Annotated in this window: 46 protein-coding genes and 1 pseudogene (1 of these 47 running past the window's edge); 14 read left to right on the forward strand and 33 right to left on the reverse strand. The window is 65.9% G+C overall.

Going from position 1 to position 57671, the window contains the following annotated elements:
- Window positions 1-258: 258 nt before the first annotated feature.
- From VQ042_RS02630 to VQ042_RS02685, 13 genes and pseudogenes are all read right to left on the reverse strand, one after another.
- On the reverse strand, window positions 259-1815 hold the full coding sequence (locus VQ042_RS02630; RefSeq protein WP_331815194.1) for an adenylate/guanylate cyclase domain-containing protein: 1557 nt from the start codon (window positions 1813-1815) through the stop codon (window positions 259-261).
- Window positions 1796-2182 carry a response regulator gene (locus VQ042_RS02635; protein WP_331815197.1) on the reverse strand — a complete coding sequence of 129 codons (387 nt, stop codon included), beginning with the start codon at window positions 2180-2182 and terminating at the stop codon, window positions 1796-1798. Before VQ042_RS02635 ends, VQ042_RS02630 begins: the two co-directional genes overlap by 20 nt.
- 15 nt (window positions 2183-2197) lie before the next feature.
- Window positions 2198-4906, reverse strand: a complete 2709-nt coding sequence (locus VQ042_RS02640; RefSeq protein WP_331815200.1) for a response regulator — start codon at window positions 4904-4906, stop codon at window positions 2198-2200.
- A 5-nt stretch (window positions 4907-4911) separates the two neighbouring features.
- On the reverse strand, window positions 4912-5631 hold the full coding sequence (locus VQ042_RS02645) for a Tll0287-like domain-containing protein (RefSeq protein ID WP_442880015.1): 720 nt from the start codon (window positions 5629-5631) through the stop codon (window positions 4912-4914).
- 465 nt (window positions 5632-6096) lie between these two features.
- Window positions 6097-7527: an SNF2-related protein gene (locus VQ042_RS02650; protein WP_331815206.1), complete on the reverse strand. Its 1431-nt coding sequence runs from the start codon at window positions 7525-7527 to the stop codon at window positions 6097-6099.
- Window positions 7528-8368: 841 nt separating this feature from the next.
- Window positions 8369-8641 carry a hypothetical protein gene (locus VQ042_RS02655; protein ID WP_331815209.1) on the reverse strand — a complete coding sequence of 91 codons (273 nt, stop codon included), beginning with the start codon at window positions 8639-8641 and terminating at the stop codon, window positions 8369-8371.
- A gap of 405 nt (window positions 8642-9046) precedes the next feature.
- Complete coding sequence (locus VQ042_RS02660) at window positions 9047-9838, reverse strand: EAL domain-containing protein (protein WP_331815530.1); 792 nt, start codon at window positions 9836-9838, stop codon at window positions 9047-9049.
- A gap of 15 nt (window positions 9839-9853) precedes the next feature.
- Window positions 9854-11593, reverse strand: coding sequence for a PAS domain-containing protein (locus tag VQ042_RS02665; protein ID WP_331815212.1), 1740 nt, complete (start codon window positions 11591-11593; stop codon window positions 9854-9856).
- A 412-nt stretch (window positions 11594-12005) separates the two neighbouring features.
- On the reverse strand, window positions 12006-14492 hold the full coding sequence (hrpB, locus tag VQ042_RS02670; RefSeq protein ID WP_331815215.1) for an ATP-dependent helicase HrpB: 2487 nt from the start codon (window positions 14490-14492) through the stop codon (window positions 12006-12008).
- Complete coding sequence (locus VQ042_RS25910) at window positions 14489-14782, reverse strand: ATP-binding cassette domain-containing protein (protein ID WP_442880016.1); 294 nt, start codon at window positions 14780-14782, stop codon at window positions 14489-14491. The genes hrpB and VQ042_RS25910 overlap by 4 nt, the downstream gene beginning before the upstream one ends.
- A gap of 193 nt (window positions 14783-14975) precedes the next feature.
- Window positions 14976-15248: pseudogene (locus VQ042_RS25915) on the reverse strand (ATP-binding cassette domain-containing protein); the annotation flags it as partial.
- On the reverse strand, window positions 15245-16975 hold the full coding sequence (locus VQ042_RS02680) for an ABC transporter permease (protein ID WP_331815218.1): 1731 nt from the start codon (window positions 16973-16975) through the stop codon (window positions 15245-15247). The pseudogene VQ042_RS25915 and the gene VQ042_RS02680, both read right to left, overlap by 4 nt.
- Before the next feature lie 67 nt (window positions 16976-17042).
- Window positions 17043-18284 carry an ABC transporter substrate-binding protein gene (locus tag VQ042_RS02685; protein WP_331815533.1) on the reverse strand — a complete coding sequence of 414 codons (1242 nt, stop codon included), beginning with the start codon at window positions 18282-18284 and terminating at the stop codon, window positions 17043-17045.
- Window positions 18285-18429: 145 nt separating this feature from the next.
- Here VQ042_RS02685 and VQ042_RS02690 point away from each other — a divergent pair, with 145 nt between their 5' ends.
- The gene (locus tag VQ042_RS02690) at window positions 18430-19185 is read left to right on the forward strand and encodes an SDR family NAD(P)-dependent oxidoreductase (protein WP_331815221.1); all 756 of its coding nucleotides are present in this window, start codon (window positions 18430-18432) and stop codon (window positions 19183-19185) included.
- Window positions 19186-19200: 15 nt separating this feature from the next.
- Here VQ042_RS02690 and VQ042_RS02695 read toward each other — a convergent pair whose 3' ends face one another.
- From VQ042_RS02695 to VQ042_RS02755, 13 genes are all read right to left on the reverse strand, one after another.
- Entirely contained in the window at window positions 19201-19848 is a 648-nt protein-coding gene (locus tag VQ042_RS02695; RefSeq protein WP_331815224.1) for a hypothetical protein, read from the reverse strand.
- Between the two features lies 1 nt (window position 19849).
- Window positions 19850-20455, reverse strand: a complete 606-nt coding sequence (locus VQ042_RS02700; protein ID WP_331815227.1) for an HdeD family acid-resistance protein — start codon at window positions 20453-20455, stop codon at window positions 19850-19852.
- 89 nt (window positions 20456-20544) lie between these two features.
- Window positions 20545-21129 (reverse strand): NADPH-dependent FMN reductase, encoded by a 585-nt coding sequence (locus VQ042_RS02705; protein WP_331815230.1) that lies wholly within the window; start codon window positions 21127-21129, stop codon window positions 20545-20547.
- Window positions 21126-21767: a class I SAM-dependent methyltransferase gene (locus VQ042_RS02710; protein ID WP_331815234.1), complete on the reverse strand. Its 642-nt coding sequence runs from the start codon at window positions 21765-21767 to the stop codon at window positions 21126-21128. Before VQ042_RS02710 ends, VQ042_RS02705 begins: the two co-directional genes overlap by 4 nt.
- A 30-nt stretch (window positions 21768-21797) precedes the next feature.
- Window positions 21798-22421 (reverse strand): class I SAM-dependent methyltransferase, encoded by a 624-nt coding sequence (locus VQ042_RS02715; protein ID WP_331815237.1) that lies wholly within the window; start codon window positions 22419-22421, stop codon window positions 21798-21800.
- Window positions 22422-22542: 121 nt separating this feature from the next.
- Complete coding sequence (gene dnaJ / locus VQ042_RS02720; RefSeq protein ID WP_331815239.1) at window positions 22543-23685, reverse strand: molecular chaperone DnaJ; 1143 nt, start codon at window positions 23683-23685, stop codon at window positions 22543-22545.
- A 147-nt stretch (window positions 23686-23832) separates the two neighbouring features.
- Window positions 23833-24915 (reverse strand): acyltransferase family protein, encoded by a 1083-nt coding sequence (locus VQ042_RS02725; RefSeq protein ID WP_331815241.1) that lies wholly within the window; start codon window positions 24913-24915, stop codon window positions 23833-23835.
- A gap of 295 nt (window positions 24916-25210) precedes the next feature.
- The gene (gene dnaK / locus VQ042_RS02730; protein WP_331815243.1) at window positions 25211-27139 is read right to left on the reverse strand and encodes a molecular chaperone DnaK; all 1929 of its coding nucleotides are present in this window, start codon (window positions 27137-27139) and stop codon (window positions 25211-25213) included.
- A 499-nt stretch (window positions 27140-27638) separates the two neighbouring features.
- The gene (locus tag VQ042_RS02735; RefSeq protein WP_331815246.1) at window positions 27639-29903 is read right to left on the reverse strand and encodes a transglycosylase domain-containing protein; all 2265 of its coding nucleotides are present in this window, start codon (window positions 29901-29903) and stop codon (window positions 27639-27641) included.
- A gap of 398 nt (window positions 29904-30301) precedes the next feature.
- Complete coding sequence (locus VQ042_RS02740) at window positions 30302-31135, reverse strand: MipA/OmpV family protein (protein WP_331815248.1); 834 nt, start codon at window positions 31133-31135, stop codon at window positions 30302-30304.
- Between the two features lie 227 nt (window positions 31136-31362).
- Window positions 31363-32754 (reverse strand): M20/M25/M40 family metallo-hydrolase, encoded by a 1392-nt coding sequence (locus VQ042_RS02745; RefSeq protein WP_331815250.1) that lies wholly within the window; start codon window positions 32752-32754, stop codon window positions 31363-31365.
- 157 nt (window positions 32755-32911) lie between these two features.
- A complete protein-coding gene (gene fghA / locus VQ042_RS02750; RefSeq protein ID WP_331815252.1) occupies window positions 32912-33748 on the reverse strand; it encodes an S-formylglutathione hydrolase in 837 nt (278 codons plus the stop codon).
- Entirely contained in the window at window positions 33748-34857 is a 1110-nt protein-coding gene (locus VQ042_RS02755) for an S-(hydroxymethyl)glutathione dehydrogenase/class III alcohol dehydrogenase (protein WP_331815254.1), read from the reverse strand. The genes fghA and VQ042_RS02755 overlap by 1 nt, the downstream gene beginning before the upstream one ends.
- A 666-nt stretch (window positions 34858-35523) precedes the next feature.
- Between VQ042_RS02755 and polA the strand changes: the two genes are divergently transcribed.
- The 5 genes from polA to VQ042_RS02780 all read left to right on the forward strand — a co-directional run bounded on the left by polA (window position 35524) and on the right by VQ042_RS02780 (window position 43056).
- Window positions 35524-38454 carry a DNA polymerase I gene (polA, locus tag VQ042_RS02760; RefSeq protein WP_331815257.1) on the forward strand — a complete coding sequence of 977 codons (2931 nt, stop codon included), beginning with the start codon at window positions 35524-35526 and terminating at the stop codon, window positions 38452-38454.
- A gap of 110 nt (window positions 38455-38564) precedes the next feature.
- Window positions 38565-39824, forward strand: a complete 1260-nt coding sequence (locus VQ042_RS02765) for a PAS domain-containing protein (RefSeq protein WP_331815259.1) — start codon at window positions 38565-38567, stop codon at window positions 39822-39824.
- Window positions 39825-39829: 5 nt separating this feature from the next.
- Entirely contained in the window at window positions 39830-40537 is a 708-nt protein-coding gene (gene pyrF / locus VQ042_RS02770; RefSeq protein ID WP_331815261.1) for an orotidine-5'-phosphate decarboxylase, read from the forward strand.
- Between the two features lie 71 nt (window positions 40538-40608).
- Window positions 40609-40902: a DUF1330 domain-containing protein gene (locus tag VQ042_RS02775; protein WP_331815535.1), complete on the forward strand. Its 294-nt coding sequence runs from the start codon at window positions 40609-40611 to the stop codon at window positions 40900-40902.
- A gap of 255 nt (window positions 40903-41157) precedes the next feature.
- A complete protein-coding gene (locus VQ042_RS02780; protein ID WP_331815264.1) occupies window positions 41158-43056 on the forward strand; it encodes a polyhydroxyalkanoate depolymerase in 1899 nt (632 codons plus the stop codon).
- Window positions 43057-43288: 232 nt separating this feature from the next.
- Here VQ042_RS02780 and VQ042_RS02785 read toward each other — a convergent pair whose 3' ends face one another.
- Entirely contained in the window at window positions 43289-45460 is a 2172-nt protein-coding gene (locus VQ042_RS02785) for a malate synthase G (RefSeq protein ID WP_331815266.1), read from the reverse strand.
- A gap of 188 nt (window positions 45461-45648) precedes the next feature.
- Here VQ042_RS02785 and VQ042_RS02790 point away from each other — a divergent pair, with 188 nt between their 5' ends.
- Both VQ042_RS02790 and VQ042_RS02795 read left to right on the forward strand, forming a co-directional pair.
- Window positions 45649-46599 carry a TAXI family TRAP transporter solute-binding subunit gene (locus VQ042_RS02790; protein WP_331815268.1) on the forward strand — a complete coding sequence of 317 codons (951 nt, stop codon included), beginning with the start codon at window positions 45649-45651 and terminating at the stop codon, window positions 46597-46599.
- 405 nt (window positions 46600-47004) lie between these two features.
- The gene (locus tag VQ042_RS02795) at window positions 47005-47835 is read left to right on the forward strand and encodes a lytic murein transglycosylase (protein WP_331815271.1); all 831 of its coding nucleotides are present in this window, start codon (window positions 47005-47007) and stop codon (window positions 47833-47835) included.
- 154 nt (window positions 47836-47989) lie between these two features.
- Here the strand turns inward: VQ042_RS02795 and VQ042_RS02800 are convergent, their stop codons facing one another.
- Window positions 47990-48721 (reverse strand): glutathione S-transferase, encoded by a 732-nt coding sequence (locus VQ042_RS02800; protein WP_331815274.1) that lies wholly within the window; start codon window positions 48719-48721, stop codon window positions 47990-47992.
- Between the two features lie 169 nt (window positions 48722-48890).
- Between VQ042_RS02800 and VQ042_RS02805 the strand changes: the two genes are divergently transcribed.
- The 5 genes from VQ042_RS02805 to vapC all read left to right on the forward strand — a co-directional run bounded on the left by VQ042_RS02805 (window position 48891) and on the right by vapC (window position 53217).
- The gene (locus VQ042_RS02805) at window positions 48891-49109 is read left to right on the forward strand and encodes a hypothetical protein (protein ID WP_331815277.1); all 219 of its coding nucleotides are present in this window, start codon (window positions 48891-48893) and stop codon (window positions 49107-49109) included.
- 592 nt (window positions 49110-49701) lie between these two features.
- Window positions 49702-50964 (forward strand): GNAT family N-acetyltransferase/peptidase C39 family protein, encoded by a 1263-nt coding sequence (locus VQ042_RS02810; RefSeq protein ID WP_331815280.1) that lies wholly within the window; start codon window positions 49702-49704, stop codon window positions 50962-50964.
- Window positions 50965-50973: 9 nt separating this feature from the next.
- Window positions 50974-52494, forward strand: a complete 1521-nt coding sequence (locus tag VQ042_RS02815; RefSeq protein ID WP_331815282.1) for a RimK family protein — start codon at window positions 50974-50976, stop codon at window positions 52492-52494.
- 121 nt (window positions 52495-52615) lie between these two features.
- Window positions 52616-52831 (forward strand): type II toxin-antitoxin system VapB family antitoxin, encoded by a 216-nt coding sequence (locus VQ042_RS02820; protein ID WP_331815284.1) that lies wholly within the window; start codon window positions 52616-52618, stop codon window positions 52829-52831.
- On the forward strand, window positions 52828-53217 hold the full coding sequence (gene vapC / locus VQ042_RS02825; protein WP_331815286.1) for a type II toxin-antitoxin system VapC family toxin: 390 nt from the start codon (window positions 52828-52830) through the stop codon (window positions 53215-53217). The genes VQ042_RS02820 and vapC overlap by 4 nt, the downstream gene beginning before the upstream one ends.
- 33 nt (window positions 53218-53250) lie before the next feature.
- Here the strand turns inward: vapC and VQ042_RS02830 are convergent, their stop codons facing one another.
- From VQ042_RS02830 to VQ042_RS02845, 4 genes are read right to left on the reverse strand one after another with little or no spacing between them, the layout of a single operon-like run.
- Window positions 53251-54174, reverse strand: a complete 924-nt coding sequence (locus VQ042_RS02830) for an SDR family oxidoreductase (protein ID WP_331815288.1) — start codon at window positions 54172-54174, stop codon at window positions 53251-53253.
- Window positions 54171-54569, reverse strand: coding sequence for a hypothetical protein (locus VQ042_RS02835; RefSeq protein ID WP_331815290.1), 399 nt, complete (start codon window positions 54567-54569; stop codon window positions 54171-54173). Before VQ042_RS02835 ends, VQ042_RS02830 begins: the two co-directional genes overlap by 4 nt.
- A complete protein-coding gene (queG, locus tag VQ042_RS02840; protein ID WP_331815292.1) occupies window positions 54547-55695 on the reverse strand; it encodes a tRNA epoxyqueuosine(34) reductase QueG in 1149 nt (382 codons plus the stop codon). Before queG ends, VQ042_RS02835 begins: the two co-directional genes overlap by 23 nt.
- 58 nt (window positions 55696-55753) lie before the next feature.
- Window positions 55754-56446, reverse strand: a complete 693-nt coding sequence (locus VQ042_RS02845) for a glutathione S-transferase family protein (protein WP_331815294.1) — start codon at window positions 56444-56446, stop codon at window positions 55754-55756.
- 315 nt (window positions 56447-56761) lie between these two features.
- Here VQ042_RS02845 and VQ042_RS02850 point away from each other — a divergent pair, with 315 nt between their 5' ends.
- Entirely contained in the window at window positions 56762-57649 is an 888-nt protein-coding gene (locus VQ042_RS02850) for an undecaprenyl-diphosphate phosphatase (protein ID WP_331815297.1), read from the forward strand.
- Window positions 57650-57665: 16 nt separating this feature from the next.
- On the opposite strand, the gene VQ042_RS02855 is transcribed toward VQ042_RS02850, so the two are convergent.
- Window positions 57666-57671: the end of a sulfite exporter TauE/SafE family protein gene (locus VQ042_RS02855; RefSeq protein WP_331815300.1), read on the reverse strand. It continues 783 nt past the right edge of the window; 6 of the gene's 789 nt are visible here — the last part of the coding sequence; its start codon lies off the right edge, out of view; it ends in the stop codon at window positions 57666-57668.

The raw sequence follows: 57671 nt of genomic DNA on the forward strand, positions 1-57671 counted from the left end.
GGCTTGTCTGGTTCCTGCAAGCAAGCCAGCCAAAAACGGCGAAACCGCATACGTCCAAACGTCTTTCCGGGTGCGTCGCTTCAACGGCTTAGCCATTATTCAGGGCGGACTAAATGGCGGAGAGGGGGGGGGATCGAACCCCCGATACGCTTGCACGTATGCCGCATTTCGAGGGCGGCACTCCTTCCGCTTAACAATCGGTAGCGTCGTGGCTTTAGAGATCCGATCGCGACCCGACCCGGTTGCCCGCTGAAATCCCTAATCCACGATATAGACTGTCGCCCTGCCCACGCCGCGTATGTCTATTTCCCGGGCTGCGACAGATACGGCCGAACTGCTTATAGCTGCCAACGTAGCTTGGGAAATCTGAATGCGGCCGGGAAGTCCGAGGGACTCAAGCCGACTCGCAACGTTCACCGTGTGCCCCCAGATGTCGTAGACAAATCGCTTGCGGCCTATCACACCGGCAACCACTGGGCCAGTATGGATACCAACCCGCAAGCGGAGCGCTGGTTCGATCTCCGTCGAGTTCTTCATTTCATGGATCATCGCTCGTCCAAGCGCGACGGCAGCTTCGGCATGGTCGGGCCGCGGATCCGGAAGCCCAGCAGCAGCCATGTATGCGTCGCCGATCGTCTTAATCTTTTCAACACCGTATCGTTCGGCCAGCTGGTCGAAACGCGAAAACAACGCGCCTAGCCAGGAGACCAATGTCGATGGGGAGGTTCGGGACGCATGTTCGGTAAAGTTGACGATATCGGCAAAAAGGATTGTGGCGATATCAATTTTGTCGGCGATCACCGTTTCGCCGTTCGCCAGCCGACGCACAACCTGGCTCGGTAAAACCGCATGGAGGAGCGTGTCAGCGCGCTCACGCTCACGTTCGATCTCCGCCAGGTAGCCTCTTTCGCGCTCACGCCATCGACCGCGCTCGAGACAGGAACAGATGCGCGCCCGCAAAAGCACGGGGTCTACAGGCTTGGTCAGGTAATCCTCCGCCCCAGCTTCAATACAGCGTATGACCGCATCGTCCTCTTTCAAGCCGGATACCATTACAACAGGGATGCTCCGCCAACGCGCATCACCTTTGAGACAAGCCAGCAATTCGATGCCGTTCATGTCCGGCATTAAAATATCAATAAGTATGAGATCGAAGGTCTCTACTTCCAGACGCATAAGTGCAGCGTGAGCAGAACTGAGAGCGGTAACATTGTGTCCGCTGCGCTTTAATCGTCTCGACAGAACATCACGACTGGAGGCGGTGTCGTCGATCACCAGTATATTGCCGTGATCTCTGATTGTTGGAGTTGGGTGCGCCGCGATTGTTCGCGACAGGCCGGCAGCGATGGCCGCCTCGCTGTCACTGCCGTATTCAATATTGAGCTCGCTGCGAGAGAACGATACAATATCGTCAATCCGGCCGAGCAGGCTCTTGCTTTCACGGATGACACGGTTAATATCCGCGACGAGCACTTCGGGCAACGCATCACCGAAATCCTCCACGACCATTTCTGAATAACCTAGGATTGCGCTAATGGGCGTCCTGAGCTCGTGACGTAGTGAGGTCTCGACATCCAGCGAGTCGGCAACCTGTCCTAGATCTCCGGCTACCAGACGGTGGACCTGTTCACTAAGCGTTCGTGCTGCCGCCAGAACCCGATCCAGATCGGGCTGAGCTCCGGTGAGGCCAGCATCGCGCGCATCCTCGACGATCAACTCTTGGCATCCAAGTATCGCGTCCGCTGGCTCGGACAGCCGCTGCGCGATCTGGGCCAGGTATGCGCGCCGGCCGAAATCATTTTGCTGGAGCGACACTTCGGCCTCCAGTTAGGCGGACGATCTTATCGAGCAGGTCGGGCCATTCGATTGGCTTCGTCTCATAGTCCGAGCAACCCGCGTTCATTGCCTTTTCGCGATCGCCTGCCATTGCATGAGCCGTGAGGGCAATAATTGGGATTGTTGCGGTCGACGGTTCGGCTCTGATCCGCCGCGTCGCTTCCCAACCGTCAATGATCGGCAGACTCATATCCATCAATATTAGGTCTGGGCGTGCCGTGGCGCTCGCCTCAACGCCAGCTTTGCCATCTATCGCTACCACTACCTCGTAACCCTTGCGCTCCAATCGCCGGGAGAGCATATCGCGGTTCATCTCATTGTCTTCTACGACAAGTATCTTCACCATCGTTGTTCGAGCTCCTTAGACGTCTTCCAACGTGGCCACATGACGTTTCAAAGCCGCAAGAAGATCTGCACGCCCCGCTTGTCCCTTTCGCACCACCTCTCCCGCTCTTGTGCTTAGCCAGTCGCGTTCCTCCCGAGTAAGATCTTTTGACGTTACGACCACGACTGGAAGATCCGCGAGGTCAGGCCGTTCTCGTAGCGCCGTGAGCAGGGCGAACCCATCCATCTCGGGCATCATCAGATCGAGCACCACCAGGGTCGGTCGGGCGATTTCCAATTGCTCCAGTCCCTGGCGACCATTGGCGGCCTCGCGCACTTTCCAACCTTCTCGCACAAGAATTCGGCGGAACAAGGCGCGGGTCGAAGCATCGTCCTCTACGATCACGACCTCACGACCCCGGTCGCAGGCAATAGCGTCAAGCGTCGAGATCAGCTCCCGCGGATCGATGGGTTTGATCAAATGGTCGGTCGCCCCGAAAGCGAGTCCCATCTCACGATCCGGGACTACCGTGGCAAGGATAACCGGAATGTCGCACAACGTTGGATCGGATTTGATTTCCCGGAGCACGGACCAGCCGTCGCGCTCTGGCATCATGATGTCGAGGATTATCGCGTTTGGTCGTTTTGTGCGCGCCATTCGTAAGCCCGCGGTGCCACCAGTGGACTCTACAACGTCAAAGCCAGCGCCGCGGACCGCATGAGATATCATCCGTCGCGCTCGTTCTTCATCATCTATGACAAGCACTCTACCGCGAGGTGCAATTGCCTTTGGAGCAGAGGATACCGTGGCGTCTGTTTCAAGAGGCCCCTCGACGGCTCCCTTTGCAGGAATTTGCAGCCGAAAGATCGATCCCTTGCCGGGCGCGCTTTGGACGGTAATAGAGCCGTCCATCATGCGAACGAAATGTTGAGTAATGGCGAGGCCAAGACCTGTTCCGCCATAGATACGTGTAGTCGAAGAATCGACCTGTACGAATTCCTGAAACAATTTTGATTGCTGTGTCTCCGACATGCCGATCCCGTCGTCGGATACCGCAAATTCGATCCAAGACGCAGAATCCCGCACGAAGCTAGAAACTCTCAGGCGAATTTCGCCACCGCTTGTAAATTTTGTGGCGTTTGACAGCAAGTTGAAGAGGTTTTGGCGCAACTTTGTCTTGTCGGTTTCTATTTCATCCACGTCAACTTCAGCATCCAAAACAAATCGGTTCCCGTTTTTGCTAAACAGGGGACCCATGGTCCCTTTCACCTCGGCAAGAAATGGAGTCAGCGCGAAGCGCTCGATGTAAATCTCCATCTTCCCCGCTTCAATCTTCGACAAATCCAGCACGTCGTTGATCAGCGCGAGAAGGTGGCGGCCGGAGCTCGTGATTTTATCGAGGTCGGCCACGAAGTTGTCTTCACCGATGGCACGCGCATCCTCGCTGAGCATTTCGCTATAGCCGATGATCGCATTTAGCGGGGTTCTCAACTCGTGGCTCATTGAAGCGAGAAAGCGGCTCTTAGTTTCGTTCGCCACCTCCGCATCGCGACGGGCCCCCTCGAGATCTTCCTGTCTCTGCTTGAGATCAGTAATGTCCGTATAGACAGCGACGGTGCCACCCTCCGGAGTTTTACGCTTTGCAATGCGAAGCCAGACACCGCTTGCAAGTCGCAGCTCAACCATCTCCCGAGGCTCACGATGCCGCAGAAGGGCCGTTCTCACCCACTGCTCCGGGGGGATTTCGCCGATGTCAGCCGTGCCTCTTTTGACCTGCGCCCAGGCCACCTCCTCAAAGGATCTGCCAGGCTGCATCAGGTCGGCGATATCAGAAAAGATCTCAAGATAGCGGCGGTTGACCATCACCAGCCTGTCGTCCGGGTCGTAAAGTGCAAAGCCGTCTGGGATGGTTTCGACCGCAGTCACTATCGCATTGCGTTCTTTCTTAGCCGCTGCCTCCAAATGCTGTCGCTCGATTTGGCTCTCCCGCAACATCCTCAACGTCGTCGACATTCGTCCAAATTCGTCGGTCCCTTCTGGCGGGAGTATAAGTGCATCGCTTCCAGCAGTTAGCGCGTTGATTGCTCGATCGATTCGTCCAAGCGGCACTAGTATCGAACGCAGCACCAACCATGTGAGGAACGCTCCGACGACGACGATAGAAGCGACTGCGAGAAGCGATCGACGGTATACACTGCGTGCAGCCTCTGCAGCTGCATCGCGCGCCATATCAGCTTCGGTCTGCAGTCTTTGGCCGAGCGTGTTTAGCGCGCCATCGATCTCATCGCTGAAAGTGCGCGCCCCTGCTAGTAGTGCGTTTCCGATGACACGGTTGCCGTTTGTATAGGCATCAACTGCCTGCATAGCTTTTTGATAATAGGATTCAGTTCGTTTCAGGATCGTTCCGGCTGCTTCAGGTGCGAACTCGTCCAGGGTTCGCAGATCCTCTGACAGCGCGGCCCTCGCGGCTTCCGCGCGACGCTCTGACAGTGTCAGCATGCTGACCGACAGATCGGTTAGCCAGTAGCGCATCTCGCCGAAATGCTGATGAGCGCTCTTCGCTACGGCAAATTTGTGGAAGCGTGCGTTGACATCATCTAGACGTTGCTGGTTCCGAAGAAGATCATGCGTCATCACCGCGACGCTGACAATTAGAGCTCCAAGAAGCGCTGATGACAATAAGACTAGTCGAAGCGGTATCTTACGGTTTGCGAGCCGAGCGATCCAGTCGTGAGTTGTGCCCATGGAGCTCACCTGAAGAGGGTGATAGAAATCGCCCCCGCCAAGTCGCCTTCTTCTCCACCTTCCTTCGGATAACCCGTGACATCGAGTTCGCCTTTCGGCTCCCCGTGACAACTGAGGCATGAAACTGAGTAGTATTCTGGAATGAGCATCCGGAATGCGCCGCGCCCAGAATGCTCTGCCTCCTCGACGAAGGAATCTCCGTGGCGCCAATCCGCTCGCTGTAGGTGATCGGCAAATACAAATTGCTCCCAGCTGTCCGGGCGTGCCTTTCGATTGCGCACCAGATCATTCGGTGCCGTCACCTTTAGCAGCGCTTCCGAGCCAACCTTCTCAGCAAAGCGCTCGTTCACCAACCGTGCGAATACCGCGGGGATAAATCCCTTAAAGGCTATGCCCTCAGCGTTAATAAGTGACTGATTTTCATTGAGGATTTCCCGAATAGAATCGATCTCTGCATTAATGAGCTTTCGCTCTCGGTCATTCAAAGTTTCGCTAAGGGGACGATGCCCTTCTCTTTCCTCAAAAAGAGCCACCGCCTCTTCCACCACACGCTCACCAGTGAGCTGCTTGTCTCCCGGCGACGGATCGTTGATGAGCTCCTGATGATTAGAAATGACGCTACGTGCGGCTCGCAACAATGCAGCCAGTCGAAGGCCCGTCGCTTGGTCCTCGGAAGCAGAGTTCGTCAGCGAGGTCGAGCCAGTCGACAGCATGAACGTGAACATGAGGACAAAAGTCAGCAATCGTATCATGTCGATACCTCGTGCCGCACCTGAGAAACATACCTCAAAAGCGATCGTTGGGGAAGCACATGGCTTCACTGCCAAAGCCTTTGAAGGCGCTCGCGAAAACCGTTGCCGCTACGAGCGAAGTGAATGACGGTCTGAATCTCGCGAGCCGGAACCAAGGATAGGCAGCCAGGAGCAGGCGGACACTGGAAGCATCCCCCCTGCCGGGGACGCGGTCAATCTAGGGCTTCGCCTCACTGGGCCCGATGCCAATCCACCGGGAAGGCTCCACGCCGCAAATGGATGTAGCCCCCTATTTGGCGCACCGCAGGAGAGGGATTGGGTTGGCACCGTTCAATACCGAGTGTCGCCTATGGATCACGCCAGTGCAGTGGAAAATCAGTTCCGTGCGGCGCAATCAAGATCCGGCTTGTGAAGAACCAGCGTTCGCTGACATCAAGGTCACGTCGCATGATTTAGTTCGTGAGCGATTTCCTCGAGGAGTGCCGTGTCGTCTCCTGCCATGCCATCCATTGATGCCATCCGCGAAACGACGATCGCGGCGATCTTTTCTTCTACCGTGCCCTCCGCATAGGTGTAGTAGATGACGGCAAGCTGTCCATCGCGATGACAGCGTCCTTCAATTTGCTGCAGCTGGATGGCGCTGTGACGCATGTCGTGAACAACGAGCGATCGCTCCCGGTCCCCGCCGGGCATCTCGCCCTTATGCAGCGAGATCGACTCCGTCACCGTGAATATCACCACGTCCATCTGACCAGTCTGGAAGGCGACGCGGGTTCTCTCGTTCTCTTCAGCGGACCGCTTGCCGTTAATTTCGCCAACACTCCGGCCACGGCCTCTCAGGCTTTCGGCCAGCATCGCGCTGGTTTCGAGGAATGCCACAGAGATTGCGACCTGCTGACCGTTGTCGAGAAGATCGTCGACGAAGTCGGTCGTGCCTTTTACTCGGATCAGGCTGGCCTTCTGGCGAAAGCGCAGATCGGCTGCCCAGCCTGTAGGACGCCGCGTGGAACCACCAGCAAGCCCGAGCTCGCGCCGAAACTCGCGCCACGTGGCCTCGTAGAGACGCTTGGCCTCAGCATCTAGCGCAGTCGGCGTCCGCTCACGTTGCACTTCTGGCCAGCCGGCGATCTGCTCCGGTCGTCGCCGCAAACCGATCGCGTTCACGCCCTTGTAGAGCAGCTCAGACATAACCTTCCGGTCTGCCACGTTCGGCTCCCAGCTCCAGTTCTTCCAGCGCCCCTTAGATCGGCCGATTTTGAGCCGCTTCATTAGTGCGCGGAATTCGTCCATGTCGCCGGTCGACCCGCCGGTTGCGATGGCAAGAAGCCTTCCGAGATACGACAGCTCGTGCGGCGACTGGCCAGCCGTGGCGCTCATGTAGATCGTGAACTCGGCTGCGGCTGCGAGATGCCGGCAAACGAGGCCCTGCTGCGAGGCAGGGTTGCGAATGCGGTGGCTCTCGTCGATCACCACCAGCGGCCAGCGTCGCTTCAGAGTTCCGAGCTTGGCGAGCTCGTTGTTCTTCGCTCGGGTCGAGCGCTTGTTGCTGGAGACCGGAGGGGCCATGAACGACTTCGTCCGCTCGAAGTTGATGATCGTGATGTCTTTTCCGGTCGCAGGGGACCCGGTAATCGTTCGCCGCCATTGCGGGATCGCGCCCTTCGGGCAGATGATCAGCACCTCCTGATCCGGCATGGCGCTGATTGCGCTCCACGAGGACAGCGTCTTACCCAATCCCGTGAGGTCTCCCAGCAGGAACCCAGGTCGGTCACTCTTCCTGGCTGCAAGGATCGCGTCGCGAGCCTCGAGCTGATGAGGTCGCGGCACGAACACGATCTCCGTCGCCGCGTTCAAATTTTTGAAGGACAAGCTTCCTCAATCATTGCAGGTAAGATCGAACACGAGATGCGCCCTGGTCGACTCAGTAAGGGCACTGACTCGCTCCACGAGCCTCTGCGCTACCCATCTAGCAGCCCCGCATGAACGTGCGCCAGCGGGTCTCCCAGAGGCTCTACCGATTCCGACGATCTGAGAAGGAACTATTCACCCTCGAGGACGATCGGATTCTTGATGTCGCCCTCAGTCATGTCAGCCAAGCCGATCGACAAGGTCGACCGCCTTCAGATGGCTGTAGCGCTGCAGCATTCGGAGCTCCTTGTGACCCGGATCCGATACGTTTCTGAGGAGGCGCTCCGCTTGGCTGGCGTGATCTCGACGACGTAGCGCTCGAGGAGTTCGCGGACCGTCATCTTCTCGGCAACGCGCGTGTCTGGAAGATTGCCGCAGCGGTCGAGTTCAGCCTCGAGACTCCGGGCCCACTTTTCGGCGTCTGCCTTGCGTCGAAGCTCTTCGCACGCGGCTGGAGACCTTTACGGCGAACCATCGCCTGCCAGCGTCCACGCAGTTTCCGTATCGTCGCCATGAAAGTGCTCCTCGTCTGCACCTCCACGCGTAGGAGACCGGTGACTCGGCGCCAAGGATGAATCCCAGATATTCCGACCGGCCAAGGGTTGCAGCCGAGCCAGCGCACCTTCCCGCATCCGTTGCGCTCGGTTAGCTTCGGGTCTCGGGAAATCGACAGGTGATGATGCTGAGCGGCTTGCCGTTAGGCATCGACCATGCACGAGAGCCGTAGCTCAGCTTTTTTCCCACAACTCCGCGAGAAAGAGGGCGGCGTGAAATACGTCGCCCTCTCGGCACAATAGTAGCCTTATTCTGCGGTGAGCAGTTTGCGCATAGCCTCGGCGAGCTTCGCTTCTGCCTCGTCGTGGCTTCCCGCTTCGTGCAGCGCCATGCCCTCATCCTTCAGGGCGGTGACTTCCGTCTCGAGTTCTTCGCTCACTTCCATCTTCGCGAGACCGGCCTCAACCGCTGCAGCGTCCATCGGACAATGAGCGGCAAGAGCGGGCGTGGCCAAGAGTGTGCTCGTTACGGCAAGTGCTATCCATTTCATGATGTGAACCTCACGGTGGGTGTCGAACATCGACCAGACGTAACGATAGGGATGCGGGAACTGTTCCTAGCGAAGAGTGGAACCGGAAGCCTGCGACAGGGCGGCTGGGTTTGGAATGGCGAGCTTTGCGCCTGCATCACAGCCACTGGGGCGGCATTGGTGCTCGGCGTGCCGACTTCGGCGTCCTCATCGTGGTTTGAAAAGAGCACTGGCGTGCGTGGCCCCTATCGTGAGGTGATGGCTCTGACGGCCCTCAACATCGCGGCCTTTCTGCTCGCAGTCTCTTCAGTGAGCGCATGACGCTGTCGTCTCGGGCCGCAGCTTTCCCGCGCTCTCGGTGGCACTGTGCCGCGTTTGTGCCGATTCATCGTTGGCGTGATCACGACCAAATTGAGGGACGCTGCCGCAGTCTGGCTGGCAAGGAGTAGCCGGTGATTATCTGCCCAAAGTGTGCTGCTCTGCTAAGGCAGTGTTCGATTTCTCGCCTAGCACTCCCGTCTTAGAATTGAGGATTCCCTCGAGGGAACAAGGTCGGTGAAAATGGTAACCTTGCGCAAAACCGACCCCTATATCCTGCAAAATCGCAACTGATGCTGCGTCCTCTACACATTCCGCTACAACAGAGATATCAAGATTCCTGCAGATGTCCGCAACAGATCGACATATCGCCGAATCAATCTCGCAGTTTGCTATTTCTCGGATGAATTGACCGTCTATTTTGAGATAATCTATCGAGAAATTTTTGAGATAGGAGAAAGAGCTTAGGCCGCTGCCAAAGTCATCAAGGCTCACCCTGCATCCAAGCGCCCGAACGCCATTTACGAAATCGGCCGCGGCGCGGAAGCTATTGATTGCCGCTGTTTCTGTGATCTCAAAGCAAATCCTGGCAGGAGCAATCCCCGAGCGCATGAGACCGTTCACAACAAAAGAAAGCAAAGACGGATCGCTTATGGACTGAGCGGAGACGTTGATCGACAGGAGTGCGCCGGATGAGTGGTCGGAATGCTGCAACAACGAGAAACAATGATCTATAACGTAGCGGTCCAAAGCGACCATTAGGCCAAAGCGCTCGGCAGCTGGGATGAATTTCGAAGGGGGCAGCAAAATTCCGTCACGCTTCCGCAGGCGAGCTAAAACCTCGAAGCTTTCATCTACGCGGGGCGACGAGGACAATGAAACGATTGCTTGGGCGTATAAGATGATGCGATTTTCTCTCAGCGCATCCAGAAGCTCCCCAGCAGACTAAACGTCCGCGAGATCTTCCTCCACAGAGCATGCGCTTGAATTGTGTATCACCGACTTATTGCGCCCAGAAGATTTTGCCGCGTAGCAGGCAGCGTCTGCAAAGGCCATCGCTGATTGACGATCTCGAAAGATGCTGTCTAACATGACCGCTCCTATACTGCAGCCTATGTCATAAGATCGTCCGCTCCATATGGGACGTGCGTTGTTGATCTGCGCAATAATGTTCTCACAAATCTGCGAGAGTGTATGGACGTCATTGATACTGACAACGGCGGCGAATTCGTCACCGCCTAATCTAGCCGCTAATGCTCCATCCGGTAGGCAGGACTGAAGAACCTCAGCGATCCGTTGGAGAAGCGCGTCGCCAGCTGCATGCCCTGCCGTGTCGTTGACGAGCTTGAACCGGTCGAGGTCTATGAAGATCAGTCCGTAGGCTGTTGAGTCCGCAAGGTCAGCGACGATGTCATCGAGGCGCGCATCGAATGTCGCGCGGTTCAAGAGGCCAGTCAGATGATCATGTTCGGCTGCGTAGGCCAACGACATCTGATGCTCCCTCTGCTCCGTTGCGTCCTGGAAAATTGTGATGGCTCCGATAAGGAAGCCGTCGGCATCGAACATGGCGGACGCGCGGTCACTGATCGGCAAGACCGAACCGTCCTGTCGTAGTAGGCAGGCATCCTCGCGACCCGAGACTGAAGACTGGAGGGCGAGGGCCTGGCTGGCGATGTTGAGAATCGGCTGGAGGTTCGTTGCATGGACCACTAGCATCGTATCTGACAGCAAGGTTCCGAGAACCCGGGTGCAGTCATGCTGCAAGAGGTGACAGGCAGCATTGTTGGCGTAGGTAATTCTTTGTTCGCGATCGACAATAACTACACCGTCGGCGATTGCGTTGATGGAGTTCCGGAGGAATTCCTTCTCAGCCAGAACTGCGTTCTCTCGGAGAACTCGTTCAGTAATATCGAAAACGCTCCCAATGAGCAGGGTAGAGCCGTCGTTGAGGCACACCCTACGGGTCAACGCGTGAACATGGCGGATTTCACCCGAAGGGCGGACGATCCGATATGTCGTGTCGACGGGCATGCCATCCTGCAACAATCGAGCTGCAGAGTGTTCAGCAGCTTTGGCATCGTCCGGATGCAACCGTTGATGCCATGTCGCCTGCGGAACTTCATTCGGGCCGGCGTCAAGCCCGTAGATGTCCCGCATGCGCCGGTCCCAGATCGTTCGCCCGGTCGAAGGCTCGAACTGCCAAACACCGATGCGACCGACTTCCAAGGCAAGTTCGACACGTTGTCTCTGCAGAACGAGATCCTGCATCAACTGCTTCTGACCCGTTATGTTGGTTTGAACACCGATCAGTCGCGTAGGTTGCCCGTCCTCGTCCCACGCTACGGCACGACCGCGATCTAGAACCCAGATGTAGTGACCGTCGCGATGTCGCAATCGGAATTCGGTCTCAATCTGCTCGGTGACCCCTGCCAGATGCTGCTCGCCGCTGGCGATCGCCTTTTCGCGGTCGTCGGGATGTATGAGTTGGAGCCACAGATCCGGATCGTCACAGAGGACGTCGGAGCCATAACCCAACATGCGATTCCACCCATCGGAGTAGAAGCACTGGTTGCGGAGGAGATCGGCGTCCCAAACGCCGAGATCAGCACTGTCGACAGCCCATTCGAAACGATCGATCGAGGGATCTCGTGCAGTCGGAACATTCTTCGCGCTTGCTTGGCTCATTCCTCACTCCACCGAGCGGCGAGGCCGCACAGCACCGGTAGCAGATCATGTATCTCGAAATCATTGATGAGATATCTGACGCTGTGCCGGACATGTGGCTTTAGCTGTCGAGTGCCTTGAGCAGAGCGCTCAAACCCTTGCGGGTGTAGGGGCTGCGAAGGTAGCAGCGGACGCTTCGGAGGGCAGCAGCGCTCTATCCAGCTGAGCTACGGGTGCCCGGGGCGCGGGCGGGATCCGGCGTGCGGATTGCATGATGCGAAAACTCCCTAGCCGATCCGGGGCCGGACGGCAAGAAGCGTTGATGCGGGATGCGTCGCAGGGAAGATGCGGGATGCGTCGGCGAGGGATCTGCGGACGGAAATGGTCCGCGGTTTTCTGCAGACCTCGGGCGTGCGGTTGTGGCCACCGGATCTCACGTCCCCCGCGGCTTGGCGCGGGCGGTGGCCTTGGCCGCTGCCGGGTCCTCGGGCCAGGCATGACGCGGATAGCGGCCGCGCAGGTCGGCGCGCACCTCGGCCCAGGAGCCGGCCCAGAAGCCTGGCAGGTCGCGGGTGATCTGGATCGGGCGATGGGCCGGCGACAGGAGTTCGACGGTCAGCTTCAGGCGCCCGTCGGCGATCGTGGGATGCTGCGACAGGCCGAAGAGTTCCTGCACCCGGATCGCCAGGACCGGCTGGTCCGCCTCGTAGCGGATCGGCACGCGCGAGCCCGTCGGCGCTTCGTAATGGGAGGGGGCAAGGGCCTCGAGCCGGTTGGCGGCCTGGGGTGGCACCAGGCCGCGCAATGCCTCGGAGATCTGCCCCGGGGTGATCTGGGCCAGGCCCGTGACACCCGGCAGATAGGGCATCAGCCAGTCTTCGAGCCCGGCCAGAAGCGCGTCGTCGGACAGGTCCGGCCAGGGATCGCCATAGGCGCCGGCCAGGAAGCGCAGCCGGCGCAGGAGCCGCTCATTGTCCTTGCCGAGGGGCAGGGCGGCGAAGCCGAGGCGGCGCAGGCCGTCGGCGAGGGCGCGCATCGTCGCCTCGCCCGTCGGGGTCGGCAGCGGCGCCTCGCCGAGGACGGCGCGCCCGAGCCGGCGCACCCGGCGGGCCCGGACCTGCCGCGCCGCGGGGTCGAAGGCGACGACGTCCTCGCTGACCCCGCGCTCGCCAACCAGCCGGTCCATCGCTTCGGCGGACAGGCGCGCCGCCGAGGCGATGCGGCCGGCCCTGGCCTGTCCCTGGAGCTCGGCGACGACGAGATAGCGCTCGCGCGACAGCCCGGCCGCCGCCTCCACCACGCCGCCGCGGCCACTGGCCAGGACGAAATGGCCATGGGCACCGCGCGCCACCGCAATGCGGTCCGGATAGGCAAGCGCCAGCAATTCGCCGGGCTCGGATGCCGGATCCGCCGCACCCGCCGGCGCGATGGCCCGGGCGTCGGCGGCGATCCGGCCGGCGAGGCTCGCCGCGGCCCTGGCGCGGGGCGAGCGGTCGCCGGCAAAGCGGCGCAGGCGCTCGCCAAGATCGATGTCCGGCCCGCCGAGGCCGCGTTCGGTCAGAAGGACCGCCAGCATCGCCGCGTCGCGCCGCGCCCCGTCGCCGGCCGCGACCACCATATGGGCGAGGCGCGGCGGTAGCGGCAGGGCGCGCATGGCCTCGCCGGTCGGCGTCAGCCGGCCGCCGGCGTCGAGCGCGCCGAGCTCGGCGAGAAGCGCTCGAGCTTCGGCGATGGCCGGGGCAGGCGGGGGATCGAGAAAGGCGAGATCGGCAGGCTCGCCGACGCCCCAGGCGGCGCAGTCGAGGACGAGGCCGGCGAGATCGGTGGCCAGGATCTCCGGCCGGTCGAAGGGCGCGAGCGCGGCCGTCTGCTCCTCGCGCCACAGCCGGATGGCCGTGCCCGGCGCGGTGCGGCCGGCCCGCCCGGCGCGCTGGTCGGCGGCGGCCTTCGAGATGCGCACCGTTTCCAGCCGGGACAGCCCGGTCGCCGGCTCGAAGACCGGCTGGCGGCGAAGGCCGGTGTCGACGATCACCGACACGCCGTCGATGGTCAGCGAGGTCTCGGCGATCGAGGTGGCGAGGACGATCTTGCGCCGCCCTGCCGGCGCCGGGCGCACGGCACGGTCCTGGGCCGCGCCTTCCATGGCGCCATAGAGCGGCGCCACGTCGACCGACTCGCCCACCAGCGGTCGCAGCCGCTCGGCGACGCGCTCGATCTCGCGCTGGCCGGGCAGGAAGACGAGCAGGCTGCCGGTCTCCTCGGAGAGTGCTGCGCGAACGGCGGCGACAGTTGCATCCTCTACCGGTTCGGTGCCCGGCCGGTCGCGATAGCGCAGCGCCACAGGGAAGGCGCGGCCGTGGCTCTCGACGACCGGCACGGGGTCTCCCCCGGCAGCGCCGAGCAGCGTCGCCACCCTGGCCCCGTCCAGCGTCGCCGACATGACGAGGATCCGCATGTCCTCGCGCAGCGCCGAGGCGACGTCGATGGCGAGCGCCAGGCCGAAATCGCCGTCCAGCGAGCGTTCGTGGAACTCGTCGAAGAGGATGGCCGAAACGCCCGACAGTTCCGGGTCGGACAGGATCATGCGGGTGAAGACGCCTTCGGTGACGACCGCGATGCGGGTCCGGCGCGACACACGGGTGTCGAGGCGCATTCGCCAGCCGACCGTCTCGCCCACCGCCTCGCCGAGGAGGTCCGCCATTCGCCGTGCCGCGGCCCTGGCGGCAAGCCGCCGCGGCTCGACGAGAATGATCTTGCCGGTGCCGAGCCATGGCTCGTTCAGGAAGGCGAGGGGCACCAGCGTCGTCTTGCCGGCGCCGGGTGGGGCGACGAGGACCGCGCGGCCGCGATTGGCCATGGCGGCAGACAACTGGCCGAGAACGTCGCGGACCGGCAGGTCGGGCAGAGCCGGGGCCGTCACGAGGCGGCTCGCGCGCCAAGATCCACGATCGGCCCGCCCGCGGCCTCGGCGTCGGCGCGGTCGTGGGTGACGAGCAAGGCCGGGATCTGGCGCTCGGCGACGAGGTCGAAAACCAGTTGCCGGACGGTCTGGCGCAGATCCGTGTCGAGGCGCGAGAAGGGCTCGTCGAGAAGCAGCGCCTCGGGATCGGCGAGCAGCGTGCGGGCCAGGGCGACGCGCGCGGCCTGGCCCCCCGACAGGGTCGCCGGGTCGCGGTCCAGATGGCCGGGCAGGCCGACCCGCTCCAGCATCGCCTCGGCGCGCGCGCGCCGAGGCGCTGCTGGAGCGGGGCGGCCGGCCCCGCCCGCTGGCCCCCGCCCCCGCGACCCAGGCGGGGGGGCCCCGCCCCCCCCGCGCCTGGGGGCGCGCGCCCCGACGATGGCGGCCCTTCAGCCCGGGCGGCAGGCCAAAGAGCAGGTTGCCGCCCACCGACATGTGCGGATAGAGCAGCGCGTCCTGGAAGAGGAGCCCCACCCGGCGCCGTTCCGGCGGCAGGCCGGTCAGGTCGCGGCCATTCAGCAGCGCCCGTCCGTCGGCGGTAAAGGCGGGATCGAGAAAGCCGGCGATCAGCGCGAACAGCGTCGACTTGCCGGAGCCGGACGGACCCATGACGCTCAGGGTCTGGCCCGGCGGCACCAACCGGTCGATGGCCAGGAGCCGGCGGGTCCCGAGCCGGATCTCGACCGCGTCGAGGCGCAATCCGTCATCTGTGGTCATGGCGCCCTCATGCCGCGCCGGCCGCGCGCAAGCAAGACCGGCGCGAGGCTGGCAGCCGCGAAGGCGAGAAAGGGCAGCGCGGTCTGGAGCAATGCATAGGCGCCGATGACCCGGCGGTTGCCGCCGGCGGCGAGTGCCACGGCCTCGGTGGTGATCGTCGGCAAGCGGCCCGCGCCGATCAGCACCGTCGGCAGGTACAGGCCGATCGACACCGCAAAGCCGATGGCGAGCGCGGTGAGGATCGGGGCGGTCAGCATCGGCAGCCGGACGCGCAGGAACGTCGCCCAGCCCGAGCGGCCGAGGCCCGCCGCGACCCGCTCATAGCGTGGATCGAGCGCAAACCAGGGATCGGCCAACGCCAGCGCCGCATAGGGCGCCACGAAGATCAGATGCACGGCGACCAGCAGCGGCAGGGAGGGCGTCAGGCCGGCGACGAGGGTCAGCACCTGCAGCCCGAAGACGAAGGCAATCTGCGGGACGATCAGCGGCAGGTAGATGAGCCCGGCGATTGCCGACGGCAGGCGGACCTCGCCGGCGCGCGCGGCGAGGAACCGCCGTCGCCGGGCTTCCAGGAGGATGACGACGAGGCCGAGCGCGATCGTCGCCGCGGCCAGGGCGACGACGAAGCTCGTCCAGAGCGGGCCGCCGGCGGAATCGAGGGTGCGCTGCCAGCTCTGCAGGTTGAGGGTCGGCGGCAGAAGGTCGGGAAAGCCCCAAAAGCCGGCGACCGACCACAGGAGGAGGAGCATCAGCCCCAGGAAAACCGCCAGGCCAGCCAGCGGCACCGGCAGGGCGGCGAAGGCTCGCCATGCCGCGTCCGAGACATGGCGTCGGCCCTTCCCGGCTTCCCGGCGCACCAGATAGCCCCCGGCTCGCTCCACACCCAGCCAGGCGAGGATGACGGCGAGCGTGACCACCAGCTGTACCAGCGCCCCCGCCGAGGCCTGGAAGCGCATGGCAAGGTCGGGATCGTTCATCCAGCCGATCAGCCGGACGGCCAGGGGGGCGGGCGTCGAGGGCCCGAGGATCAGCGCGACGTCGACGACGGCCGAGGCGAAGGCGGCCACGGCGATGACCGGCAGGCGGATCTGGCGATAGACCGACGGCCAGACGGTGAGGAGAAAGCCGGCCATCCGCCCGTATCCCAGCGAACGGGCCAGCATCTGCCGCCGCTCGGGATCGGCCTGGGGCAGCGCGGCGAGGGCCACCAGCATCAGGAACGGCATTTCCTTGGCGACGAGGGCCGCCATCATCGCCAGTGCGTACGGATCGCCAATGATCAGGAGGTCCGGGGGTCGCTCGAAGCCGAGCGGGATGGCGGCAAGGCGGAAGAGGAGGCCCGACGGGGCGATCAGGAAGAGGATTCCGAAGGCTGCCGCGGCATGGGGCACGGCCAGAAGCGGGGCGAGCGCCTGGCGCATTACCCGCATCGTGCGGCTGTGCGAAAACGCCGCCAGGAACAGCGCCACGCCGGCGAGCGAGACCGCCGTCGTCAGGAGCCCGGCCGCGAAGCTGAGGCCCATGGAGACGCCGATGCCGGGCGCCGCAAGAACGTCGCGCAGCGGCTGCAGCGAAAACCCGTCGCCGCCGAGCGCCGGCAGATAGCCGAAGGCCGGCAGAACCACCCCGGCCAGTCCAACGGCGACGGGCGCGGCGAGGAGCAGCGCCAGGAGGACGGGCACCGCGCCGAGTACGGACGCCTTGCGAGGGCCGGCCGGGCCGCTCATGGCGTCACCGGTCCGGTGCCGATGCATGCGCGATGCCGAACGGCCGGCAGGGATGGCGGCGCCTGCATCAGCCGCCGTAGCGGCGCTTCCACTCGTCCTCGATGCGGGTCATCCAGGAGGCGTGGGGTTCCGGCAGGACCGGACCGAGCTCGGACGGCGGCAGGGTGGCGACGCCCCGGTCGATGGCGGCGAAGGCCCGGCGGTCGGCCGGCTCCAGCCGGTCCATGGCCAGCACCGTCGGGTCGCCCCAATGGACGGGGTCTTCCTTGCGCAATTGCGCCTCGGGCGAGATCAGGAAGTTTGCGACCACCATCGCGCCGGCCTTGGCCGAGGAATTGTAGGGAATGGCGACGAAGTGGGTGTTGCCGAGCGTGCCGCCGGGAAAGGTGAAGGAGCGCACCGTGTCGGGCAACTCGCCGGCGGCAATGCCCGCCGACGCCTCGGAAGGGTTGAAGGCGAAGATGATGCCGAGTTCGCCGTCGCCGAGAAGCTGCTTCATGGCGGGGTAGTTCTGCGGATAGTCGCGGCCCTCGCGCCAGAGCACCGGGCGGATCGCGTCCAGCCACGCCCACAGGGGCGCTGTCGTCGCCGCGAACGTCGCGTCGGTTGCCGGCTCCTGGAGAACGGCGGCATCGGGTGCCTGCTCGATCAGCACCTGCTTGAGGAAGCTCGAACCGATGAAGTCCGGCGGAGCCGGGTAGGAGAACTGGCCGGGATGGGCCCTGGCCCATGCCAGGAGGGCGTCGGTGTCCTTCGGCATGTCGGCGACATCGCCGCTGCGGGCCGTATCGGAGAAGAACACCATCTTGGCGCCACCCCAGGGCGATTCCTGGCCCAGGGTCGGCACGGTGAAGTCGGTCGTCACGCTGGGATTGCCGGTGTCGACATAGCGCCAGTTCGGCAGCGCGGTCGCAAAGCCGTCGGCGAGAAGGCCCTGCTCCTGCATGGAGACGAAGTTTTCGCCATTGATCCAGATGAGATCGACCGAGCCGCCTTTGTCCTTGCCGGCGGCCTTTTCCGCCACCACCGCGGCGACCGCATTGGCCGTGTCGTCCAGCTTGACGTGTTGGAGGGTGACGCCGAACCGCTCTTCCACCGACTCACCGACCCAGCCGATATAGTCGTTGATGTTCTGGGAGCCGCCCCATGCGTGGAAATAGACGGTCTGTCCCTCGGCCGCCTGCAGGACGGCAGGCCAGTCGGACGGGTCGGGTTCGGCCGCCCGCACGGGCGCTGCGACGAGCAGTGCCGTCGCCAGAACGGCGACACACCGTATCGCGGCCAGGCGGGGATTCTTGCGGACTGGCATCATCAATTGTTCGTCTCCGCCACTGGGATCGCTTATGTGCATCGGCGAACGTGCTAGAAGCAACCGCACGCCGCGTGCCACCGGACGAGTTGATCGGTTCGTGATCGCCGGACGCGCGGATCCGAGTTCGAAAGGGCCTGTATCAATGGCGGACACCGCGCATGACAGTCGCAAGACGCTGGTTCTGACCGGCGCGTCCCGCGGCATCGGTCACGCGACCGTAAAGCGTTTCTCGCGCGAGGGATGGCGGGTGATCACCTGCTCGCGCCAGGATTTCTCCGACGATTGCCCCTGGCCTGCGGGACCGGAGGATCACATCCGCGTCGATCTATCGGACCAGGAAGACGTCGGCTTCGCCGTGTCGGAGATCCGGCGCCGGCTCGAGGCCAACGGTTCGGAACTGCATGCGCTCGTCAACAACGCGGCGATCTCGCCGAAGGGCGACGGCGGCTCGCGGATGGATTCGATCCGCACGCCCATGCATGCCTGGCGCGACGTCTTCCAGGTGAATTTCTTCGCCCCGATCATGCTCGCCCGCGGCCTGTTCAAGGAATTGTCCAAGGCGCGCGGCTCTATCGTCAACATCACCTCGATCGCCGGCGGCCGGGTCCACCCCTTCGCCGGTACGGCCTATGCCACGTCGAAGGCGGCGCTGAACTCGCTGACCCGCGAGATGGCCCATGATTTCGGCCCGGCCGGTATCCGTGTCAACGCGATCGCGCCGGGCGAGATCGAGACGGCGATCCTGTCGCCGGGCACCGAGAAGATGATCGACGACATCCCCCTGCGCCGCCTCGGCCAGACCGCAGAAGTCGCCGACGTGATCTACTTCCTGTGTTCGGGCCAGGCCTCCTACGTCACCGGCTCCGAACTCCACATCAATGGCGGCCAGCACGTCTGAGGACCGCACGACGGCTCAGTCCTTCGCGACGGTGTCGAGGGCCTTGTCGAAATCGGCCTTGAGCAGTGCGGCGAGCAGCGCCGGGAAGCGCTGTTTCGGGACGAGGCGGGCGAGCGTTTCCGCATCCGCGCCGAGGCAGAGCCTGTCGGCGGCCCGCAGCGAGCGCTTGTCGGCAAAGGGGTAGATCTCGTCCCAGGCGATCTGCTCCTCGCGAAAGAAGATGTCGACGCCGACATCGCCGATGCCCTTGAACGCCTTGAGACGCCTGCGTTCCTCGGCGGGGTCCCTGCCGGCCGCATCCCGCAGCTTGCGCAGGTCGCCGTCATATTCGGCGAGGCAATGATCGGCCATGTCCTTCAGGAACCGCGAGGTCTTTTCGTCGAAGCGCGCATAGCCGTTCCGGTTGAGGATGACCACGCGCGCCTTCCACGTCGCATCGGCCATGTGCCGGGCGGTGGTCAGCCCGGCATCCTTCAACGCCTTCGCCGCCCGCAGGGCCTGATCGGCCGAGATGCGCGCGGACGACAGATTGGCCGCCACCAGCCAGAGGAACAGCCCCATCGGCTTGTCCTGGCGAAGGTCGATGCCGAGATCGTCGGCAAAGCTCGTCCCGCCGCTGCGCGCCAGAAGCCGTTCGACCAGGACGTTCGGGGACGCCGCCATCTCAGGTCGGGCGGGTCGGGACATTGTTGCGCGCGTCGAGCGCCGAGAACAGCAGCGCCATCCCCGAGGTGATCAGCGAGATGCCGAGGAACAGGCCGACGGCCCAGACCGCCGTGCCCGGCAGGCCGAGGATCAGGAAGATCGCCAGCGCGACATCGACGATGCCGGAGACGACGAGCAGCCAGAACCGGCCGGTCGACTGCTGAAAGGCGCGGGCGATGGAGAAATTGAACAGGCCCGACAGCAGGAAATACAGCCCCAGCATCCATGTCAGGGTGATCGAGCCCGCAGCCGGGTCGTAGATGATGACGATGCCGAGAACGAAGGCGAGTACCGCCAGCAGCACGCTCGACCAGAAGCCCGGCGCCCCGGTAGCGCGGAACGCGCCGATCGTGCCGACAACGCCGGCGAAGATCATCAGCCAGCCGAAGAGCAGCGTGGTCGCGAGCGTCGCCGCGAAGGGCGCGAGGATCGCCAAGATGCCGACCGTGACCATCAGGCCGCCCTGGAAAGCGTAGGGTTTCCAGTGGTCGTGGAGGTGGCGCTGGACCGTCCGCTGCAGCTCTTCGGGGCGGATCTGCTGGGAGTTGTTCGGCTCGATCGTCATGTCGCGTTCCTGGTTCTTCACCGTTTCGGGCGGAATTCGCGAGGCCGCGTGGAGTTCCGCTTGTCCGCGTGCGTTCGGGCAGCGCGGCGTCAGCCGCGACGGCTGAGGCTGCGCGAGGTGTCGAGAAGCTTGTCGATCAGGGATTCCAGCGACGTGCGGGCGGCATCGTCGGACAGGCGGCCATTTTCGTCGAAGCCGTTGGCCGCATCGGCCACGCTGCATTGCTGGGTGATCACTTCGGCGCCCAGCGCCCGCATCACGATGCGCAGCGCCTCCAGCCCGCGCGTGCCGCCGAACCGGCCGGTGGAGGCCGAGGCGAGGCCGACGACCAGGCCCTTGAAGGGCTGCACGGGGCGGCCCTGCACCTTGCGCACGCGGCTTGCCCAGTCGATGGCGTTCTTCAGCACCGCAGGCATCGAGTGATTGTATTCGGGGCTGACCAGCAGCAGCCCGTCCTGCACGGCGATGCGATGGGCCAGAAGCACGGCATTCTCGGGAATGCCGACCTCCTGCTCGTGGTCGCCGTCATAAAGCGGCAGCGGATAATCCGCGAGGTCGAGCCGGGTCACCACAGCGTCGGACAGCGCCAGCATCCGGGTCGCCTCGGCCGCCAGCTTGCGGTTGTGGGAGGCCAGCCGCAGCGAGCCGGGCAGGACGAGGATGTTGGCGCTCACGACGACGCGGCCGTATTCGGCGCCGCTACGGTGTCCTGGGAATAGATCCAGACCCGTGCCGGCGGAATGTTGTTCCAGACCCGCGGCGAGGAGGAGACGGTAAAGACGCCCGGGACCGGCCGCACGGGCGGCGTCACCATGTAGGAGAGCTCAGTCAGGTTCCCGCCGGGCATGAGGCGCGAGAAATAGTCGGTGAACAGCGCCTGGCGCTTTTCCTGGGAAAAACTGACGATCGGGATCGCCATCAGGATCGCGGCGAATTTTTCGTTCCGGCGGTCGCCGAGCGTCTTGTCCAGCTCGAAGCCGTCGCCATTGATGACGTTGACGCCGGGAAAGCGGCGCTGCAGCTGCCGGGAGAAATCGGCGTCATATTCGATGGAGGTGATGCGCTCGGGCGCGACGCCGTGTTCGAGCAGCGTGCGGGTGACCACTCCGAGGCCGGGGCCCAGTTCCAGGATCGGTCCGTCGAGATCGATCGTGGCGTGCCGGACCATCATGTTGCAATAGGCGCGGCTGGAGGGTGCGACGGCGCCCATCTTGACGGGGTGGCGGACCCAATTGGCGAAGAAGCGCGCCCAGTCCCCCTCGTAGCGTTCACCTGCCTCTTTGGTCTGCCCTTGTGCGCCGTTGCCCGCCATCTGCCTTCCTCTCGTGTCGTGCTGCCGCCGTCAGGCGGATCGATATACCAACACGCGGGCCGGCGGCAGGTTGCGCTTGATCCACGGACTGGTGAGCAGTTCGGCGCCGATCCGCTCGGGTTTGACCGGCATGGTCAGGGCGTAGGAGAACTGGATGAAGGGTGCGCCACGCGCCATCCGGGCCAGCGAGCCGCCGATGACGCGCTCGCGCTTCGCGTCAGGCTTGGTGAACAGCGGCAGGCTAGAAACGACCGCCTCGAGGCATTTGCCCTCCATGGCGCGGGTGACTGCGGCGTTGGGTTCGTAGGCATCGCCCTGGATGACCAGCGCTGCGGGAAAGCGGGCGCGCAGGAGCACGCAGAATTCCGGCGCGTATTCGACGAGGACCAGCGCCGCTTCTGGCACGCCCCGTTCGATCAGGCTCTGGGTGACGACGCCGGTGCCCGGGCCCAGTTCCAGCACGCGGGAATTGGTGTCGAAATCGGCCGGATCGGGAACGTAGGCGGCCATGGCCCGGCCGAGTGTGCGCGACGAGGGCGAGACTGCGCCCATCACCAGGGGCCGTTGCAGCCAGCCCCGAAAGAAACGCGCCTCGTCGCTGACCTTCTTGCGCTTGCGCAACGGGGTGATCTGGCGCGGCTCCGGGGTTCCCAACTCTCGTGTCCTCCAGTCCGGCCAGACGGCCCTGGTCAGGCATGTCTTGATGCCTTGATCGTGTAACGGCTTTACGACGCAGCCGTCGATACGACCTGCGTCCCACTCAACATGTCGCAGATCAATGTTCGCTCAACCCTTCGAAGAATTCCTTCATCCGCGAGAAGAAGCCGGTCGACTGGGGAGAATTGTCGGACGAGGAGATTTCCTCGAATTCCTCCAGGAGTTCGCGCTGACGGCGCGACAGATTCTGCGGCGTCTCGACGGTGACCTGGATGAACAGGTCGCCGACTTGCGGCGAGCGCAGCACCGGCATGCCCTTGCCCCTGACCCGGAACTGCTTGCCTGTCTGGGTGCCCTCGGGGACCTTCACGCGCGTCGTGTTGCCGTCCAGCGTCGAGACATCAAAATGCCCGCCGAGCGCGGCCGTGATCATCGAGAGCGGCACCTGGCAATACAGGTCGGCGCCGTCGCGCTGCATGAACTCATGGGGCTTGACCGAGAGGAAAATATAGAGGTCGCCGGCCGGTCCGCCACGCAGTCCGGCCTCACCCTCGCCGGCGAGACGGATGCGGGTGCCATCCTCGATGCCGGCGGGAATGTTGACCGAGAGATTGCGCTCTTCCGGCAGGCGGCCGTCGCCGCCGCACTTGCCGCAGGGGTCGGCGATGACCTGGCCGCGGCCCTGGCAGTTCGGGCAGGTGCGTTCGATGGAGAAGAAGCCCTGGGCAGCGCGAACCCGGCCGACGCCCGCGCAGGTGGGACAGGTCTTCGGGTTGGTGCCGGGCCTTGCGCCGGTGCCAGTGCACTCGTCGCATTGGATCGTCGTGGGCACGCCGATCTCGGCGGTCTTGCCCTCGAAGGCCTCCTCGAGACTGATTTCCATGTTGTAGCGCAGATCCGAGCCACGCTCGCGTCCGCTGCCGGGCTGGCGGCCGCCGCTGCGGGCCCGTCCGCCCATCATCTCGCCGAAGATGTCGTCGAAGATGTCGGCCATGGAAGAGGAGAAGTCGCCGCGGAATCCGCCACCGCCGCCACCATTCTGGAAGGCTGCATGGCCAAAGCGGTCGTAGGCCGCTCGCTTCTGCCCGTCCTTGAGGACCTCGTAGGCTTCCCCGAGTTCCTTGAACTTCACCTCGGCTTCCGAATTGCCGGGATTGCGATCGGGGTGATACTGCATCGCGAGCTTGCGAAACGCGGTCTTCAGTCCCTTTTCGTCGACATCGCGGGACACGCCGAGCATCTCGTAGTAATCGGCCTTCATTCACGCTTCCATGGGTTCTGGGCAGACGATCTCGGCGGCAGCAGGGGCCTTGGCCCGCCGCGCCGCGACAACTCGCCTTCGATGTAGGAACGGCAGGAGCGCGATACCATAGCGTGAGGCCGAAAGGAACTCTGCCTTGCCTACGGGTCAGGCCGAGGCCATGCGGGCCGGGCTGCCCTCCGGCGGGCGGGGACCGGCGATCCAGCCGCCGAAGCGTCTCTCGACGAAGCGGTCGGACAGCATGGCCACCACCACCGTAGCGATCATCGGAACGATCCAGAACACGTAGAAATCGACGATCCCGGCCGGCTCCAGGATGCGCTGCCAGATCACCGTCAGGAAGAAGAATTCCATCACCGGATGCAGCAGATAGATGCTGAAGGAGACCCGCGTCACCGGCATCAGCGGCGCCAGCGCCGCGGTGGAATCCGGCCTGGCGGTCTCGGCCAACGCGGTCGCGGTCAGGGCGGCGGCCAGAAGCATCAGCGTCGGGTAGGGTGGCGCTTCCAGGATCATGGCGGCGGCAGCGGCCATGCCGAGGATGATGCCCGGCCAGTGACTCTCGATGGTAATCATGCGTCGCGCGACGACCACGGCGATGATCGCGCCCATGATGAAGTCGGCGAAGGCCCGGTAGGCGCCCAGCGTGTCCGCGTCGGTCCAGTGGCCCGAGGGGAAGACGCCGCGCGTGGAAGCGTATTCCAGGCCACCCAGCCAGACGGCCAGCAGGGCGAACAGGCCGAGCAGACCCTTCCAGCGAAAGGCCAGGACGATGAGCGGAAACAGCGCATATGCGAAGAACTCCGCGCTGACCGACCAGGACGGATAGTTGAGCGCGAGTTCTTCCGTGAAGCCCAGGGCATGGAGGGCCAGGAGATGGAACGGCAGCGCCGCGACGTCGCGAGCCCAGGGATGGTTGGCAGATCCCCAGAAATAGGCCAGCACCGCAACGCCGACGAAGAACATCGTGGTGAGGAAATGCAGCGGGTAGAGGCGCGCGATCCGCCGCCGCATGAAATTGGCGTAGTCGCCGGTCGTGTGGATACGCGTCGCGTAGCGGCTGGCGATAAGAAAGCCGGAAATCATGAAGAACATGTCGAGCAGCGGCAGCAGCCGGCGCAGGAACTGCGTACCGGTTTCCACGCCATAGGGTGCATAGAAGAGGAAATGATAGGCCATGACCAGAATTGCCGCAGTCAGTCGCCAGCAGTCGAAGACGCGGAAGTGCATGGCTGCTCCAGTGGCGGACCGATCCGGACCCTGCGCGGGTCGCGGAGACGGTGGGCGGCGTTCCTGTTCCCTGTCCGATTGGCGCGCAAGAGACCGCAATCTGCAAGCGAAGGATGAATTAACGATGAATCGTCGCGTCGTCTGGATGCGTCCAGACCGCCGCACGCGCCCGTAAGGCCGCAGGTTTCGAGCGCTGGAACGACAAAAGCCCCGGCGCGCAGGCCGGGGCTTTTGTCTGTGTCTCTGTGGGTCGGGAGCACGGCGGGCCATGCCGCCGCGCTGTCTTCCCCGACGATCAGGCCGACTTCTTGCGGTCCTCGTCCTCGTTGACTTCCTCGAAGTCGGCATCGACGACGTCGTCCTTGGCCGTGTCGGAGGCATCGGCACCGGCCTCGCCCTCGGGCTGTTCGGCCTGGGCCGCCTCGTACATTGCCTGACCGAGCTTCATGGAGACCTCGGCGAGCCGGTCGCTCTTGGCCTTGATCGTCTCGGCCTCGGCCTCCGGATTCTCCAGCTCTGTCTTCAGGTCGTCGATCGCCGTGCGGATCGCGCCGCGATCATCCTCGGAGACCTTGTCGCCGTAATCCTGGAGCGACTTCTCGGCGGAGTGAACGAGGCTCTCTGCCTGGTTCTTCGCCTCGACGGCCGCGCGACGCTTCTTGTCGGTGTCGGCATTGGCCTCGGCGTCCTTGACCATCTGCTCGATGTCCGCGTCGGACAGGCCACCGGAGGCCTGGATGGTGATCCGCTGCTCCTTGTTGGTTCCCTTGTCCTTGGCCGAGACGTTGACGATGCCGTTGGCGTCGATGTCGAAGGTGACCTCGATTTGCGGCACGCCGCGAGGTGCCGGCGGGATGCCCTCGAGATTGAAGCGGCCGAGGCTCTTGTTGTCCTGGGCCATTTCGCGCTCGCCCTGGAAGACCTGAATGGTCACGGCGTTCTGGCTGTCCTCGGCGGTGGAGAACACCTGGCTCTTCTTGGTCGGGATCGTGGTGTTGCGATCGATCAGCCGGGTGAACACGCCGCCCAGCGTCTCGATGCCGAGCGACAGGGGCGTCACGTCGAGCAAAAGCACGTCCTTGACGTCGCCCTGCAGCACGCCGGCCTGGATGGCGGCGCCCATGGCGACGACCTCGTCCGGGTTGACGCCCTTGTGCGGCTCCTTGCCGAACAGGTTCTTCACCGCTTCCTGGACCTTCGGCATCCGGGTCATGCCGCCGACCAGGACCACCTCGTCGATGTCCGACGCCGTCAGACCGGCATCCTTGAGCGCCGCCTTGCACGGATCCATCGTGCGCTGCACGAGGTCGTCGACGAGGCTCTCGAACTTGGAGCGGGTCAGCTTCATGGTCAGGTGCTTGGGACCCGACGCATCGGCGGTGATGAACGGCAGGTTGATCTCGGTCTGCGAGGACGAGGAGAGCTCGATCTTGGCCTTCTCGGCGGCCTCCTTGAGCCGCTGCAGCGCGAGCTTGTCGTTCTTCAGGTCGATGCCCTGGTCCTTCTTGAACTCCGCCGCGAAGTAGTCGACCAGACGCATGTCGAAGTCTTCGCCGCCGAGGAAGGTGTCGCCATTGGTGGACTTCACCTCGAAGACGCCGTCACCGATCTCCAGGACCGACACGTCGAAGGTGCCGCCGCCCAGATCGTAGACCGCGATCGTCTTGCCGTCGCTCTTGTCGAGGCCGTAGGCCAGCGCCGCAGCGGTCGGCTCGTTGATGATGCGCAGGACGTCGAGCCCGGCGATCTTGCCGGCGTCCTTGGTCGCCTGGCGCTGGGCGTCGTTGAAGTAGGCCGGCACGGTGATAACCGCCTTCTCGACCTTCTCGCCGAGATAGGCCTCGGCGGTTTCCTTCATCTTCTGGAGGATCATCGCGGAGATCTGCGAGGGCGAATATTTCTCGCCGTCGGCCTCGACCCAGGCGTCGCCATTCTCGGCATTGACGATCTTGTAGGGGACCATGCCCTTGTCTTTTTGCGTCGTCGGATCCTTGAAGGTCCGGCCGATCAGGCGCTTGATCGCAAAAAGCGTATTCTCGGGGTTGGTGACCGCCTGGCGCTTGGCCGGCTGTCCGACGAGGCGCTCGCCGTCGTCGGTGAAGGCCACCATCGAAGGCGTGGTGCGCGCGCCCTCGGCATTCTCGATCACCTTGGCGCTCTTGCCGTCCATGACCGCGATACAGGAATTGGTCGTGCCAAGGTCGATTCCGATTACCTTCGCCATGCATAGTCTCCTTGTTTAGCGAGCCGCCCGGGACCCTCGAGGAGGCGTTCCGGATTGGGCAGCCCCTGGATATTCTGGAATGAACCGCAGGGCCGAAACGACTGCGTCGCCGGCTTCGGCGGGGCTGGCGGGTATATATGAAGTGCCTTTTGGGGGTGCAAGACGGCCGGTCGCGCTTTCGTGAGTGCGGCACCCGCCAGCCGGTGCGCCGGCACGAATCCCAAGATGGTTGGAACCGCAACGGACGACCGCGACTTACCCCTTCCAAACGTCCCGGCGTGCGGATCGTCCGCCCGGCCGGGCTCTTAGGAGACAAGCCATGAACAGCATCATCTATCTCGTCGGCCTGGTCGTCGTCGTCGCCATTGTTCTGTCGCTGCTCGGCGTCCTCTAGTCAGGCCGCGAGCGACCGGCACGCCGCAGCCTCGCGGCCTGCCGGACACCTCTGATAAGCGGAACATTGTTGAAAAGTCTGGCCGGCGAAGATGTTCGCCGGCTGTCAGCCGCCGAAGATGCTGCGGAACAGCGACCGGTCGCTGGAGCGGCCACCGCTGGCCGGTCCCTCGACGGTCACCCCCGGTGGCGGCGCGCTGTCATAGACCCTGCCGCCGCCTTCCGCCGGCAGGCCCTGGGGCGGGATCGGCGCCTCGCCGGTCTGCCTGTAATAGGGATCGGCAGAGTCCCCCTCGTAGAAGCCCCCATCCGAATAGCCGCTGTCTGCCGTCAGCGGGGCCTGCGCGTCGCCGATCCGGTAGTCGCCCGGAAGCGGGACCGGGTCGAGCCCCTCATGTGCTGCGGACATGAAATCGTGCCAGGCCTCGGCCGGGAGCGAACCGCCGGTGACCTTGCGCATCTTGGCGCCATTGTCGTTGCCCAGCCAGACGCCGGTGGTCAGATTGGCCGTGTAGCCGACGAACCAGGCATCCTTGAAGTCCTGGGTGGTGCCGGTCTTGCCGGCGGCCTGCCAGCCGTCGATAGCCGCCCGGCGGCCGGTGCCGGCCGACACGACCTGCGACAGCATGGCATTCATCATTCCCACGACGTCTGGTCCGACGACGACCGGCGGCACTTCAGCGCCACGCTCCCAGACCACCTTGCCCTGTTCGGTGACGACGCGATTGACCAGATGCGGCGTCGCCCGGTAGCCGCCATTGGCCAGCGCGGCGAAGGCGCCGGTTAGCTCGACCAGCGTGACTTCCGAGGTGCCGAGGGCGATCGAGGCGTTGTCGATGAGATCGGACTTGATGCCCATGCGATGCGCCATCTCGATCACCGCGTCGGCGCCGGTGTTGTCGACCAGGCGTGCGGCGACCGTGTTCAGCGACTGGCGCAGGGCGTCGGCGACCGTGACCGGGCCGCGATACTTGTTGTCGTAGTTCTGGGGCGACCAGTTGCCGATCCGCACGGGCGCATCGTCGATGATCGATTCCGGCCGCCAGCCCTTTTCCAGCGCGGTGGCGTAGACGAAGGGCTTGAAGGTCGAGCCCGGCTGGCGCTTGGCGTCGACGGCCCGGTTGAACTGGCTCTGGGCGTAGTCGCGGCCGCCGACCAGCGCCCGGATCGCCCCAGTACCGTCGATCGAGACGAGCGCGCCCTGGCTGACATTCTGCGAGGCACCGTCGATGGTCTGGCGCACCACCTCTTCGGCCGTCTTCTCCAGGCCGAGATCGATGGTCGTCTCCACGATGACGTCCTGGTCGATGTCGCCGACCAGCTGCTTGATGTCGCGCATCACCAGGTCGGCGGCATAGTGCTCGCCGCCGGTCCAGTAGCTCTTGGCGTTGGTGGGCTTCTGCGCCTTGGCGTTGGCAAACTCGTCCTCGCTGATGAAGCCCTCGTCGCGCATCGCCGCCAGCACGACTTCCGCGCGGGCCTTGGCAGCGGCCGGATCGTTGGCGGGAGACAGGCGGGAGGGGGCCTTCAGGAGGCCGGCCAGCAGCGCCGCCTCGCCCAGATTCACCTCTTCGGCCGGCTTGTCGAAATACCGCCGCGACGCCGCTTCCACGCCGGTCGCGCCCGAGCCGAAATAGACCCGGTTGAGATACATCTCGAGGATCTGGTCCTTGGTGAACTTGTGCTCCAGCCAGAGCGCCAGGATCGCCTCCTGGACCTTGCGGCGGATCGTCTGGTCGGGATTGAGGAAGACGTTCTTCGCCAGCTGCTGGGTCAGGGTCGAGCCGCCCTGCACGGTCTCGCCCGCCGCCATGTTCTCCATGAAGGCGCGGGCGACGCCGACCGGGTCCACGCCCCAATGGTCGTAGAAGCGCCGGTCCTCGATGGCCATCACCGCCTGCGGGATATAGGGGCTCATCTCGTTCAGCCCGACCTCCTTGCCGCCGGTGAGGCCGCGATTGGCCATCAGTTCGCCCGACACCGAGACGATCTTGACGTTGGGCGGCCGGTCAGGGATCGCCCAGGCTTCCTGCGGCAGCTGCACGGCGACATAGCCGACGACAGCGGCGACTACGAGGCTGCCGAACACGCCGAGCACAAGGAACAGCCGCACCAGATGGCCGAGAAAGCTGCGCCGGCGACCGCCGCCGCCGCTGCCCGAACCACCTGCGCCGCGCGCCTTGCCGCGGCGGCTGGTGGCCGCGGGCTTGGCCTGCTTGCGGTCGTTGGCGGGCTTCTTGGCGGTCTTGCGGCGCGGACCGGTCGCGGCATTGGGGACGGCACGATCGTCGGCGCTGATGCGGAAATCGTCGTCGCCGAGTTCGGAACCGCCGAAGCTGGGTTCGATGCGCTCGTGCCGTCGTGCCGCCATTCGGACGTCTTCCCCTCGCGAATCGGCGCTGTGACGGCCGGTCCAGTTCGTCGTACGAAAGCCGCGTCAGGCAGCTCTCATTCCCATGCCACGCGGCGACCGCCGGCCGGGACAAAGCTGCGCCCCAGCGAGCGTCGCGAGACCGGGACGCCGGTCTGCACCGAACCCGTCCCGCCTGCGAGTCGACACGACCCCCAAGCCTTGTCACATGCATTTCTGCAGACCCGCGTGCAGCCTAAATGCGGCGAATTAACGGGACGTTAAGCAATACGACAGCGGTCCGGGGCGGCAAAGGCGCCGCGCCGGCGGCGACCGGCGGCATTGAACGCGAAATGCCCGGTCGCGGGCGACCGGGCTTCGGAAGTGAGCCGCTGGGGCGCAGGGCGTCCCGGCGCGGCCTACCAGAGGTCGAGCGAGAAGCGCTTGGAAATGCCGAGACCGAAGAAATACTGGTTCTCGTCGCCGGCCTTCACGATCGGCGAATCCTTGGCGTCGCCGACCAGCCGGTCATACTTGGCGTCGGCATTGATGAACCAGTCGGTGAAGATCTCGTAGCGCGCCGTAGCGGCGACGCCGACGCTCTTGAAGCCGCCATCGGGATCATAGGCGCCGAGGTCGAAGCCCGACGCGGCCGATTCCCGGGCGCTAACGCCGAAATAGGAATCCATGTAGTCGCTGGAGGCGAAGCTGGCAGTCGGGCCGGCCTTGAGCACTAGGCGTTCGGTCGGACGGGCGATCAGATTGGCGCCGACGTCGCCGACGAAACCGTCTGCGCCGCCGAAGGCATAGCGCACGGCGCCGTAGACTTCGGCGTGCTGCCACTCGTAGCCAGCCTTGATGCCGAGCTCGTAGGTGGCGTCGAGGTCGTCGAGACCATCCAGCTCGGGATAGTCGCTGGTATCGCGGTCGCCGATGTAATCGAAGGAGGGTCCGATCGACAGGCCGAGGCCGTCCTTGCCGCCGAAGGAGCCGATGCCCGGCAGGTTCAGATATTCCACGCTGATGATCGGCGACGGATTGATCTGGTACTCGTCGGAGCCGAGGTATTCCGGCGAGACGACGCCCGAGACGCCCAGCTCGAAGACGAAGTCCGCATCGCCGTAATCGTTGGCGGCGGGCGCGAGCGGCGCCGGTGCGGGATCATAGGGGGCGTAGACGGCGTCGGCCGCCGCCGCGCTCAGCGAGGTCGCGAGCAGCAGGGCAAGGGCCGAGGCGGCGGTACGGATACGCATGTCTGATACTCCAGCCTGTCACGCCATTCTTCGATCCGCCGGACCGCGAGGCGTTTGTTGCTGTCGTTCATACGGGAAAATCGCGATCCATCAATCGACGGAATCGTGCGCCGGGCGCTTTGCCCCGGCGCCGTTGCGCCGCGGGCACAGTGACGGCCGCGTACAGGCCGCGCCCCGTCTGCGCCGGGGTCGCAGGCGCCTTGCGGCGCCTGCAGTTCGCCTCAGACTCAGGCCTCGGCGCCCAGCGCAGCCAGGACCCGGGCCCAGGAGCGCTGGCCCTTGTGGAAGGAACTCATCTCGTACTTCTCGTTCGGCGAATGGATGCGGTCGTCGCCGAGGCCGAAGCCGATCAGCAGCGATTCCATGCCGAGCCGCGCCTTGAACTCGCCGACCACCGGGATCGAGCCGCCCATGCCGATCATCACGGCGGGCTTCGGCCACTCGTCCGAGAGCGCGGCGCGAGCCTTGCCGAGCCAGGGTGAATCGAACGGCAGCTGGATGGCCGGCGAGCCGCCATGGGGGTGGTATTCGGCGGAACAGTCGGCCGGCAGCCGCGCCTCGACGAAGGCCCGGAAGGCGGCGCGGATCTTGGCGGGATCCTGCCCGGCGACCAGCCGGAACGAGACTTTCACGCTCGCCTGCGAGGCGATGACGGTCTTGAAGCCCTTGCCGGTATAGCCGCCGGAAATGCCGTTGAACTCGGCTGTCGGGCGTGCCCAGACCTGCTCCAGCACCGAGCGGCCTGCTTCGCCGGCCGGCACCGACAGGCCGACCGAACCGAGGAATTCCTCGGCCGAGAAGTCGAGGCCGTCCCAGATCGCGCGGACCTCGTCGGGGATGTCCTGGACGCCGTCGTAGAAGCCGGGAATGGTGACCCGGCCGTCGGCGTCGTGGATGTCGGCGAGGATGCGGGCGAGGACGCGGATCGGGTTCTGCGCGGCGCCGCCGAAATAGCCCGAATGCAGGTCCTGGTTGGCGGCTGTCACGACGATCTCCTCGCCGACGAGCCCGCGCAGGCCGGTCGAGATGGCGGGGGTCTGGCGGTCCCACATGTTGGTGTCGCAGACCAGTGCGACGTCGGCCGACAATTCCGCGCGATTGGCGTCGAGGAAGGGGGTCAGCGAGGGCGAGCCGGATTCCTCCTCGCCTTCCAGGAAGATCGTGACCCGGCAGGGCAGGCCGCCGGTCTCGGCCTTGTAGGCGCGGCAGGCCTCGATGAAGGTCATCAGCTGGCCCTTGTCGTCGGCCGAGCCCCGCGCGACGATGCGCTGGGTGCCGTCCGGCCCGTCCTTGACGACCGGCTCGAAGGGCGCGGTCTCCCACAGCTCCAGCGGGTCGACCGGCTGGACGTCGTAATGGCCGTAAAACAGGACGTGCGGCGCGCCCTGCGGGCCGTCGTGATGGGCGACCACCATCGGGTGACCCGGCGTCTCGCGCAGCGAGGCGTCGAAGCCGATCGCATCGAGATCGCCCACCAGATATTCGGCTGCCCTGCGGCAATCCTCGCCATAGGCCGGATCGGTGGAGATCGACGGAATCTTCAGAAGATCGGTGAGCCGGCCGAGCGAGCGCTCGAGGTTGAGATCGAGGCAGGCGAGGACGCTGGCGAGATTTGCCATGGGGAATCCGTTTCTGCGAAGGGGCTCGGCACAAGACCGAGGCGCGCCGCTCCGTCAGAACGCGGGCTGGCACGCGATGTCCCTCGATACGGGACAGATCGGTGCAGGATCAAGGCCGGCGCCGGGCGGTGTCCCGCCCGGCATGGTGTCGATGCGGCTAGCCGAGCCGCGCGGCGTGCCAGCGCAGATGGTCTTCCATGAAGCTGGAGATGAAATAGTAGCTGTGGTCGTAGCCGGGCTGGCGGCGCAGCGTCAGGGCGATCCCGGCGTCGGCACAGGCCTGTTCCAGGAGTTCGGGCTTCAGCTGCTCGGCGAGGAAATTGTCGGCCTCGCCCTGGTCGACCAGCAGATCCTTCACCCGCGCCCCGTCCTCGATTAGCGCCACCGCGTCGTGCTTGCGCCACAGTGTCTTGTCGTCGCCCAGATACAGGGGCAACGCCTTGTGGCCCCACGGGACCTGGCAGGGGGCGACGATCGGCGCGAAGGCCGAGACGGCCTTGTAGCGATCCGGGAAGGTCAGGCCGATGGTCAGCGCGCCGTGACCGCCCATGGAATGGCCGAGGATCGATTGCCGCGCCATGTCGGCCGGGAACTCGGCGCCGACCAGCGCCGGCAGTTCCTCGGTCACGTAGGACCACATGCGGTAGTTCTTCGCGTAGGGCTCCTGCGTCGCGTCGACATAGAAGCCGGCGCCCAGGCCGAAATCATAGGCGCCTTCGGCGTCGTCCGGCACGGTCTCGCCGCGCGGGCTGGTGTCCGGTGCCACGAAGATCAGGCCGAGCTCGGCGCACAGGCGCCGGTACTCGCCCTTTTCGGTGACGTTGGCATGGGTGCAGGTGAGGCCGGACAGATACCAGACCACCGGCAGCTTCGCGCCGTCGGCATGGGGCGGCACGAACACCGAGAAGGTCATCTCGGTGCCGGTTTGTGCCGACGCGTGGCGGTAGACGCCCTGCACGCCGCCATGGGCCGTGTTGGTCGAGACGGTTTCCATCAGTACACCACCACCGAACGGATCGACTTGCCCTCGTGCATCAGGTCGAAGCCCTTGTTGATCTCTTCCAGGCTGAGCGTGTGGGTGATCATCGGATCGATCTGGATCTTGCCGTCCATGTACCAGTCGACGATCTTCGGCGTGTCGGTGCGCCCGCGCGCGCCGCCGAAGGCCGAGCCCTTCCAGACACGGCCGGTGACCAGCTGGAACGGCCGGGTGGAGATCTCCTTGCCCGCCTCGGCGACGCCGATGACGACGGAGACGCCCCAGCCGCGGTGGCAGGCTTCCAGCGCCTGGCGCATGACCATGGTGTTGCCGGTGCAGTCGAAGGTGTAGTCGGCGCCGCCGCCGGTCAGCTCGACCAGATGCGCGACGATGTCGCCGTCGATCTCCTTGGGATTGACGAAATGGGTCATGCCGAAGCGCGTGCCCCATTCCTTCTTGTCGTTGTTGAGATCGACGCCGATGATCTTGTCGGCGCCGACGAGACGGGCGCCCTGGATGACGTTGAGGCCGATGCCGCCGAGGCCGAAGACCACGACATTGGCGCCCGGCTCGACCTTGGCGGTGTTGACCACGGCGCCGACGCCGGTGGTCACGCCGCAGCCGCAATAGCAGGACGTCTTGAACGGCGCGTCCTGGCGGATCTTGGCGACGGCGATCTCGGGCAGCACGGTGAAGTTCGAGAAGGTCGAGCAGCCCATGTAATGGTAGATCGGCTGGCCCTTGTAGGAAAAGCGCGAGGTGCCGTCGGGCATCACGCCCTTGCCCTGGGTGGCGCGGATGGCGGTGCACAGATTGGTCTTGCCGGACAGGCACGACTTACACTGGCGGCATTCCGGCGTGTAGAGCGGGATGACATGGTCGCCGGGCTTCACATAGGTGACGCCGGCGCCGACCTCGCGCACGATGCCCGCGCCCTCATGACCGAGGACGGAGGGGAAGATGCCTTCCGAATCCAGGCCGTCCAGCGTGTAGGCGTCGGTGTGGCAGATGCCGGTTGCCATGATCTCGACGAGGACTTCGCCTGCTTTGGGGCCCTCGAGATCGAGTTCGACGATCTCCAGCGGCTTCTTGGCTTCGAATGCGACGGCGGCGCGGGTCTTCATAGAGGTCTCCAGACTGTCGGTGCCGGGTTCCTGCTAGACGTTTCGCGCCGCGATGCAAATACCCCGAAGGGCGGTCACGACCGAAGAGGCGCGATCGGAGCGCGCGAAATCACGATGGGCCAAGGCGCTGCGACGGGCTGGGCGACGCGCAACGGATGCGCGCAAAGCCGCTATCGGCGGGCGTCGGTAAAGTCGGAAAGGGGTGACAGGCGGGGAGGGGATGCAAGAAGAGAGCCGCCGCGGCCTGGAGGGGGATACACCGCAACGACTCTCTCGCTTGATTCGAGCGGCTTGCCCCGGAGAGGGGGAAGGGGGCCATGCCGCTCTGAAATCCGGCACATAAGCGGGGGACGTGCTTCTGGCCGAACACGACGCTTCGAGCGCCGTTGAACAAGAGATGCGACCTGGAACGGGGGAAATCAAGCAACGGACGCGTGAGCTAAGATCACATCGCCGTGAACGCACCATTGCCAAGCCGTAACAAACAACAACAATTCACTGATTGCAAGAGGGGCAGCCTGTTTTCCGGTTTTGCGGCCGGGGGACCGCCCCAAGCCGGGGGCCGAATTCCCCAGCTACCCCGCCGCGTGGCGGTCGCCGGAGACCCTTCCACGGCGTCCCCGGAACCGGATGGACTCGCGCGGGGCGCCAAGCTACGACCGGCACATGAACCAGGGCGACCATCTCTTTCTCGTCGACGGATCGGCGTACATCTTCCGCGCCTATCACGCGCTGCCGCCGCTCACCCGCAAGTCCGACGGGCTGCCGGTCGGCGCCGTGTCGGGCTTCTGCAACATGCTGTGGAAGCTGGTCGAGGAAGCGCGCGACACGTCGGTCGGCGTCGCGCCGACCCATTTCGCGGTGATCTTCGACCATTCCTCGACGACCTTCCGCAACGAGCTCTATGCCGACTACAAGGCCAATCGGGAGGCGCCGCCTGAGGATCTGGTCCCGCAATTCGCGCTGATCCGCGAGGCGGTGCGCGCCTTCGACCTGCCCTGCATCGAGAAGCAGGGTTTCGAGGCCGACGACCTGATCGCGACCTATACGCGCCATGCGGTGGAGGCGGGCGGCGACGTGACCATCGTCTCCTCGGACAAGGATCTGATGCAGCTCGTCGGGCCGCGCGTCATCCTCTACGACCAGATGAAGGACAAGCGCCTCGGCCCCGACGAGGTGAAGGAAAAGTTCGGCGTCTATCCGGACAAGATGATCGACCTGCAGGCGCTGGTCGGCGACACCTCCGACAACGTGCCGGGCGTACCCGGCATCGGGCCGAAGACGGCGGCGCAGCTGCTAAAGGAATTCGGCGACCTGGAAACGCTGCTGACGCGCGCCGGCGAGATCAAGCAGAACAAGCGCCGCGAGAACCTGATCGCCTTCGCCGACCAGGCGCGGCTGTCGAAGACGCTGGTGACGCTCGACCAGAACACGCCGCTGGAGGTACCGCTGGCCGACCTCTTCATCCACGAGCCCGACGGCGAGAAGCTGATCTCCTTCCTGAAGGCGATGGAGTTCAACTCTCTGACCCGCCGCGCGGCCGCCCAGCTGGGCACCGACGCGTCGGCGGTGGAAACCGCCGAGATCGCCGTCGACGGGCCGGCTCGCGGTCCCGACCTGGATCCGGCGGCATCGGCCGGGGCGGCGCCTGGAGCGGGCGACGCGGCGCTGCCCTTCACCCCGGCCGCTCTCGTGGAAAGTCGCCGGGCGGCCGCCGCCGCCTCGGTGTTCGATCTGAGCGCCTATGTCACCATTCGCGATGCGGCGACGCTGTCGGCCTGGATGGACGAGGCGCGCGAGACCGGGCTTCTGGCCTTCGACACCGAATCCAGTTCGCTGTCGGCGATGAAATGCGATCTCGTCGGCGTGTCCTTTGCGACCGCGCCGGGGCGGGCCGCCTATGTGCCGCTGGGCCATGTCTCGCCCTCGGGCGAGGCCGATCTTCTGTCCGACAAGGCGGTGGAGGACGAGATCGGGCCGCAGCTGCCGCTGGACGAGGCGCTGGCGATCCTGAAGCCGGTGCTGGAGGACGATTCCGTCCTGAAGATCGGCCAGAACGTGAAATACGACTATCTCGTCATGTGCCGTCACGGCATCGCCATGGCGCCCTTCGACGACACCATGCTGATCTCCTATGCCCTCGATGCCTCGGCCTCCCTGGCCGGCCACGGCATGGACGAATTGTCGGAGCGGTTCCTGGGCCACAAGCCGCTGAGCTACAAGGACCTCTGCGGCAGCGGCAAGGGCGCGAAGGCGATCGCCGCCTGCGCCATCGACAAGGTCACCGAATACGCTGCCGAGGACGCCGACGTCACGCTTCGCCTGTGGCAGGTACTCAAGCCGCGGCTGGTCGCCGAGAGCGTGGCGACCGTCTACGAGCGGCTCGAGCGCCCGCTGGTGCCCGTCCTCGCCCGGATGGAAGAGCGCGGCGTCAAGGTCGACCGGCAGATCCTGTCGCGCCTGTCCGGCCGCTTCGCCCAGAAGCAGGCGGGGCTGGAGGCCGAGATCGCCGAGATTGCCGGCGAGGCCTTCAATCCCGGCTCGCCCAAGCAGCTCGGCGAGGTGCTGTTCGGCAAGCTCGGACTGCCCGGCGGCAAGAAGACCAAGAGCGGCCAGTGGTCGACCGACGTGCGGGTGCTCGAGGAACTGGCCGCCGAGGGCCATCCGCTGCCGCGGCGGATCGTCGACTGGCGCCAGCTCACCAAGCTGAAGGGCACCTATACGGACACGCTGCCGGCCCACATGGACGCGGCGGGGCGCATCCACACCTCCTATTCCATGGCCTCGACCACCACGGGGCGGCTGTCCTCGTCGGAGCCGAACCTGCAGAACATCCCGGTGCGCACCGAAGAGGGCCGGGCCATCCGCACCGCCTTCGTCGCGCCGGCGGGCCACAGCCTGGTCTCGGCCGACTACAGCCAGATCGAACTGCGCATCCTGGCCCATATCGCCGACATCCCCCAGCTGAAGGACGCCTTCCGCGAGGGGCTCGACATTCACGCCATGACCGCCTCGGAAATGTTCGGGGTGCCGGTGGAGGGCATGCCCTCGGAAATCCGCCGCCGCGCCAAGGCGATCAATTTCGGTATCATCTACGGCATCTCGGCCTTCGGCCTGGCCAACCAGCTGTCGATCCCGCGCGACGAGGCCGGCAGCTACATCCGGCGCTATTTCGAGCGCTTCCCCGGCATCCGCGACTACATGGACGCCACCAAGGCTTTCGCCAAGCAGCATGGGCATGTGGAGACCCTGTTCGGCCGGCGTGTCCACTATCCCGACATCCGCTCGCCCAACGCCTCGGTGCGCGCCTTCAACGAGCGCGCGGCGATCAACGCGCCGATCCAGGGCACCGCGGCCGACATCATCCGTCGGGCGATGATCCGCATGGAGCCGGCGCTGGCCGATGCGGGCCTGTCGGCGCGCATGCTGCTGCAGGTTCATGACGAGCTGATCTTCGAGGTGGAGGACGAGGAGGTGGACGCGGCCCTGCCGGTGATCCGCAAGGTCATGGAGGAGGCGGCCCTGCCGGTGGTCCAGCTCTCGGTTCCGATCGAGGTCGATGCCAAGGCTGCGGCCAACTGGGACGAGGCCCATTGATCACCGCCGCCGCAACCACCCGCAAGGGCCGTGCATTTGCCTGACGCGCGATCGGCTTTAACTTGAACCGGATACCGGCATGCGGGCCGAATGACGGGGAGCGGGGATCGATGGGACGCTTTGACGGGGAGAAACCTCGCACGCCCGAGATTCCGGACGAGATCGGCACGGCCGTTCTCGCCGAGATGCCGCTGGCCCTGGTCCTGACCAACCCCCATCTCGACGACAATCCCATCGTCTATGCCAATCGGGCGTTCGAGAAGATCACCCGTTACTCGGCCGAGGCCGCCATCGGCCGCAACTGCCGTTTCCTGCAGGGCGACGGGACCGACCCCGCGCAGGTTCGCCAGCTGGCGGAAGCGGTGCGCGACGAGCGCGACTTTTCGGTCGATATCGTCAACTACCGGTCCGACGGCACCCGCTTTCTCAACCGGCTGATGATCACCCCGCTCTACGACGACGAGCAGAATCTCCAGTGCTTCCTGGGCATCCAGCGCGACATGAGCGAGGGCACGGACCTCGACCTGTCGGGGCAGGACAAGGAGACCGCGAGGATCGACGCGGCCCTGGGCGAGGTGCAGCACCGGGTCAAGAACCATCTGGCGATGGTCGTCGGCATGATCCGGATGCAGGCGCGGTCCGAGACCAGCAGGGAAGCCTTCGACGCCCTTGCGCGGCGGATCGAGAGCCTGCAGCTCCTGTACCAGGAAATGACCGAAGCCGGCATTGCCTCGACGCGCGACCGGCGTGTCCCGCTCGGCGCCTATGTCAGCCGCATCGCGGCGACCATCGGCCATCTCGACGGCCGCCGGTCGATCCGCGTCAACATCGACTGCGACGCTATCGAAGACGATGTCGAGCGGGCAGCGCGCATCGGGCTCCTGTTCTCCGAACTCCTGACCAATGCGCTGAAGCATGCCTTCGAGGGACGCGAGGTGGGACTGGTCGAGGCACGGCTCAAGATGTTGTCCTCCGGCGTCATCCGCATGACCGTCGGCGATGACGGAATCGGCCTACCGCCGGGCAGCGCGTGGCCCCATCGCAGCAGCGACAGGCCGGTCGATGTCGAGCCGGAGACGGCCGGCCGGGACGCCGGCGAAGGCGTGGACGCGCCCAACGCGGCGCAGGAGCCCCACGTCGCCCGCCAGATCGCCGAATCCCTCGACCATGACAGTGACGCGGCCGGCAGCGATGTCGTCGACACCAGCGGCAAGGCCCTTGCCCGCCAGCGCCGGTCACAGGCCCAGGGCGGTCTCGGCGGCCGGATCACCCTTTCACTCGTGCAGGGGCTGGACGCCCGGCTCGATGTCAGCAGCGGGATGTCGGGTACGGTCGTGACCGTCGACATTCCCCCGGAGGATGCACCTTGAATGCAATGACCGACCGCGCAGCGGCGCGCGAGCGACTGATCGTCGGCCTCGACGTGGCGACCTGGGCCGAAGCGGAGGCGATCGTCGACACGCTGGGCGACGAGGTGCTCTGGTACAAGATCGGGTATCAGCTCGCCTATGCGGGCGGCCTGCCGCTGGTCAGCGAACTGGCCCGCGCCGGCAAGCAGGTGTTTCTCGACCTCAAGCTCCTCGATATCTCCAACACCGTCGCCAAGGGCGTCGAGAGCGCGCAGGCGCTTGGCGCCGCGATGCTGACGATCCATGCCTATCCCCACGCCATGAAGGCCGCGGTGGAGGCGGCCAGCGGTTCGCCCCTGACGCTTCTCGGCGTCACGGTGCTGACCTCGCTGGACGACGCCGACCTCAAGGATGCGGGCTACGGCCTGACCGTTCGCGAACTGGTCGCCCTGCGGGCGGAGCAGGCGCGCGATATCGGCATGGGCGGCATTGTTTCCGCAGCGTCGGAAGCCGGCCCGATGCGCGATCGGATCGGCCCCGACATGGCGATCGTGACACCGGGCATCCGCCCGGCCGGGGCAGCGGCAGGCGACCAGAAGCGGGTGGCGACGCCCGGCGATGCGCTGCAGGCGGGGGCCTCGCATCTGGTGGTGGCGCGGCCGATCGTGGCGGCAGGGGATCCGCGCAAGGCGGCGGTCGCCATTCTGGACGAGATGGCCGCCGCCTTGGGCTGATGACAGAAGACAGGGCGATGCCAGGCATCGCCGCCGCGCCCGCTTCGGGGCGGCGCAACGGGAGGGAAGAGATGGCGAAGGGTTACTGGATCGCGCGGGTCGATGTGCACGACCTGGAAGGCTACAAGGGCTATGTGGAGGCTGCCGCCTCGGCCTTCCGGGAGCATGGCGCCCGCTTCCTGGTGCGTGGCGGCCCGTTCGTCGAACTGGAAGGCGCCGCGCGCAGCCGCAACGTCGTGATCGAGTTCGACAGCGTCGAGGCCGCGCGCGCCTGCTATGACAGCGACCAGTACCAGAAGGCCAAGGCGATCCGGCAGCGCTGTGCCGAGGCCGAGATGGTCATCGTCGAGGGCTACGACGGCTGAGCCGCAAGGCGGGCCGCCCCCCCCCCCTGCATCGAATGACCCAGTGTGACCGCGAGGTGACTGTCTGGCGCAAGCATGTCGTCGCACACTTGCCGGAACGTCGTCGGCAGATTGGAACGCCTGACGCGCTGCTGCGTTGCAGCAAAAAGGAAATCTATCTGCAACGATGACACCCGGTGCGCCTTACCCGCTGCGCGTTGTGCATTGCAGCAAGAGTTGTTAGATTGTCGGGAAGAGAAAAACGAGCGAGAGCCGATGCTGTACCACTTCTATGAATGGAACCATGCCGCGCTCGTCCCGCTCCGCGCTGCCGCGGATGCCACGAAGCTGTTCTACGATAACCCGCTGAACCCGCTGTCGCATCTGCCGGTCGGCCGCTCCATGGCAGCCGCGGCCGAGCTGTTCGAACGCGTGACCCGGGTCTATGGCAAGCCGGAATTCGGGCTGCACGAGACCGTGGTCGACGGCCAGCGGATTCCCGTCCAGGACAAGAGCGTCTGGCAAAAGCCCTTCGGCCGGCTGCTGCATTTCGAGCGTGAACTGCCCAAGCGGCACGGCAAGGATCCGCGCTTTCTCGTGGTGGCGCCGATGTCGGGCCATTACGCCACCCTGCTGCGCGGCACGGTCGAGGCGCTCCTGCCCTATGCCGACGTCTACATCACCGACTGGCGCGACGCCCGCAAGGTGCCGCTGGCCGACGGACGGTTCGATCTGGACGACTATGTCGACTATCTGATCGAGATGCTGCAGTTCCTCGGGCCGGACACCCATGTCATCGGCGTCTGCCAGCCGGCGGTGCCGGTGATGATGGCCGTGGCACGCATGGAGGCCGATGGCGACGATTGCGCGCCGGCGACCATGACGCTGATGGGCGGTCCCATCGACACCCGCATCAACCCCACATCCGTGAACCAGCTGGCCGAGGAAAAGGGCATCGACTGGTTCCGCGAGAGTGTGGTGATGACCGTGCCCTTCCCGCAGCCGGGCGTCATGCGGTCGGTCTATCCGGGCTTCCTGCAGCTCACCGGCTTCATGTCGATGAATCTCGACCGGCACGTGACCGCCCACAAGGACTTCTTCTGGCATCTGGTGAAGGATGACGGGGATTCCGCCGACAAGCACCGCGAGTTCTACGACGAATACAACGCGGTGATGGATCTCACGGCCGAGTTCTATCTGCAGACCGTCGACGAGGTCTTCATCAAGCACTCGCTGCCGAAGGGCGAGATGATGCATCGCGGCAAGCGGATCGACCTGACCAAGATCCGGCGCACCGCCCTCCTGACCGTCGAAGGCGAGAACGACGACATTTCCGGCGTCGGCCAGACCGAGGCCGCCCAGCATCTGTGCGTCAACATTCCCGACGACAAGCGCATCCATTACGTGCAGCCCAAGGTGGGTCATTACGGCGTCTTCAACGGCTCGCGGTTCCGGGCGGAGATCTGCCCGCGCATCGTCGACTTCGCGCTGACCCACGGCGCCACCCATTCGGCGGCGTCCCTGCCGAAGCGGGCACAGCCGGCCAAGGGCACCGGGACGCCGCATCGCGAGGGTGCCGTGGCCGAGCGCGAAGCCAAGGCCGAGATCCTCGGCAAGGATGCGACCAGGGCCGGCGAGACGGTCCTGGCCGGCGCGGTGATCTCCGGCGCCGATGTCGCCAAGGCAGCGACCGCTGCCGCACAGGCAGCCATGACGCCGACCCCGGTGAAGGCGGCCGAGACCCCGGCCGCGGCCAAGTCGGCCGCTGCGGCAACGACCACCGCGAAAGCCACCGAAACGAAGCCGGCTGCCAAATCCCCGCCCGCCCGCAAGCCGGTGGCCCGCAAGCCCGTGGCCCGCAAGGCCGCTGCAAAGCCTGCGGCGAAGACGGCGCGCGCCGAGGCGAAGCCTGCGAAGGCGCCTGCCAGGGCAAAGACGCGTGCGGCGGCCAACGACCAGCCGGCCAAGACTGCCAAGTCGGCACCGGCCACTTCGGCGCGGTCCGCCAATGCTGCAAAACCGGCCGGGGCCACCCCGGCCGCAAAGCCGGCGGATGCCGCGAAGCCGGCCCAGGCCGCCACCGCATCGGCGTCCGCGACAGCATCGGAGCCGAAATCCGCGCCCGCTTCGACGACGGCTGCAAAGCCCGGCAACAGTGGCAACCGCCAGAGCTGACGCGGCGGCGTTTCGCGGGGCCGTAACGGGTCCGGGCGTCGTCCGCAGGTCAGGGTGTGGACGCTGCGGCGTCCGCGCCTCCGGCTGCAGTCATGCGGGGCGACCCGTCTGTAGACGCTTTAGCGCCGGACTCGACGGCAGGGACACGCGCTCTCCGCGACCGGCCGTCTCTCCAGACCATCCCGCCATGACGCCACATCGGCTGCGCGAGCGCAGCCGATGAATGGGCGCGTCAGCCGGCCTGCTGGGCCTTCTTCTCCAGCCGCCGGCGATGCAGCACCGGCTCGGTGTAGCCGGACGGCTGTTCGCGGCCTTCGAACACCAGGTCGCAGGCGGCCTTGAAGGCGATCGACGTGTCGAAATGCCCGGCCATCTTCTCGTAGGCCGGGTCGCCCTCGTTCTGGGCGTCCACCTTTGCGGCCATCTCCTGCATGGCCTCCATCACCTCGTCCCTGGAGACGACGCCGTGATGCAGCCAGTTGGCGATGTGCTGGGACGAGATGCGGCAGGTCGCGCGGTCTTCCATCAGGCCGACATCGTTGATGTCGGGGACGGTGGAGCAGCCGACGCCCTGGTCGACCCAGCGCACGACATAGCCGAGGATGCCCTGGGCGTTGTTGCGCAGCTCGGCTTTGACCTGCTCCTCCGGCCAGTTGGCGCGGTTGGCGAGCGGGATGGTCAGGATGTCGGAGAGAACCGCCCGGCGGCCCTTCTGCGCGATCGCGTCCTGCCAGGCCAGCACGTCGACCTTGTGGTAGTGGGTCGCGTGCAGCGTCGCCGCGGTCGGGCTCGGCACCCAGGCGCAGTTCGCGCCGGCCTGCGGGTGGCTGATCTTGGCGGCGAGCATGTCGTTCATCTTCGCCGGCATGGCCCACATGCCCTTGCCGATCTGGGCCTTGCCGCGCAGGCCGCAGGCCAGCCCGACATCGACGTTCCAGTCCTCATAGGCCGCGATCCAGGTGCGGTCCTTCATGACGGTCTTGCGGACCATCGGGCCGGCTTCCATCGAGGTGTGGATCTCGTCGCCGGTGCGGTCCAGGAAGCCGGTGTTGATGAAGAACACCCGGTGCCTGGCGGCGCGGATGCATTCCTTGAGGTTCACCGTCGTGCGGCGCTCCTCGTCCATGATGCCCATCTTCAGCGTGTAGCGCGGTAGGCCGAGCGCATCCTCCACCTGGCCGAAGATCTCGTCGGAGAAGGCGACCTCGTCGGGGCCATGCATCTTCGGCTTGACGATGTAGACCGAGCCGGCGCGCGAATTGCGCAGGCCACCGGTCTTCTTCAGGTCGTGCAGCGCGATCATCGCGGTGATCATCGCGTCCATCAGGCCTTCCGGCGCCTCCGAGCCGTCCTTCAGGCGGATCGCCGGGTTGGTCATCAGGTGGCCGACATTGCGGATCAGCAGCATCGAGCGGCCCGGCAGCGTCAGCGGCGCGCCGTCCGCGCCGGTATAGTCGCGGTCGGGGTTCAGCCGGCGGGTGACGGTCTCGCCGCCCTTCTGGAAGCTGTCCTCCAGATCGCCCTTCATCAGGCCGAGCCAGTTGCGATAGACGGCGGTCTTGTCCTCGGCGTCGACCGCGGCGATGGAATCCTCGCAGTCGCAGATGGTCGAGATGGCCGATTCCATCAGCATGTCGGCGACATGGGCGCTGTCGTTCTTGCCGATCCGGTGGCCAGCGTCGATGGCGACCTCCACATGCAGGCCATTGTGCTGGAACAGCACCGCGGTCGGTGCCGCGGCGTCGCCGCGGTAACCGGCAAAGGCCGTCGGATTCTTCAGCCGCGCCTGCTTGCCCGCGCCGAACTCGGCGATCAGCGTGCCGCCTTCGACGGCATAGCGCGTGACGTCGATATGGGAGATGCGGTCGAGCGGCGCGACGCCGTCGAGAAAGCTCTTGGCCCAGGTGACGACGCGAGCGCCGCGGGCGCGGTCATAGCCCTTGCCCTCGGGCAGGTCGCCCATGGCGTCGGTGCCGTAGAGCGCGTCGTAGAGCGAGGCCCAGCGCGCATTGGCGGCGTTCAGCGTGTAGCGCGCATTCATCAGCGGCACGACGAGCTGCGGGCCCGGCACCAGCGCGATCTCGGGATCGACATTGGCGGTGTCGATGGAAAAATCCGGCCCTTCGGGAACGATGTAGTTGAGCTGGTCGAGGAAGGCGCGGTATTCCTTCATGTCCTGCGGCTTGCCGCGGCGCGCCACGTGCCATTCGTCGATGGCGCGCTGCATGTCCTCGCGGATCGTCAGCAATTCGCGGTTCTTCGGCGCCAGGCCGTTGAGCAGGTCCGAGAAGTTCTTCCAGAAGGCGTCCGGCTCGAGGCCCGTGCCCGGCAGGGCTTCGCTGTCGATGAAGGTCTTCAGGGTTGTCGCTACGCTCAAACCGTGGACGTCTGTCATTTCGGGCATGCGTTTCCTCCAGAGATGCTTTGGGCTCGACATCGGACATGGCATCGGCGAAGTCAATCGAACGGGCCACTTCGGCGCGACAGGTGACGGGAGCGTACCGGCGACGGGACCCGACCCTTGAGCTTTCCGGCCCGGCTGGTACTTATGGGCGGAACGGGCCAGTCGGCCTGCCAATGGGAGGACACTTCATGAAGCTCATCCACCGCCTGGCCGCATCGGCCGTGGTCGCGGGCCTGGCCCTTGCGCCGGCCACCGCCTCTGCCCAGCAGTTCATCAACGTCCTGACCGGAGGCACGTCGGGCGTCTACTACCCGCTGGGCGTCGCCCTGGCGAAGGTCTATGCCGACAACATCGAGGGTGTGAAGACGCAGGTCCAGTCGACCAAGGCCTCGGTGGAGAACGTCAATCTCGTCACCCAGGGCCGCGGCGAGATCGCCTTCGCCCTCGGCGACACGGTCAAGGCCGCCGCGGAAGGCGATGCCGACGCCGGCTTCCAGCAGCCGGTGGAGAATCTGCGCGCCATCGCCGCGATCTATCCGAACTACGTGCAGATCGTCGCCTCCAAGGAATCCGGGATCACCGATCTGGCCGGCCTGGAAGGCAAGGCCCTGTCGGTCGGCGCACCGGCCTCCGGCACCGAGCTGAACGCCCGGGCGATCTTCGGCGCCGCGGACATGAGCTATGATGATCTCGGCAAGACCGAATATCTGCCCTTCGCCGAATCCGTCGAGCTGATCAAGAACCGCCAGCTCGACGCGACCCTGCAGTCCGCCGGCCTCGGCGTCGCCTCGATCCGCGACCTGGCTTCCTCGCTGCCGATCAACGTCGTGGCGGTGCCCGCCGAGATCGCCGAGACGCTCGGCGCACCGTTCCGCGCTGCGGAAATCCCGGCCGGCACCTATGACGGCCAGGACGAGGCCGTTCCGACGCTGGCGATCACCAATATCCTGGTGACCTCGTCGGAGGTCGACGAGGAACTCGCCTACCAGATGACCAAGCAGCTCTTCGAGAACCTGCCGGAGCTGGTCGCCGCCCACAATGCGGCCGAGGGCATCGACCCGGAGACCGCCGGCAAGAACCTGCCGGTGCCGCTGCATCCGGGCGCCGAGCGCTACTACAAGGAAGCCGGCCTGCTCTAGTCTGGCGGTACCCGTGCGGGCCTGAGCGCCGAAACATCACACGGCCGTGTCGCCCGAGGGCGGCGCGGCCGTGTGCGTGAGGCGGGAAAGCCACAGGCCGCTGTCACCGGGCTCCTCCGGCATTTCTGCCGCGCCGTGTCGCAGCGCTGCACTACGCAGGCACCGCGCGATCGGCTAGGATGCAGCAAGGATGACAGCGCCGCGCGTCCCAGACGACGCGAACGGACGCTCTGACTGATGACATCTGCGCATCGTGCTGACCGAGAATTGATTCCGATCTTCGGGCCGATGTTGTAGGCACCACAATGGTTTTGGCAGCTTTGGCCCTATGCCCGGCGCCATCCCGCCCCGATCGACGCAACGCGGCCCATGGGGCCGAACGACCTGACACGAGGAAGTAGACCCATGAAGGCACGCCTGACGTCCCTGCGGACGCTCGCCGCATCGCTCGCCCTGACCATCGGCCTCGGTGCCGCTGCGCCCGCCATAGCGGCCCAGTGCGGCAACAATGCCGGCGGCTTCAACCAGTGGAAGCAGCAATTCGCCCAGGAAGCCGTGCGCGCCGGGATCTCCCAGGGCACCGTGCAGTCGGCCCTGATGCCGACCAACTATTCCAACCAGGTCATCAAGCTGGATCGCAACCAGCATTCCATGAACATCTCGCTCGAGGCGTTCATGCAGCGCCGCGCGCCGGCGTCCTTCGTCCAGAAGGGCAAGCGGATCATCCAGCAGAATGCCGGCCTGCTCAACTCCATCGAGAAGAGCTACGGCGTCCCCAAGGAAGTCCTCGTCGCGATCTGGGGCATGGAAACCGGCTTCGGTGCCAATTCGGGCTCCATGAGCATCTTCAGCTCGCTGGCGACCCTGGCCTATGACTGCCGCCGCTCGGCCTTCTTCACCGAAGAGCTGCTGGCGGCACTGGCGATCGTCGATCGCGGCGACATGAAGCCGAGCCAGATGCGCGGCGCATGGGCCGGCGAGATCGGCCAGACCCAGTTTCTCGCCAAGAACTATCTGCGCTTCGCGGTCGATGGTGACGGCGACGGCCGCCGCGACCTGATCAACTCCAAGGCCGACGTGCTCGCCTCCACGGCGAACTTCCTGCGCCAGCACGGCTGGCGCCCGGGCGCCGGCTACCGGGAGGGCGAGCCGAACTTCGCCATCCTGCGCGACTGGAACCGGGCCGGCGTCTACCAGAAGGCGCTCGCGCTCTTCGCCTCCAAGCTGGCCAGCTGACCCGCCGGGCGGGCGCCCGGCCATCGCAGATCGTCACGCCCCGGCCCACGCCGGGGCGTTTTCGTTCGCGGCGCCAGCCCGACAACCGGGGTAGCACTCGGACGGCACGAGGCGGGGGCGATAGATTTCCGCGTCCTGCCGGCTGCACGGCGCTCTATTCCGCGTCGAGTTCGGGGTAGTTGCGGAAGATGCCGTCCTCGTTGAACGCCATGCGGCGCTCGCTGGCCAGATAGGCCGCGACGGCCGGCTGCACGGCGACCCGCCCGACCAGCGCGGCGATGCCGGGATAATCCGCTTCGAGTGTCGCCATGCGCCGCGGGAAGGCGTAGCGCAGCCCGCTCATCGTCTGGAACAGGCCGAGATCGGCATAGGTCATCGTGCCGCCGACGAGATAGGCCGAGCCGGACGCATTGCCGGCGAGGAGCCGTTCGTACCAGCCGAGGAATTTTGGGATGCGCTCCTCGCGAAAGCCTTGCGCCCGCACGAGTGCCGCCTCCGTCTGGTCCTCGTAATAGAGCCCGACGCCGAGCGGGTGGTGCACGTCGTGCGCTTCGGCCACGAAATCGGCCGTGGTCAGGGCGATGGCGCGCGCGAACAGCCGGTCGGCCTCGCCGGCCGGCGCCAGTCTGTGCCGCTCCCCGACATAGGCGCAGATCTCCGCCGCCTGCGAGACGACGATATCGCCGTCGACGAGAAAGGGCGGCGCGAAGGGCAGCCGGCGACTGCCAGAGCCCGCCATGAAGGCCTGCATGGCGCGGATACCGCCGCCTTCCGATTCCGGCAGCCGGGCGACGTCGCGATAGACTACCCCGGCGGCCTCCAGAACGAGGCGGGGGTATTCCCCGCGGCCCGGAATCATCGGCCAGTAATAGAGATCATATGCCATGTCGCTCCTCGCCGGCGGTCGCCCCGCCCTTCCGTCGCCTGTCGGTACGTGATTATAGAGGGTGGCGGCCCTGCCTGCAGCCCCGCGGCCACCGCGGAATCTGATGCGCTCGCCGCGCCGCCCCGCATGGCGTACCATCGCGGTCGTTCGACATTTGGGAGGAAACTGCATGAAATGCCCGATCTGCGAGGGGCCCGCCACTCTGATCGAGCCGGAGAAGCCGGACCAGAAGGCCGTCCATTGCGACCGCTGCGGCGAATATCGGGTGTCGGCCGAGGCTGCGGACACGCTGCCGAAGCTCACGCCCCACCGGCGGCTGCAGGCACTGCGTTACGCCGAGACACTCGCGCCGCCCGGACGCCGGCCCTTCGTTGCCGGGCTTGGCTGAGCGGAGACGCGACGCCACCCGGCCCCGGTGGCCGGGCGGTGCCGAGCACGTTCCGGTGAACGAGCGCAGTACGCCCGTTTCGGGGCGGAGGGAGCGGTCTGTCGATCTTGACGCGGACAGTGGAGGGCGTAGGGTATTATCTGCGTCCGATGACGCTACGGGAGGTGTCGATGGAACCACCTATGCAAGTCGCCGCACGGACTGCCGGGGCTGTTGTACGGGCCTCCGCATAGCGGCGTTCTCACTGACAGGTCCTGGGAGCGGCTGACGGGCCGTTGCACTCGTCGAAGGCCCGACCCATAGCCGCTCCCCGGTCACTTACACCTGCGTTCGCGCGGTCTTTTGGCCGTGGCAAAGGCGGGGTCGTGCCGCCAGGCCGGAGCGGCGTACTGGACCGCCGCGCGGGACAGATTGCAGCTGTTCAACGCCAAATGCCGGTCGGGCCGGGCAAGTCTTCCGCACCCGACACGGAGCGCGCCACGCCTCTCTGCGACGCCTCTCCGCGACCATCGATTCCCGTCGCATTCGCCCGCGCGCAGGCCTATAGAGGAACCGGCGGCGACATCGTGTCGTCTGTCCCGAATTCTCGCCGATGACCACCCCGATGCTGCACCAGCCGTTGCCCGTCTCCCGCCGGAAGGACGTGCGCTCCCGAACTTCCAGCCGCGATTCCGTCACCGAACCGCAGACCGGCTTTGCCATCCGCGTCGCGCGGCCGTCCGATCTCGAGCCGCTCGTCGCGATCGAGAATGCGGTCTTTGATGCCGACCGCATCTCCCGGCGGTCTTTCCGCAACCTCATCGGCTCGCCAAGCGCCCTCGTCCTCGTCGTGGAAGCGCCGGCTGGTCCCGCCGAAGCCGGTCTGCCCGGTGCCGGGCGTTCTTCCGACAAGGCGCCGCTGTGCGGTCCGATCGTCGCCTATGCCGCGCTGCTGGTGCGGCGCGGCACGGGCCTTGCGCGGCTCTACTCCATCGCCGTCGTCTCCGAAGCGGCCGGGCGCGGCATCGGCCGGGCGCTGCTGCGGGCCGCCGAGGCGGCGGCCTTCGCTCGCGACCGCATCGCCCTGCGGCTGGAGGTGCGGGCCGACAATGCCGCGGCCATCGCGCTCTACCGCGCCGAGGGCTTCCGGCCCATCGGCACCTATCTCGACTATTACGCCGATCACGAGACGGCGCTGCGCTTCGAGAAGACCCTGCGCGGCGAGCACGCGATCGATACCGGCGTGCCCTATTACGAGCAGACCACCGATTTCACCTGCGGCGCCTGCTGCCTGATGATGGCCATGGGCCGGGACATTCCGGGCTTCGTCCTGGAGCCGGTGACCGAGATCCGGCTGTGGCGCGAGGCGACGACCATCTTCATGATGTCGGGGCCGGGCGGCTGCGAGCCCTATGGCCTGGCGGTCGCCGCCCACGAGGCCGGCCTGCACGCCGAGATCCATGTGTCCGAGCCGGGCGATCTCTTCCTGGAAGGCGTCCGCAATCCCGAAAAGCAGGTGGTGATGGGCCTGGCCCAGGAGGATTTCCGCCGCCGGGCCGAGCGGTACGAGATTGCGGTCACCATTCGCCGCTTCACCCTGGACGAGCTGCGCGCCGCCATCGCCGGCGGCAAGACCGCGGTCGTGCTGATCTCCGGCTACCACATGTTCGGCAAGAAGGTGCCGCACTGGGTGCTGGCCCATGGCGACGACGGCCGTCACATCGTCATTCACGACCCCTGGGTCGCCGACGAGCGCGGCGAGACCGTCGCCGATGCGGCCAATCTTCCGATCCCCTATGAGACCTTCGACCGGATCGCGCGTTTCGGCAAGGTCGGCCTCCGGGCCGCGGTGTTTCTGTCCCGGCGCGAGGCATAGCCGTCAACAATGTCCCAGTGGGTGGTTCTCGTCGGGCGCCTGTCCGATCTCGACAACGGCGCGACGCCGCACAAGGTGATGACGGTGCGCGACTATCTCGCGCGGCCGGGCCTGTTCCGCGGCCAGCGGCCGAAGGTCATCAATCTCTCGCGCTCCTATGCCTATCAGAGCCGCGCCTATTACGCCTCGCTGCTCGCCGAGGCGCGGGGGCATCGCATCATTCCGTCGGTCGAGACGATGATCGACCTGTCGGAAAAGCAGCTCTACGACAACGCCCTGCCGGAGCTGGATTCCGCCCTCGCCAAGGCGCTGGAAAAGGGTGACCCGCTGGCTTCGCCGATCCGGATCTATTTCGGCTATGCCGAGGATCCGCGGCTGGAGCGTTTCGCCAAGCTGATCTTCGACTGGTTCCGCGCCCCGGCGCTGGAGGTCCATCTGGAGGGCGCCGAGCCCAGCGAGCGGCCGGCGGGCGCCGCCACGCCCGTGCGCCGGACCGCCGAGGCGGGCCAGCGCGACCGCAAGCCGAAGATCCGCCGCATCGGCTTTGCCGCGCCCGCCAAGCTGGACAAGGCCGAGACCGGCCGCCTGCTGGCCGCCATGGAGCGCTATACCTCCCGCGAATGGCGCGCCGCCAAGGCCAAGACGCCGGCCAAATACGCCTTCGCCACGCTGTACGATCCCAACGAGGCGCTGCCGCCGTCCTCCGTGGACACGCTCAAGCACTGGGCCCGCACCGCTGCGCGGCTCGGCGTCGAGGTCGAGCCGATCACCCGCCGGGACCTGCCGCGCCTGGCCAATTTCGACGCGCTGTTCATCCGCGAGACCACCTCGATCTCCAACCATACCTACCGCTTCGCCAGGCGCGCGATGCAGGAGGGCATGCCCGTCATCGACGATCCGATCTCGATGATCCGCTGCACCAACAAGGTCTATTGCAACGAGCTGATGGCGGCGAACGGGGTGGCCACGCCGCCCTCGGTGATGATCGGCGGCAAGGAGGATTTCCAGAAGGCGGCCGACGAGCTCGGCTTTCCCATGGTGCTGAAGATCCCCGACGGTTCCTTCTCGCGCGGCGTCAAGAAGATCGACGACATGGCCGGGCTGGTGGCCCTGGCCACGGCGTGGCTGGAGGATTCCGACCTCTTGATCGCCCAGAAGTTCATGCCGACGAAATTCGACTGGCGCATCGGCGTCCTGGGCGGCGAACCGCTCTTTGCCGTCCAGTATCTGATGGCCGGCAGCCACTGGCAGATCATCAATCACGAGACCGGCGGACGGCCCATGGAGGGCGGCTTCAAGCCCTTCTCCCTCGGCGAGGCGCCGCCCCACGTCCTCGATGCGGGCCTGCGCGGCGCGCGCTGCATCGGCGACGGCCTCTATGGCGTGGATCTGAAGGAGACCGACGACGGCGTCTTCCTCATCGAGGTCAACGACAACCCCAACCTGGAGCACGGGGTCGAGGATTTCGCCGAGAAGGACGAGGTCTGGACCCGGCTGACCCGCTGGTTCATCGACCGCATCGAACGGTAGGGGCTCGGGGGCTGCGGGGCCGGCCTGCCTCTCTGCGCCGGAGCGCCAGGGGATGGCGCTGCTTGAAGCGGGTCCCGGCGATGGGTAGACCGCAGGGGCCGACGCAACATCGGAGCGGACGATGCGCACCAATATCGAGATCGACGACCGGCTGATGACCGAGGCCATGGCCGCCGCCGGCCTGTCGACCAAGAAGGCGACGGTCGAGGAGGCCCTGCGCCGGCTGATCGCCCAGGAGCGCCGGCGCCGCGCCGTCGCCGACATGCACGGGCTGGGATGGCCGGGCCCGGACGGGCCTGCTTCCGGCGCCGGCCCGGACCCCGCAGCGGACCGATGATCCTCGTCGATGCTTCGGTCTGGATCGCCATTCTCAGGGGCGAGGACACCCGCGCGGTCGCGCTGCTGCGTCAGGCGACGGACCTGTCGGAGATCCGGATCGCCGATCTCACGCTGTTCCGGGTCCTGGCCGGCGCCCGCGACGATCGCGACGCCGACCGCATCGCCCGATATCTGCGCCAGTTCCCGATCGTGCCGGTGACGGGGGAGCGGCCGGCCGAGCGGGCGGCGGGGCTCGTCCGCATCCTGCGCAGCCACGGCATCGCCCTGGAGAGGCCTGACGCGGCGCTGATCGCGGCCCATTCCATCGCGCGGGGACACGCGGTGTTGCACGACGATCCCGACATGGCGGCGCTGGCCGCCCACTGCGGCTTGCGCACTGCCTGAGGCGGAAGCCTGTGACGGTCAGCGGCGCTGCGATCAGCTGCCGATCATCGCCGCATCGGCCCGCACGCTCTCCAGTCCCTCGCGATAAGTCGGATGGCGGAACCGGTAGCCCGCCGCCTTGATCCGGGCGTTGGAGACCCGCTTGTTCTCGCCGTAGAAGCTGCGTGCCATCGGCGAGAGCTCGGCCGCGTCGAAGGCGATTTCCGGCGGTGGTTCGACACCCGCCATCGCGGCGGCATGGGCGACGACCTCCTGGGGCGGGGCGGGTTCGTCGTCGGTGACGTTGTAGATGCCGCCGAGGCGCTTGTCCGACATCAGTCCCAGCGCGCCCGCGATATCGTCCACATGGATGCGGTTGAACACCTGGCCGGGCTTGACCAGCCGCTTGGCCGTGCCCCGGGCGAGATTGACGAAGCCGTTGCGGCCGGGTCCGTAGATGCCGGACAGGCGCAGGATGGCGAGTGGCACCCGCCGCGTCGCCGCGGCCGCCTGCCAGGCATTCTCGGCCGCGACCCTTGCCTGGGAGCGCTCCGAGACCGGTCGCGTCTCGCTCTCCTCGTCGACCCAGCCGCCATCATGGTCGCCATAGACCCCGACCGTGGAGAGATAGCCGATCCATTCCAGATTGGGGCAGCCATGGGCGATCTCGTCGCCATGCCAGCGCAGCACGGGATCGCCCGGCCGCGCATTGGCGCCGCCGACGCTGGCGCCTTTCGGGGCCGCATGGCCCGGCGGGACCGACACGAGCAGATGCGTCGCCCGGTAGAGGGCCGGCGAGATGCCGTCGGTCGGATGCTCGCCGTCGAAGACGAAGGGCTTGAGATGATGCGCCGCCAGCCTGCTGGCCTTCTCCGCCGTGCGCACGGTGACCCCGGTGACGTCGTGAGGGTCGAGCGTGTCGACGAAGTGTCCGGCCGAATAGCCATGGCCGAAGACGAAGAAGCGGGGGACGCTCAATGCCGGAACCGTCCGAAGTGCCGGTCCGGGCGCACCAGTTCACCGAGTTCGAGCCGGCCGATCCGCAGACGCCCGATCTCGGCCTCTCCCACCCGGGCGCGTCCGACGGAAAGCCGCCCGATGGCGAAGGCCCCGACCGCCAGCGCACCGATGGCAACCGCGCCGAGTGCCAGCGAACCGACGGCACCGGCGCCCATGGCCCCGGCCCCGACCTCCCCGGCGCCGAGAGCGCGGCGGCGCCGCATCGCCGTCGGCAGGGTGTTGTCGGCCCAGCGCAATGAGCGACGGGCCTTTTCCAGCGCCGCCTCGCCGGTATCGCCGGCGGCTGCCGCGACGGTCTCCGCCGCATCCCCGACCGCCGCGACGGTCGCCTTAGCCTTCCTGCCCCAGCGCATGCCACTCACTCCTGACCAGAGGATCCTCTTCCCTATCAAGCGCATCCGGTCGCCGGCGCAAGGCGTCGTCGGGCGAAAGCCGCGCCAGTGCCCACACCGCCATCGCCCGGACCAGCGGCGCCGGGTCGCCGGCGAGGCGTTCGACCGGCGGCAACAAGGCAGCCAGGCCTGAATTGCCGGCGGCAATGAGGCAGTTCGAGACAAATTTCGCCCGGCCGATGCGCTTGATCGGCGAGCCGGAAAACAGCGAGCGGAACGCCGCGTCGTCGAGGTCGAGGAGCTGCTCCAGCGTGGGCGCCCGCAGATCGTCCCGGGCGATGAGCTTGGCCTCGCTGGCTTTGCCGGCAAACTTGTTCCACGGGCAGACGGCGAGGCAGTCGTCGCAGCCATAGATGCGGTTGCCCATGGCCGCCCGGAATTCCCGCGGCACCGGAATCTTCGTCTCGATGGTGAAGTAGGAGATGCAGCGCCGCGCATCGAGCTTGTAGGGCTCGGGAAAGGCGTCGGTCGGGCAGATGTCCTGGCAGGCGCGGCAGGATCCGCAGAGATCGCGTCCCGGCGCATCCGGCGCCAGCTCCAGCGTGGTGAAGATCGAGCCGAGGAACAGCCAGGAGCCATGGGTGCGGGAGACGAGATTGGTGTGCTTGCCCTGCCAGCCGAGCCCGGCCATCTCGCCCAGCGGCTTTTCCATCACCGGCGCGGTGTCGACGAAGACCTTGGCGTCATGGGCGCCGAGCCCCGACTGGCGTGCCCGGGCGACCATCCGGCCCGCCAGTTCCTTCAGCCGGCCCTTGATGACGTCGTGATAGTCGCGGTGGCGGGCATAGACCGAGATCGCGCCGCGATCGGGGCGCTCGAGGATCGCCAGCGGATCCTCCCCGGGACCGTAATTCATGCCGAGAACGACGATCGAATGCACGTCGGGCCACAGCGCCTTCGCCGACCGGCGTCGCTCGGCGGTTTCCGGCATCCAGCCCATCGTGCCATGGCGCCCATGGGCGAGGAATTCGTCGAGCCGCGGACCGGCCGCGACGTCACCGGTACCCGGCGCGATGCCGACCGCGGAAAAGCCGAGCCGGCCGGCGTCCTCGCGGATGAAGTCGGTCAGGGTCGCGTGTGCGGTCATCGTCCCGATATAGGCTGTTCGGCGCCCTGGCGCACGGCCCGCCGGGCATGGGGCAATGTCAGAAGTCGAGCTGGACGTAGTGATGGACCGGCGGCAGGCCGCGCACGCGCTCGTTCAGCAGTGGCCGGAAGGACGGGCGCGACTTGATCCGCATGTACCAGTCTTTTGCCGACGGCTCATTCTCCCAGGGAATCTCGCCGAGATAGTCGAGGATCGAAAGTTCGGCCGCCGCCGCCAGATCGGCATAGGAAAGCCGCGGGCCGGCCAGCCAGTCGCGGCTTTCGGCGAGCCAGCCGAGATAGCGCAGATGGTGCTTCAGATTGGCCCGCGCCGCGCGGATCGCCGAAGCGTCCGGGGGGCCGCCGCCGGCTTCGGCGCTCATCTCCAGCTTGAATACCCGCTCGCGGACGAGATAGCGCGTGACCTCGCTGTCGAGCTTGCCGAGGAACCATTCGGTCAGCCGCCGCACCTCGGCCCGTTCCAGCGGCTTTTCCGGCAACAGCCGCTTGTCGCGCTGGAAGACGCCGCGGGTCTCGTCGAGATATTCGCTCGCCACCGTCGCGCCGACGATCGCCGGGCCGTCATCCTCCAGCATGACCGGAAGGGTCGCGGCCGGGTTGAGCGCCAGGAAGTCGCGCCGCTTCTCCCACGGTCGCTCCTCCAGGTATTCGGCCCGCTCGCCATATTCCCCGAGGACGAGCCGCACGAAACGCGAGGCGGCGGACATCGGATGATGGTGTAGCTTCAGCATGCGGTTGGATCTGGTGCTCTCTGGACGGATCACCCGCGCACGGGATGCCCCAATTGGAAGGTTCAATGGCGCCCCTCGGGACGTCGCCGCGCCATTGTCGCAGCCACTCGTCAATGGACTCTCAACGGGTCTGCCTTTGCTTTGGGCGAGATAGCCGGATTTGCCTGTCCGGCAAGCACGCGGGACCCCCTTGCGCGGCGATCGACGCTGCCGACACACTGCACCCCGATTCCGGCATGCGCATGGCGAAGGTCGTTTCCCTATGCCAAAGGATCGGGTAGAGGGCGCGAGAAGACGCAGGGCAGGGGGATCGTCATGGATATCGGAGCCGTCGGCGACGCCGTCATTCTGGGCATCACGGAAGGGCTGACCGAGTTTCTGCCGGTCTCCTCCACGGGCCACATCCTGCTGCTGGGCCATTTCCTCGGCTTCCAGTCCACGGCCCGCAGTTTCGAGGTCCTCATCCAGCTCGGTGCGATCCTGGCGATCCTGATCGTCTATTTCGGCCGGCTCTGGCGGATCTTCGTCACCCTGCCAACGAGTGCCCGCAGCCGCCGCTTCACTGCCGGCATCCTGCTCGCCTTCCTGCCGGCGGCCTTCGTCGGGGTGCTGGCCCACGACTTCATCAAGACCATCCTGTTCGAGACGCCGATGGTCATCTGCGTGGCGCTCATCGTCGGCGGCATCCTGCTCCTGGTCATCGACCGCATGCCGCGGGTGGTGCGCTACGACGACGTCATGGACTATCCGCTGTCGCTCTGCCTGAAGATCGGCATCTTCCAGTGCCTCGCCATGATCCCGGGCACCTCGCGATCCGGCGCGACGATCGCCGGTTCGTTGCTGATGGGCACCGACAAGCGTTCGGCGGCCGAATTCTCGTTCTTTCTGGCCATGCCGACCATGCTCGGCGCCTTTACCTACGACCTCGCCAAGAACCGCGACCTCCTGTCCCCGGACGATATAGAGCTGATCGTCATCGGCTTTGTCATGGCCTTTATCTCTGCCCTCTTCGTCGTGCGCCACCTGCTCGACTTCGTCTCCCGCCACGGCTTCGCCGTCTTCGCGTGGTGGCGCATCGGGGTCGGCCTTCTCGGCATGGTTCTGCTCCTGGTGCTGCCCGAGCAGCCCGACACGCAGGCCCCCGAGCCCCAGGCCGCGGCCCTGTCGCAGCCGGCCGCGGTCGACGCCTCGGCCGACCGCTAGACGGTTACAACGGCTGTCACAG

This window comes from Aurantimonas sp. A2-1-M11, assembly GCF_036549475.1.
In the GTDB taxonomy this organism is placed as follows: Bacteria; Pseudomonadota; Alphaproteobacteria; order Rhizobiales; family Rhizobiaceae; genus Aurantimonas.

Bases quoted from the DNA above. Each gene is read 5' to 3' on its own strand.
- pyrF (WP_331815261.1), top strand. From the start codon at position 39,830: ATGACCGACCGCGCAGCGGCGCGCGAGCGACTGATCGTCGGCCTCGAC.
- VQ042_RS02800 (WP_331815274.1), bottom strand. From the start codon at position 48,721: ATGGCATATGATCTCTATTACTGGCCGATGATTCCGGGCCGCGGGGAA.
- VQ042_RS02725 (WP_331815241.1), bottom strand. From the start codon at position 24,915: ATGCACTTCCGCGTCTTCGACTGCTGGCGACTGACTGCGGCAATTCTG.
- VQ042_RS25910 (WP_442880016.1), bottom strand. From the start codon at position 14,782: ATGCTGGAGCGGGTCGGCCTGCCCGGCCATCTGGACCGCGACCCGGCG.
- VQ042_RS02785 (WP_331815266.1), bottom strand. From the start codon at position 45,460: ATGCCCGAAATGACAGACGTCCACGGTTTGAGCGTAGCGACAACCCTG.
- VQ042_RS02775 (WP_331815535.1), top strand. From the start codon at position 40,609: ATGGCGAAGGGTTACTGGATCGCGCGGGTCGATGTGCACGACCTGGAA.
- VQ042_RS02790 (WP_331815268.1), top strand. From the start codon at position 45,649: ATGAAGCTCATCCACCGCCTGGCCGCATCGGCCGTGGTCGCGGGCCTG.
- VQ042_RS02690 (WP_331815221.1), top strand. From the start codon at position 18,430: ATGGCGGACACCGCGCATGACAGTCGCAAGACGCTGGTTCTGACCGGC.
- VQ042_RS02835 (WP_331815290.1), bottom strand. From the start codon at position 54,569: ATGCGCTGGGGCAGGAAGGCTAAGGCGACCGTCGCGGCGGTCGGGGAT.
- dnaJ (WP_331815239.1), bottom strand. From the start codon at position 23,685: ATGAAGGCCGATTACTACGAGATGCTCGGCGTGTCCCGCGATGTCGAC.
- VQ042_RS02685 (WP_331815533.1), bottom strand. From the start codon at position 18,284: ATGCCAGTCCGCAAGAATCCCCGCCTGGCCGCGATACGGTGTGTCGCC.
- VQ042_RS02815 (WP_331815282.1), top strand. From the start codon at position 50,974: ATGTCCCAGTGGGTGGTTCTCGTCGGGCGCCTGTCCGATCTCGACAAC.
- VQ042_RS02780 (WP_331815264.1), top strand. From the start codon at position 41,158: ATGCTGTACCACTTCTATGAATGGAACCATGCCGCGCTCGTCCCGCTC.
- queG (WP_331815292.1), bottom strand. From the start codon at position 55,695: ATGACCGCACACGCGACCCTGACCGACTTCATCCGCGAGGACGCCGGC.
- VQ042_RS02645 (WP_442880015.1), bottom strand. From the start codon at position 5,631: ATGTTCACGTTCATGCTGTCGACTGGCTCGACCTCGCTGACGAACTCT.
- dnaK (WP_331815243.1), bottom strand. From the start codon at position 27,139: ATGGCGAAGGTAATCGGAATCGACCTTGGCACGACCAATTCCTGTATC.
- VQ042_RS02665 (WP_331815212.1), bottom strand. From the start codon at position 11,593: ATGAGCCAAGCAAGCGCGAAGAATGTTCCGACTGCACGAGATCCCTCG.
- vapC (WP_331815286.1), top strand. From the start codon at position 52,828: ATGATCCTCGTCGATGCTTCGGTCTGGATCGCCATTCTCAGGGGCGAG.
- VQ042_RS02765 (WP_331815259.1), top strand. From the start codon at position 38,565: ATGGGACGCTTTGACGGGGAGAAACCTCGCACGCCCGAGATTCCGGAC.
- polA (WP_331815257.1), top strand. From the start codon at position 35,524: ATGAACCAGGGCGACCATCTCTTTCTCGTCGACGGATCGGCGTACATC.
- VQ042_RS02850 (WP_331815297.1), top strand. From the start codon at position 56,762: ATGGATATCGGAGCCGTCGGCGACGCCGTCATTCTGGGCATCACGGAA.
- VQ042_RS02845 (WP_331815294.1), bottom strand. From the start codon at position 56,446: ATGCTGAAGCTACACCATCATCCGATGTCCGCCGCCTCGCGTTTCGTG.
- VQ042_RS02655 (WP_331815209.1), bottom strand. From the start codon at position 8,641: ATGTTCGACACCCACCGTGAGGTTCACATCATGAAATGGATAGCACTT.
- VQ042_RS02680 (WP_331815218.1), bottom strand. From the start codon at position 16,975: ATGAGCGGCCCGGCCGGCCCTCGCAAGGCGTCCGTACTCGGCGCGGTG.
- VQ042_RS02710 (WP_331815234.1), bottom strand. From the start codon at position 21,767: ATGGCGGGCAACGGCGCACAAGGGCAGACCAAAGAGGCAGGTGAACGC.
- VQ042_RS02795 (WP_331815271.1), top strand. From the start codon at position 47,005: ATGAAGGCACGCCTGACGTCCCTGCGGACGCTCGCCGCATCGCTCGCC.
- VQ042_RS02745 (WP_331815250.1), bottom strand. From the start codon at position 32,754: ATGGCAAATCTCGCCAGCGTCCTCGCCTGCCTCGATCTCAACCTCGAG.
- VQ042_RS02635 (WP_331815197.1), bottom strand. From the start codon at position 2,182: ATGGTGAAGATACTTGTCGTAGAAGACAATGAGATGAACCGCGATATG.
- VQ042_RS02640 (WP_331815200.1), bottom strand. From the start codon at position 4,906: ATGGGCACAACTCACGACTGGATCGCTCGGCTCGCAAACCGTAAGATA.
- VQ042_RS02740 (WP_331815248.1), bottom strand. From the start codon at position 31,135: ATGCGTATCCGTACCGCCGCCTCGGCCCTTGCCCTGCTGCTCGCGACC.
- VQ042_RS02810 (WP_331815280.1), top strand. From the start codon at position 49,702: ATGACCACCCCGATGCTGCACCAGCCGTTGCCCGTCTCCCGCCGGAAG.
- VQ042_RS02755 (WP_331815254.1), bottom strand. From the start codon at position 34,857: ATGAAGACCCGCGCCGCCGTCGCATTCGAAGCCAAGAAGCCGCTGGAG.
- fghA (WP_331815252.1), bottom strand. From the start codon at position 33,748: ATGGAAACCGTCTCGACCAACACGGCCCATGGCGGCGTGCAGGGCGTC.
- VQ042_RS02700 (WP_331815227.1), bottom strand. From the start codon at position 20,455: ATGACGATCGAGCCGAACAACTCCCAGCAGATCCGCCCCGAAGAGCTG.
- VQ042_RS02820 (WP_331815284.1), top strand. From the start codon at position 52,616: ATGCGCACCAATATCGAGATCGACGACCGGCTGATGACCGAGGCCATG.
- VQ042_RS02695 (WP_331815224.1), bottom strand. From the start codon at position 19,848: ATGGCGGCGTCCCCGAACGTCCTGGTCGAACGGCTTCTGGCGCGCAGC.
- VQ042_RS02805 (WP_331815277.1), top strand. From the start codon at position 48,891: ATGAAATGCCCGATCTGCGAGGGGCCCGCCACTCTGATCGAGCCGGAG.
- VQ042_RS02735 (WP_331815246.1), bottom strand. From the start codon at position 29,903: ATGGCGGCACGACGGCACGAGCGCATCGAACCCAGCTTCGGCGGTTCC.